This is a genomic window from Thermostichus sp. MS-CIW-34 (assembly GCF_054060435.1).
Window position 1 is genome coordinate 1 of the sequence record NZ_JBSSDE010000007.1, and the last position, 56778, is coordinate 56778.

Genomic DNA, 56778 nt, shown 5'->3' on the forward strand with positions numbered 1-56778 from the left:
GCGAGGTTTCGCAGTGTGCGGGACAGGTCGCATACGCTGCAATTCAACGCCGGCAACTTTCGCAATGGGACGTGGTATCCGAAACTCACCCGAGGTTTGGCGTTCCGTGCATCCGAGGAGATGCCCAGAGAGTGGGCACGTGGAACTGAGCTAATGCGGGTGAAAGACAGATGGTATGCCATCTTTCCTGAGCCCGTGAACGAGCAGTGTTCGTTAGCAAAGGGGGTGATCGCACTTGATCCTGGAGTAAGAAGCTTCCTTACAGGGTTTGATGGGGCGGGCTTTGTAGATATCGCCAAGGGGGACTTTGGTAGGATCGTTCGGCTGTGCTACCACCTAGACGATCTGCAGTCCAGGCTGAGTAAAGCACCGAGACCCAAGCGTAGGCGAATGCGGCAAGCGGCGTTTCGTCTGCGGGAGAGAATCAGGAACTTGGTGGACGAGTGCCATCGCAAGGTAGCGGCGTTCCTGACGGATAACTACCGATTGATATTCCTCCCCACTTTCGAGTCAGCCAAGATGGTTGCCAAGGCGGGGAGGAAGTTTGGTAGCAAGACAGCAAGGGCGATGCTCACCTGGGCGCACTATCGGTTCCAGCAGTTCCTGAAGTTTCAAGCCAAAAAGAAAAACGTGGTTGTCGTGGAAGTATCGGAAGCGTACACCAGCAAAACCTGCACTAAGTGCGGGCACATCCACACGAGGTTAGGTGGCGCAAAGGTGTTTAGATGCCCAAAGTGCAACCATAGGCTACCACGAGATTGGCAAGGCGCTCTGGGTGTTATGCTCAGGGCTTTGCGGGATACCGCCTTTCTGTTTGGACTCCGTCCGAGTAGCGCGGTCGCGTCAGCGTCGCGTAGCGACAACGGAAACGGACAGAATGCTATCGCTTCACCGCTGAGCAGTAATGCTTAGCAGTGTTCAGCGTAAATGTATCAGGAACTGCCTATGAGATCCCTTTTCCCTCTCTGCCTGGCCGGAGCGCTGCTCTGGGGATCCTCGCTGCCCGCCCAGACCCAGGGGATTAGGCCCCTCTTTCCCGAACCTTCCCAAACCCCGCTGCCCCCCAGTCCCGATATTCCCACCCTGCCCATTGTGCCGGATCCCCGGCCTGTGCCGGCAACCCCTGCTCCCCAGCGACCGCTGCCCAGGGGGAGTTTTGAGGAGATCAGCCGCTACCTCCGGGATCTCAACCGCGCCAAAAACCTGGCCCGCCAAGCTGCCGAGATCGCCAATGGGGGCCTACAGCGCTATCGCGCCGAAGCTTCCATGCACGGGGCAGCCATTGACTCGCCGTTTGAAGAGTTTGAAGACGCCTGGATCTTCACCTTCCGGGGGGGAGAGCCCGGCTTCGTCCAGCCCAGCATTGAAACCCAGGTGCGGGTGGACAGGCGCACCTTTCAAACCACCATCCTCTACAACGGCCCCATCCGCTCTCTGCGCTAAGGGATCCCTGGCATAATCAAAAAAAGGCAAGGGATCCAAGCTATGACCAAGTTTGTCTTCGTCACGGGCGGAGTGGTCTCCAGCATCGGCAAAGGCATTGTGGCGGCTAGCTTGGGTCGCCTGCTCAAATCCCGCAACTACACGGTGTCGATTTTGAAGCTGGATCCCTATATCAATGTGGATCCCGGCACCATGAGCCCCTACCAGCATGGGGAAGTGTTTGTTACCGACGATGGCGCCGAGACGGACTTGGACTTGGGCCACTACGAGCGCTTCACCGACACCAACATGTCCAAGCTCAACAACGTTACCACCGGCTCCATCTACCAGGCCGTGATCCACAAAGAGCGGCGCGGCGATTACCAGGGCAGCACGGTGCAGGTGATCCCCCACGTCACCCAAGAGATCAAAGAGCGGATCCGGCGAGTGGCCCGCGAGACCAACCCCGATGTGGTGCTGGTGGAGGTGGGGGGCACGGTGGGAGATATCGAGTCTTTGCCCTTTTTGGAGGCCATCCGCCAATTTCGCAAGGATGTGGGCCGGGCCAACGTGGCCTATGTGCATGTTACCCTGGTGCCTTTGATCAAGGCGGCAGGGGAGATGAAAACCAAGCCTACCCAGCACTCGGTCAAGGAGTTGCGCTCCATTGGCATCCAGCCAGATGTGTTGGTGTGCCGCTGCGAGCAGCCCCTGCCCCGCAGCATCAAAGAGAAGATCTCCGAGTTTTGTGACGTGCCGGTAGAATGCGTCATCCAGGCGCAGGATGCCCCCAGCATCTACGACGTGCCTCTGGTGCTAGAGCAGGAGGGGTTGGCGCAGCGGGTTCTGGAGATTCTCAACTTGGATCCGCAGCAGCCAGATCTACGGGAGTGGGAGCTCCTGGTGCAGCGGCTGCACCACCCCCAAGAGCAGGTGGAGATTGCCATTGTCGGCAAATACGTGCGCCTTACAGATGCCTATCTTTCCGTGGCCGAGGCCCTGCGCCATGCTGGGCTAGCCCTCAATGCCGGTGTCACCCTGCGCTGGATCTCTTCTGAGGAAGTCGAGGAGCGGGGGCCGGAAGCCCTACTGGCTGGTGTGGATGGGGTAGTGGTGCCGGGGGGGTTTGGCAATCGCGGCATCGAGGGCAAGGTGGCTACCATCCGCTACGTGCGCGAGCAAGGCATTCCCTTCCTAGGGCTGTGTCTGGGCATGCAGTGCGCGGTGATCGACTGGGGATGTCACATTGCCCACCTGGAGCGGGCCAATAGCTATGAGTTTGATCCCGATACCCCCCACCCTGTCATCAGCCTGCTGCCGGAGCAGAAAGATGTGGAAGATCTGGGAGGAACCCTGCGGCTGGGCCTCTATCCCTGTCGCATCATGCCCAATACCCTAGCGGCCAAGCTGTATGGCGAGACCATCATCTACGAGCGCCACCGCCATCGCTACGAGTTTAATAACGCCTACCGCAGCCTTTTTCTAGACTCCGGCTATGTTATCAGCGGCGTCTCGCCGGATAACCGCTTGGTGGAGATTATCGAGCTGCCCAGCCACCCCTTTTTCATCGCCACCCAGTTCCATCCGGAGTTTCGCTCCCGCCCCAACCGCCCCCACCCCCTCTTTTTGGGGTTGATCGAAGCTGCCCTGCGCAGCCGCCCTCAGCCTCACCCCCTGCAGTTGCAGAAGATGGGCTAGTTGACAGATCCCTTGTCCAAAAGTGGGGGCACGCCTCTGGTCCTGGTTCTGCAGAGCTTTGCTGAACATAAACTGCTGCGGAATCCTGGGTTTCGCCTGTGGAGCAGCCGTGGCCTACTGCCTAAAACGAGGTCATCCAATCTGCCAAAATTTCCTGTCGGCGTGGATGGCGCAGTTTGCGCATGGCTCGTGCTTGAATTTGTCGGACGCGCTCCCGAGAGAGGCCGAAAAGCTGACCAATTTCGGAGAGAGTGTGTAGGTGGCCATCTTTCAGCCCATAGCGGAGCTTGAGAATCTCTTGCTCTCGGGGGCTGAGCTGCTCCAGCATCTCTTCCAGTTGGGCAGACAGCAGGTACAAGTCCATTTGCGATTCGGGAGTGGGGCCGTTGGCGGCCTCGATAAGCTGCATCAGCTCCCTATCCTCCTCTTTGCCAACTGGAGTATGTAGCGAAAGGGTTTGGCGACCGGCTTCCAAGAGGGTTAAGAGAGCGTCCAGCTTGTCGGGGGAAATCTCCAGAGCTTTGGCAATCTCTGCTTGGGTGGGGCGACGGTTTAGGGTCTCGGTCAGATCTCGCCGGATCCGCTTCACCTGGTTGAGCTTTTCTACCATGTGCACCGGGATCCGCACCAGGCGCCCCTGATTGGCAACGGCGCGGGTGATCCCTTGGCGAATCCACCAGTAGGCGTAGGTGGAAAACTTGTAGCCGCGTTCGCACTCAAATTTTTCTGCGGCCCGGATCAGGCCGATGGTGCCTTCTTGAATCAAATCCAGAAACGGCACACCGCGATTCAAATACTTTTTGGCAATCGAGACCACCAAGCGCAGGTTGGCCCTGACCAATTCCCGTTTCGCCCGTTCCCTGGCAGCTCCCCCCTCTGCAATCAGCCGTCCCAATTTCACTTCCTGCTCGGCATTGAGGAGTGGGTAGCGAGCCATTTCCCGCAAAAATACGCCCACTGAGTCTTCCGAAAGCGAGGCTTGGGTCGCTCGGTTGCCGGGTTTGCTGAGCCGTACCTCAACCCGCTTCAGTGGAGGAGGAGAGTTCTGAACAGCTACATTCGTCCCATTTGGTTGAGATTTCATACAAACTCAAGCTCAAGTTCACAAGCGGGTGTTAAGAACTTTACTCAGTACAGGATGGAGGCGGCTAACCTTTCAGCAAACCCAACTTCCTTCAGGGATCCCTGCAGACACAGGGCAGAGATCTCGCCGGATTTCAAGAGGCTACTCGATTTCTCTAGGTTCAGACTTCAGCTTTTGCTAAGGTGGGGCGCAGACTAAACACTTCCGTGATGGTAACGGTCAGCATCCGGTAGGATTGTTAAACTGACTACAGAGTTGACCTTGTTTTGCAGTGCACCATGCCACGCCAACGGAAGAAATCGGATTTGCCCAGCAAGATTTGTCTCACCTGTCAGCGACCCTTCACCTGGCGCAAAAAGTGGGCCGACTGTTGGTCGGAGGTGAAATACTGTTCTGAGCGGTGTCGCAATCATCGCCCCAAGGGATCCCTGCCTGCTTCCCGGCAAGACGGTTGGGACGGATAATGTTGTCTCAGGATCAGGACATAAGGGTTTGGATCTGTCGGGGTTGGCGATGCGGTTTCTCAAGTGGCTGTTGCACAATCCCCACGAGACAGAAGAGGAGGATCCCTTTTTGCGGGCCATTGCCCGCATCGAAAGCCTGATCTCGAAGCTGCTTTCAATTTTGATGATCGGGCTAATCACAGTAGCAGTGGTGGACTTGGCCCGGTTCTTGGTGGCAGATTTGTTGATGGAGCCAACTGGGTTTTTCTCCACCACTTTGATCGAGATCTTCGGCCTCTTTTTAAATATTTTGATTGCGCTGGAAATTCTGGAGAACATCACCGCCTACTTGCAAAAGCAGGTGGTGCAGGTGGAGCTGGTGATCGTCACCTCTTTGATTGCGGTGGCCCGCAAGATCATCATTTTCGATTTCGAGAAGCTAGGGGGGTTGGAGCTCATTGGCTTGGGGGCAGCGACGTTGGCCCTCTCGGTGAGTTATTGGCTGGTGCGGCGAGCCAAGCCTCCATCCAAGTCCGGGGAAAATTAGGCTAGGACAGAATCCTGGTAGGATAGGGGTGGAGCTTTCCTGCAAGAATTGTGCGTGCGCGATCTAAGTTGGCCAGCCTGGTGAAGTTAGCTGTGCTGATGGTGGTGCTTTGGGTGGGGTTGAGTGCTCTCCCTGTTTTGGCCCGCCCGCATTCTTCTCGCGATTTGCTCCTGGCACAACACTTGGGCAAACCCGTGAAAACCTACAACAATCCCCCCCCGATGGTGATCGACCCGGCCAAGTCCTACACGGCCACGATGGAGACCACCGCCGGCACAATGGTTCTGGAGCTGTTTCCTCAGGAAGCTCCCCTGGCCGTGAACAATTTCGTCTTTCTGGCCAACGATCACTTTTACGATGGCGTCATCTTTCACCGCGTGATCCGCGGCTTCATGATCCAGGGCGGGGATCCCACGGGTACGGGGCGGGGTGGGCCGGGGTACCGCTTTCCCGATGAGCCGGTGCAACGTCCCTACAGCCGCGGCACTTTGGCTATGGCCAACGCCGGCCCCAACACCAATGGCAGCCAGTTCTTCATCATGCATGCCGACTACCCGCTGCCGCCCAACTACACGATCTTCGGGCAATTGATCGAGGGAGAGGATGTGTTGGATAAAATTGCAACTGCGCCCACCGGCCCTCAGGATCGCCCCCTGAAACCGGTGGAGATCAAGTCGGTTCGCATCTTGGAATCCAATTAGGTTGGGCCAATCGGGTGGAACAGTTTGGTTAAATTAACTTGGCCTCTGGCCCCATTTTTGCAACTTGCCCCCAGGGGGACTCAGGTATGGAGTTCGCTAGGCCCCGGCGAATGTCCCCCCGCATTCTGGTTCTGGATTTTGATGGTGTGCTCTGCGATGGGCGGGCGGAGTATTTTGCCTCTTCCTGCCGCGTTTGTGCTCAGGTGTGGGGCTTGGCTCCTGCTCAGCTAGAGCCGCTGCGTCCTGCTTTTGACCGTCTGCGCCCGCTGATCGAGACCGGCTGGGAGATGCCTCTGTTGTTGTGGGGGCTACAGGAAGGGATCCGGGAGGAAGACTTGCGCCAAGACTGGCCGGGCTGGCGTCAGCAGTTGTTGCAGCAGTCAGGGATCCCTGCCCTCTCTCTAATCCAAGCGTTGGATCGGGTGCGGGATCGCTGGATTGCAGAGGATCTGCAGGGGTGGCTGGGGCTGCACCGGTTTTATCCGGGGGTGGCGGCCTGGATGCGCCAGCTTCAGGCTGCCGGGGAGCCGCGCTTGGCCATCCTCAGCACCAAAGAGGGACGGTTCATCCAGCAGCTCTTGGGCCGAGCAGGGATCCAACTGCCACGCCACCGCATTCTGGGCAAGGAGGTGCGCGCCCCCAAGGCCACCACTTTACAGCGGCTACTGGCTGCCGCCCAACTGCCGGCTGAGGAGCTGTGGTTTGTGGAGGATCGCCTGCAAACGCTGCGCCAGGTGCAGAGGGTGCCGGAGCTGGAGCAGGTTCTCCTGTTTTTGGCCGACTGGGGCTACAACCTGCCGGAGGAAAGGGAAGAGGCCGCTCGGGATCCCCGTCTCCATTTGCTCAGCCTGGAACAGCTTTGTCAGCCCTTTGACCGTTGGATTGCTTCTCCTCCCCCGCCGCGCCTTTCGATTAGTCCCGCCAGCTCGGAAGACTTGAGCCAGACTCGGCCCACCCCTGGCCGGAAACGCCCGGAAGCCGGTTTGGCCTCTCTGGTGCTGACCTTGGTAGAGCTGTTGCGGCAGTTGATGGAGGCGCAGGTGGTGCGGCAAATGGAGGCCGAGCGCCTTTCTGCAGAGCAGATTGAGCGGGCCGGCAGCAGCCTACAAGCCTTGCGGGAGCAAATTCGACACATCTGCAGCCTGTTGGAGATTGACCCGGCGGATTTGAACCTGGAGCTCGGAGATCTGGGCACCCTCCTGCCCCGCCAGGGGGACTACTACCCCGGACAACCCCACCGCGAGGGATCCCTGCTGGAACTCTTGGATCGGCTGATCCACACCGGCATCGTCATCGATGGGGAGATCGACCTGGGGCTGGCGGACTTGGATCTGATCCACGCCCGCCTGAAGCTGGTGCTCACCTCCAGCGCCAAGCTCTACTGAGCCCGTGGATTGAGAGTGCTGATGGAGACGATTGGGAGAAGAGATGCCTGAAGCGGGGAGAGAGACCAGAAATCGCGGTATGCTGGCTGTGGATCCCCTTAATCTCTCTTCATAGTCTTCTCCTATGGATGTCTTTGCCCCAACCGGAAACCTGTATGCCGGTGCCATTTGGCCAGAAGTGGTGGTTACCCTCACCCTCTTGCTCGTCTTGGTGGTGGATTTGGTCGGTGGTTCGGCGGCGCGCAAAAGTCTTCCGGCCCTCTCCATCTTTGGCTTGATCGGGGCCTTGGTGACCTTGGTGTTGCAATGGCAGCAGCCCCAGTTGGAGAGCTTCTTGGGCAGCTTTGCAGCGGATCCCGTCAGCATTCTCTTCCGTGGCCTGGTGGTGGGGACGGCGATACTGACCGTGATGATGGCGGAGCGCTACATCTCTCAGTCCGGAGCGCCCACAGGCGAGTTTTATGTGTTGCTGCTCACGGCCACCTTGGGGGGCATGTTCCTCTCCGGGGCGACGGACTTGATCCTGGTGTTTGTATCTCTGGAAACCCTGGGCATTGCCAGCTACCTGATGGCCGGCTACACCAAGCGGGATCCCCGTTCTTCCGAGGCAGCCCTGAAATATCTCTTGATCGGGGCCAGCAGCACAGCCATTTTTCTCTACGGCATGTCGCTGCTCTACGGCCTTTCGGGTGGGCAAACGAAGCTGGAAGCCATTGCCTCCTCTATGGGGGATGCCGGCTTGGCAGGGATCATCGCTTTGGTGCTCTGCATTGGTGGTATCGGGTTTAAGTTGGCGGCAGTGCCCTTTCACCAGTGGACTCCTGATGTCTACGAGGGATCCCCAACGCCGGTGGTGGCCTTTTTGTCAGTGGGATCCAAAGCAGCAGGCTTTGCCTTGGCGGTGCGCTTTCTGGCCACCGTATTTCCGGCCATGACGGAAGAGTGGCGGGCGGTGCTCTCGGTGCTGGCCATTTTGACCATGGTGCTGGGGAACGTGGTGGCCATTGCCCAAACCCGCCTCAAGCGGCTGCTGGCCTATTCTTCCATTGGACAGGCGGGCTTCGTTTTGATTGGCTTGGTGGCGGGCACCGAGGCAGGCTATGCCAGCTTGATCTTTTACTTGATGGTCTATTTGGCCATGAACCTGGGGGCCTTTTTGTGCATCACCCTGTTCAGCCTGAAGACCGGCACCGATGAAATTAGCGAGTACAGCGGCCTCTACCAGAAGGATCCCTTCCTCACCCTTTGCTTGAGCATTTGTCTGCTTTCGTTGGGTGGGTTGCCCCCTCTAGCAGGCTTCTTCGGCAAGTTGTACCTGTTCTGGGCCGGTTGGCAGGCAGGGGCCTATACCCTAGTGTTGGTGGGGTTGGTCACCAGCGTCATCTCCATCTACTACTACGTGCGGGTGGTGAAAACCATCGTGGTGAAAGAGCCGCAAGAGATGTCGGTTTCGGTGCAAAATTACCCCGAGACCAACTGGCAGGCAGAAGGTATGCCTGCTCTGCGGGTCGGTATGGTGTTGACTCTGGTGGCCACCATCTTTGCCGGGATTCTCTCCAACCCCTTGTTTACCTTGTCCATCCAGGCGGTGGAGCAAAGCCCGTTCTTAGGGTTCCCGACAGCACAAGCGCCCATTCCAGAGTCCGCGAGTCTTCAGGTGGCAGTCGATGGATCTTTGGGTTCATTGACTCAGCCCAGCCAAGGGTAGTCTGTAGTTTTTCAGGGATCCACCAAGCTGACCACAATGCGTCGGTTTTGCTTGCCTTTGCTTTCGATCTTGCTCACCACCAACTTGCCAATTTCTCCTGTCGCCCGTACATGAGTGCCGCCGCAGGGTTGCAAGTCCACATTCTCAATTTCCAGCAAGCGCACTTGCCCCTGTCCGGTGGGGGGCTTGACCGACATGGTGCGCACCAGGCTGGGATTGGCTTTTAGTTCTTCATCGCTAACCCAGCGGGGGTTCACGGCGTGGTTACCTTGTACCAAAGCATTGAGACGCACCCGTCAGGGTTTCTTTGTCGGGTTTTTCTCCAGGGATGTTAAAGTCCAATCGGCTTTTGCTTTCACCCACCTGACCCCCCGTAACGCCACCTTCTACCACTGCACAGAGCAGGTGTAGAGCCGTATGCATGCGCATGTGCCGATAGCGACGTTCCCAGTCGATGCTGGCGCTGACTGACTCCCCCAGACTGAGGGGTGGGGATCCCTCTGCCGGGATGTGGAGGATGCCCGTTTCCCCCTTTTGGGTATCGACAATCGGGATGACACGACCGTCCGATGTAATCAGGGATCCCGTATCGCCGGGTTGTCCACCGCCGGTGGGATAGAATACCGTCCGATCCAACTGGATCCCGTTATCCACAAGGGCAATTACCCGAGCCTGGCAGGTGGTGAGATAGGCCTCCGCCCGAAACAGTTCTTCCGTCATGAGTCATACAGTTGTGCTGTTGCAAACTGCCCTTCACCGTAGCCTATCCGGATCCCTGGGCTAAGTCAGGGCTTGCCGGGCCTTGGCGGAGATCCACTCGCTGATGAACACAGAAACGAAGATCACAAGCAGGATCATGCTCACCTGATTCCAGCGCAGGGTGTTGATGGAAGCATCTAGCTGTAGGCCAATTCCACCGGCACCGACCAATCCAACCACCGTAGACTCTCGCAAATTGATATCCCAACGGTAAATTGTTACCCCGAGGATGTTGGTGATCACCTGCGGCCAAATGGCATAGCTCAGTACCTGGGCACCGCTAGCCCCCGTGGAACGGATCGCTTCTACTGGTTCTTCGTTAATCTCTTCGATGCCTTCATAGATCAGCTTGCCCATAAATCCGACAGAGCGTAGGGCAATGGCTAAGGTTCCGGACAAGACCCCTGGCCCAAGAACAACCACCAGGATCAAAGCCCAAATCAGGGAGTTAACCGAACGGGTGCCGACGATGATGAACAGGGCGATGTAGCGCACCAGCAAATTGGGAGTGGTGTTGCGGGCTGCCAAAAAGGCCACCGGCACCGAAATCACAAAGGAAAGGGCCGTACCCAATGTGGCAATGGTGAGGGTATCCCAAAGGGGGCGCCAAAGCTGTGACATGTAGTCCCAACGGGGCGGTACCCCCCGCGAGAGCATTTCTCTTCCCTGGCGCGGTGCATCCAGCACAAAGCCCCAGGTGGTACGGTCTGCAATGAACTTAGCGCAGGCAAACATCAGTAACAGCAGAGCCAACCAGAAGGCATACTCAAGCAAAGTTTGCTTTTGATTGCGCCACTGCCAGGTCTTGATCCCACTGCTTTCCAGAACAGGCATTATTGCACCCTCTTGCGAATCCAACCAGAACTCAATTCCACCACCATCACCAGAGCGATAATCACAAGGATGATGGCAGAGGCCGTGTCATAGTCGTAGCGACGTAAGGAGGTGTTCAGGGTAGAGCCAATCCCACCGGCACCGACAATCCCCAGAATGGCCGCCTCCCGAATGTTGATGTCGAAACGATACAGAGTCAAGCCGATCATGCGGGGCAACACCTGCGGCACCACCGCGTAGCTGACCATTTGGAGCCAAGAAGCCCCCGTGGAGCGAATCGCCTCCACCTGTACTGCATCAATTTCTTCGATGTCTTCTGCCAAAAGCTTGCTGAAAAAACCCAAACTCCCAAAGATGAGGGTGAGCACTCCAGCAAAAGGCCCAAAGCCAAACATGACCACAAACAAAATGGCGATGATCACCTCTTGGAAGGTGCGCGACAGGGCAATCAGGCCACGACAAACCAGGTAGACCGGCATTGGCACCAAGTTGCGTGCGGCCCCAAACCCCACCGGAACCGCGACAATAAATCCTGCCACGGTGGAAATGGCGGCCATGGTCACACTTTCCAGCATCCCGGTGAAAATCAAGTTGCCGCGGGTGGTGAAATCGGGATGCAAAAAGGCCAACAAGAGACGGCCACTACGCTGCATACCGCGGGCTACCCGGGCTGGATCGAAATTGAGAGTAGAAAGCGCAAAGATCAGGTAAATGACCGCCCCAAGAATCAGTCCCCAGCGAACCCAAGGATTTTTAATCAAAGGTGGTGGCGACCATTGGCGCCCGCTCAGTGTCGTTGCCTGTGCCATGGGTGTGCTCCGCACTACTGACTTCTATTGACTTCTACTGACTTCTGCAAGGGATCCCTTAGTGGGTGGCTACTCCAGCCGAGACGGCTTCGTTTTCTTCGGAGTCTTGGGCTGGGCCAGAAGCATTCCAATCTTCTTCGCCGTAGATTTCGTTTAAGACGCTGGGGGTGAGGCGATTGGGGGGGCCATCATACACCACTTCCCCAAACCGCAAACCGACGATCCGCTGGGCAAACATTTGCGCTAGAGGCACATCGTGAATGTTGATGATCACCGATAGGCCCCGCTCTGAAGCCAGCTCGTTGATCAGGCGCATAATTTGGCGGGAGGTTTTCGGGTCCAAACTGGCGGTCGGTTCATCCACCAATAGCAGCTCTGGGTTTTGCAGGAGAGCCCGGGCGATTCCCACCCGTTGCCGTTGCCCCCCAGACAAAGCATCTGCCCGCTTATCGGGAAAGTCCGACAATCCCACTCGATCCAGTAAGCGGAAGGCTTCGTCGATGGTGGCTTGGGGAAACTTGCGGAACCAGCTTTGCCAAAAATTGACGTAGCCCAACTGACCCGAAAGAACATTTTCCATCACGGTCAGGCGCTCCACGAGGGCATATTCCTGAAAGATCATGCCGATTTTGCGTCGTGCTTGCCGCAACTCCCGGGTGTTCAAGCGAGTGAGGTCGATTCGATTGAGCCAAATGCTGCCACTGGTCGGCTCCACCAAGCGGTTGATGCAACGGAGCAGCGTACTTTTCCCAGCACCCGAAGGACCAATCAAGGCCACCACCTGCCCATCGGGAACTTCTAAGGTCACCCCTTTCAGGGCCATATCGCCTGTGGGGTAACGTTTGCTGAGGGAGTCGATACGTAGCATCTTGATAACCTACTTGAAGTGGACATTTGCAATTGCGGGCCTTCTAGAACCAGATGTTTGCAATCTTGAGAGAATTTTGAAATCAGAAGGGATCCCCTATGGCTTGCCCTGAACAAGGGATCCCGATTCTGTTCAGCCCACCTATTGGGGAGGGGCATTTTCTTGAATCAGCCGGATCACTTCCCAATCTTCCTTGTAGGTGATGGGAGCAAAGGAAGCTCGGTCAAAGGCTTCTGCCAACTTAGTGCCTGCAAAGTCAAAGGTATAGAAGGCCTCGCGGATTTTCTCCTGCAGCTGTGGATCCAAATTGTGAGCATAGCCAAATGGGCCGCTGGGGAAAGTAGCCGATTTGTAGAGGGTACGAAACTGATCGCACTGCACTTGTCCGGCGATGCACATGCGGTTGAGCACATCGTTGGCAATGGGGGCCGCATCGTAGTCTCCGTTGAACACACCCAAAATGGAGTTTTCGTGCCCCCCAGAGAAATTGGCTTCGTAGTCCACACCGTCCTTAAAGCCAGTTTCCGCCTCGATCAAAATACGGGCGCTGATGTAGCCGGAATTGGAGGAGGGCTGGGTGAAAGCAATGCGGCGGCCTTTGATGTCTTCTAGTTTTTCCAAGTCACTATCGATGCGAGTGATCACTTCCATTTCGTAGCCAAAGCTACCATCTTCCTTGGCAAAAACGGCGAAAGGCACATAGCCTGCTTGGTTCACAGCGCGGGGGGTACAGCCGGTGCAGGTGCCCATGATGTGTAAACGTCCGGCCCGCAGTGCCTCGGTTTGGGCGGCCTCGGAATCAACTGGCACAAATTGCACATCTTTACCGGTCACTTGCTTGAGGTAGTCGGTAAATTCCTGCCAGGTTTCTGAATAAACGGCGGGATCCTCGGAAGAAGTGTAGGAGATGAGCAAAGTGTCAGGATTGACAATTTGAGCGGGATCCGTCGGAGTATCCGCCACCAGATCCCCATCGGCATCACAATAGCGCTCATCCATGCCTGCCGGACGAGGGCAAGATTGAGCTTGAGCAGATTGATAACCCACTAGCACAGCAACCAAACCAGCCAGGGCAAGGCTTTTGGATAACAGACGAGCCACAGAGCAAAACGCCAACATTGCAAAAACCCCCGAATGCAAGATGAAGCAAACCGTTATCAGCTAAAAAACACAAAAGTGGGCGAGAAGATCCAGCTAATCAAGAGACTTGATGTGAATTCATAAGCTACAGAATCCAAAGAAGAGCTGCAAAACTCACGTCGCCTAACGAAACTTAATAATATAGTAGCGCTGTTTGACCCCTGTAGAGTTAAGACAGGTTTAATAGGAAGTTAAGAGTGGGTTATCACATACTCGTCGAGATGGGGTATGGACGGAACCAGCCAGTGCGATTTCTCTAGATTCAGCTCTAGATTCAGAACTATGTAAATCAGGGATCCTCTCTGGGCAGGGGATCCCTGAGGACTGCCTAAAGCGTATATTCCACGCCCTCTTCTTCCTGAATGCGACGGATGATCTCCCAGTTTTCTTGATAAGTAATCGGTGCAAAAGCTACCCGGTTAAAAGCTTGTCGCATGGCTGTGCCCTCAAACTCAAAAGTAAAGAAGGCTTCTCGGATCCTTTCTGCCAGCTCAGGGTGGAGATTGTGGGCATGGCCGAAAGAGCCGCTGGGGAAGGTCTCCGATTTGTAGAGGCTGCGGAACTGGCTACAATCCACTTGCTCGTTGAGGCACATGCGATTAAGCACATCGTTGGCAATGGGGGCGGCATCGTAGTCTTCGTTGAACACACCCAAAATGGAGTTTTGGTGGCTGCCAGAAAACTCGGCGATGTAGTCTCCTGCCTCATCATCCAAGCCTGTCTCTTGTTTGATCAAAATGCGAGCACTGATATAACCGGAGTTGGAGGAAGGATGGGTAAAAGCTACACGACGACCGGCAATATCATCGAGGGCTTGAATATCGCTATTCACATGAGTGATCACTTCCATCTCGTAGCCGATGGATCCATCTTCTTGTTGGAAAATGGCAAAGGGCACAAAGCCGGCAACATTCACGGCTACAGGAGTACAGCCTGTGCAGGTACCCATAATGTGTAGACGTCCAGCGCGCATTGCCTCGTACTGAGCAGCCTGAGAATCGGCAGGGACAAATTGCACCCGTCTACCGGTGACTTCCTCTAAGTGAGCGGTGAATTCAGCCCAGGTATTGGCATAGACAGCTGGCTCTTCTGAGGAGGTATAAGACACCAACAGCACTTCCGGATCTACCCACTCCGAGGGATCCTCCGGCAAATCGGCAACCAGATCCCCCACCCGATCACAGTAGCGGGCATCCATTTGAGGAGGGCGGGGACAGTCTAGACGAGCCTGAGAAAGGCTGCTGCCCAACCCCAAGGTGACAGCTCCCGCCAATCCAGCTCCCATCACCAGCTTTCCCAACGGGATCCGAGTTCCAAAAGAAGATAGTGTCATCATGAATAAAAGCTCCCAACTATGGCAATCAACAAGAGCATCTGACGAACCCAGAAGAGGTAAAAATTCCTCCTCTAGGCCCTAGAAGTCTTGCCTGAAAAGCAAAAACCATCTCAAATTCATTGAGATGGTTCATTCATTTGTATTTATGTCATATTACAGTTAATAAATTTTTAAGAAGAGTCTAGGATCTCGTTAAGGTTGCTCCATTAGCGCCCGCCAATCACAGCGATGTAGTTGGTCACCCATTCGTAGTAGGGCACGCAATCCATACGTCCATCGCCACAATCGGCCACAGGAGTTTTCCAGAAGAAGATGCGCTCAAAATTGTCGATGCCATTGGTCTTGCATCCCTCTGGCCCCAGCAGCTCGCTGGCCTGACAAGCGGCGGGCACCACCGGCACCGAGCCAAACCAAGCCGCCAGATCCCCCTGCACCTTCGGGTTCAGAGAATGTTCCATCCACAGGTAGGCACAGTTGGGGTGTTTGGCGGTAGCGCTGAGCATGGTGGTATCTGCCCAGCCGGTGGCTCCCTCTTCCGGTATCACACTGGCGACAGGTTGACCTTCGGATCGCAACAGATTGACCTGGAAGGGCCAAGAGCTGGAGGCCACTACCCCTTCGTTGACAAAGTCATCCACCTGCACCGCCGCATCGTGCCAGTAGCGTCCAACCAGTTGCCGCTGCTGTCGCAATAGAGCTAGAGCAGCATTGAACTGTTCGCGGGTCAGCTCGTAGGGATCCGTGATGCCCAATTCTGGGCGGTGGGCCTTCAGGTAGAGGGCGGCATCGGCAATGTAGATGGAGCCATCGTAGGCTTGGATGCGGCCCTTGTTGGATTTGCCGTCTGGCAGGATTTTTTCTTCAAACACCACATCCCAACTGGTGGGGGGTTCCGGGAAAACCTTTGTGTTGTACATCAACACGTTGGATCCCCATTGATAGGGCACGCCGTAATGCTTGCCATCCACGGTATGCCAGGGAGCATCCCGCAGGCGCGGGTCGATGGTCTCCCAACTGGGGATCAGGCGGGGGTTAATCTGCTGTACCCGTTCCCCTTTGATCAGGCGTAGGGTGGCATCGCCGGAGGCCGTCACCAGATCAAAGCCGCCCTCATTCATCAGGGCTACCATCTCATCGGAGGTTGCCGCCACCTTAACGCTGACTTGGCAGCCGGTTTCTTTCTCAAACTCGGTCACCCAGTCATAGGCGGGATCCGTTTCTCCCCGTTCGATATAGCCTGCCCAGGCCACAATCGAGACCGCCCCCTCTGGGCGGCCCAAGCGATACAGGGGCCCGCGAGCAGCATGGGCGGAATGGGAGGTCAGCAGCAGCGTGAGCAAGGCCAAGCCCAATGAGAGCAGAAGAGTTAGCCAGAGGCGAAACAGAATAGACCCCAGCTTCTTGGCCTGTAGGGGAATGAAGGGGTTCAGGTTGGCCATCACAGGCTTCTCCCAGGCAACAACTGCGCTGGCATCAAGGGTAGATCATTCCTCGAAGAGATCCCGCTACATTGAAAACAATCTCGACAACTCTCTATTCGACTCCACAGTTCTGGATCCCCCTCAATGGTTTCACTGTTGCCCAAGGATGGGATTCCGTCTCGCTCAAGCGACCAGCAGGGCGGGGTCAAAGCAATGGCACCGCAGGGAATCAAATGCCCTCTAGGCTGACGTTGAGAAAGCGGGCGATCTCGGCTGCTTGGTTTTCGATCTCCATCAGGGGGGGAGGCTGGCCCACTCCGGTGAGGGGGATGTCACCGCGTCCTTTCACCCGCAAGTAAATGGCTCGGCGGGGGTTAAGCCCCTCTCTCAGCTCCACCCGCAGGCTCTGCACCTCGGCAAAGTCATACTCCAGGCGGACTTCACGGTTTTTGCCCGGAAAGCCTCGCCGTACCAGAGTTATCTTCTGCGTGCGCCGGTCGAACTCGTTGTAGCCGCCCCCCAGGTTCCAATACAAACTCAACCATTGGTACAGTCCCGCCAGGGATCCCAGCACCCCGTAAAAGAGCATGGCAATGCCTTGGGGAATAAACACCAGGCTGGCGGGATCGGAAAAGGGGAGCAAATTGCGGTGGAGATAGCTGGAAAGGCCAGCCAAGGTAAAGCCCAGCCCTCCCCCCGTCAGCGCCACCGCCCAAAAGTACACGCTGGGCCGCCGCGACCCAATCACGGTGTAGCGCAGCAAATCGGCAGAACGGATTTCAGGAACAATGGCGGACACAGTTGGGATCCCTGCGGGTTTTCCAAGGTTGGCTTCTCTCATTTTATTAGGTGGCAAGGGCTCTCCCCGGCAGAGGGGCGCTCAGGGGACTGTCAAGAGCTAGAGCCGCCTGGGGAATGGGGGCGGAAGTCCTCTGCGCTGTACAGCCCCTCTCCCGAAGGGAGTTAGGGATAGTTTTTATTGTTATGGCTCCTTTTGCTCCTTGTAAGAGCCGTAGCAGGGATCCCTGCTGGAGCTCTGAGGTGTTCCATCTGCTGATAAAACCTGGACAGTATACGCCGATGGGATCCTCGCTCACTTCAGGGTTAGGGCTTACCCGGCGTGACGATCCTACCCTCTCCTGGGGCGACTTCCGGGGGGTTGGGTCGGGTCTGCCCAGGGGGCTCATCAACGGCATCCGAGGGAGAGGCAGGGGTGGGATCCGGCTCAGGAGAGGCCGTTTGTTGCGGTTCTGCGGCAGGGGGAGAAGGCTGAGGCTCAGGGGTTGGGTCTGGCAGGGCTGGCGGCTGGGGTAGGGCGTCTTGGGCTGTTCGTTCCCCAAAAGCCGATAAGGCAATGGCAGCTTCCCCGCGGCTGACCGGCTCGAAGGGGTTGAAGGTGCGGATGGGGCCAAAGGTGCGCAGCACGGTGGAGGCATTCTCCAGACTGCGATCCGCTACCAGAGCAGGAACAACCTCAGGAGGAATTTGCGCCGCATCGGTAAACCCCCAGCGCTCCTCCAGCTCTGCTCGGGATCCCTTGATCTGGCCGGGAGGTAAGTCCAGGGGCACCTTCATGCGGATTAACTCCGCCCGGGACAGCAGGCTGTTGGGGCGAAACTCTCGATTGGCATCTCCGGCAATTATGCCGGCAGCTCCCAGGGCTTGAATGTAGCGAAAGTTGGGATCCTCTTCCGGCACATCCAAAAAGAGGGGGCGTTCCGAGGGGGATCCCAGGCGGATCTGCCGACTGGGCTCGTCGGCGTGGATGGCGTTGTTGGCCAGCACCAGCCAACGGGCAAATTCTCCGCGACGAACGCTGCGCTGCGGCTGAAATTCGCTGCCGGGGATATCGGCAAAAACTCCCAACCGATCTAGGTATCCCACCGAACGGGCCACCAGAGATCCGGGCTCCAAGTCTGTAAAGCGGCTGCTGTCCGGGCTGGGCAGAGGTGAAGAGGGGGCGGGAGCAGTGGGGATCGAGATAGAGGGTGGGATGGATCCCGGCAAAGGTTGAGGCGAGGGAGATGCCGGCAGCTCAGGTTGGGCTGTGGGCAGACCTACTGGGCGTACAGCGCGCTCTAGCTGTTCTCCCCACTCGGTTCCCTGACAGGCCGACAACAGCCAGAGCAGCGGAATAAGGCTGCCGAGCTTGAGCCAGGGGCCAGGCCGCATAGGTTTAGACTGATGATGCACCGCTCTACCTTTCTCTATTGGTCTCTATTGAGCCCATTTGCGGCTAAACTCCTCCAGCACGTCCAGCAGGTTAAGCAGGCTTTGCATCGGCAGGAGATCGGCCAGGGGCAATTCTTTGCGCCCACCCCCCACTTTCACCGGGATCCCTTGCAAGATCTCTGTGACGGCGTCCTCATCCACCTTGCCTGCCATCACCTGGGGTGCCAGTCGCTCCGCCAAAAGGGTATGCAGGTGGGCATCGCGCAGGTAAAGATGCCAGCGGGCCACATCGATGTAAACTTCTTTACCAATGGCAGCGGCCAATTGCTCAATGTCTGGGTTGCTGGGCACTTTGGCCATCCCTCAGCTCCGTTGGTGGTTGCGTCTGCCCCTCCCTCAGATCATAACCCGAACCCAAGGACTCCTCAGGGAGGGCTGGCAGCAGAGCGATTGGGTAGAGGTAGGGCGAAGTTCTCTTGCAGCTGCCGCAGCATCAACAGGTGTTCCAGAGCTAGGCGATCCCGTTCTGTCCGCAACTGGCTCAGTTGGGCCTGAATTTGGCGGATATCGGCCTCGTTGGAGTCCCAGGTTTGCAAAAGGCGGTAGAGGCGCTCTTGTTGGTCGGCAATTTGCCGGTTTAGGCGGGCTAGGCGGCGGCTGAACTCCACATCCATTTCCTCTGCCAGCTCGGAATCCGGCAGCAGGGCCAGGCGATCCCAATGGATGCCCAGGTCGGCCAAGCTTGGCGGGGACGGATCCAACTCCTTGAGGAGGGGGAAATCCGGAAAAAGCAATGGATCTGTTTGATCGGGGGCGGGGGGTTGAGAGCGAGCCACCGGAGGGGTGAGACGGGATCCGGGTGAAGGCAGGTTCGTGGGTTGGGGGGCAGGCTCCTGTCCACTGGGAGAGGAGTGCAACTGCTTCGGACTCCGTCCCGCCGGCGCGGACGGCGTTGCCAGATGGCTACTGCTGGGATCTGCCTGGGCCGACAGGGATCCCAGACTGCATAGCCAAAGGCAGACTCCTAGCCCACAAGCCCAGCGAACTGCTTTTTCCACCCTGCGCTCCTCAGTCTTTCTCAAGCCTGCTCAGGTCATTCCCAGCCCACCTCGGCCCTGGTCGCGTTGGCGGGGCGAGATCCACGGTCGGGCATTGCCTCAAACAAAATCGAGTAGGCATCTTGCTTTTGCCCCGGCTCGAAAAGATAGCGTTGGGCAACACGAGCAGAGGCAGGCACGATGGCCACACGCACCGGCGGATCTTCCAGCGATACCAAAGGCTGGGGATGAGACCAACGCCATCCCGCCCAGCCCGCCCCTGCCAAGGCCACTACAGCCGCTGCCACCCGTCCCCAAGGGGTGCCCTTGCGTCGCCGCCAGCCCAGGTCGAGCATTGGCCTCCGATCCAGCTCATCGAACACACGGCTAATCAACAGCTCCGTCTGGATGGGATCCAAGGTGGGGGCCTTGAGGTTGGCCAAACCGGCCTGTAAAGCTGCCAGTTGGCTGTACAGTTGCCGCGCTTGGGGATCGCTGGCCAGCCAATCTTCCACCTGCCGCGCCTCTTGAGACGACAATTCCCCATCCAAGTAGGCGCTCAACTGTTCAAAGCGCTCATCCACCACCGGCAGCTCTTGCTGGGGATCCCTGGGGTCGGGGTTGGGGTTGCCGCGAACCATGGTCATTCACCATTAAGGTAGGGTTTTAGGGTGGATTGTAGGCGGGCGCGGGCGCGCGCAATGCGAGACTTAACAGTGCCCAAAGACACCCCTGTGATCTCGGCAATTTCCTCATAAGCCATTCCCTGAATTTCCCGCAGCAGGATTGTCTGGCGAAAGGCCTGCGGCAAGTCGCGGACGGCTTGGTGCAATCGCTCGTAGAACTCGCAGGTGGCGAGGTGCTCATGGGGACTGGGGCTCTCGCTGGGCAGCTCCCATTCCATCTCGCTATCCCGCATCTGAATCGGCGCATCCAGAGAAAGGGGCTGCTGCTGTCGTTTGCGCTTGCGCAGCTCGTCGTAAAACAGGTTGGTGGCGATCCGCCCCAGCCAGCTGCGAAATTTCGCCGGCTCCTGTAGGCGTTTCAGGTGGCGGTAGGCCCGGATCCAAACTTCCTGGGCCAAGTCATGCCGGTCCTGCCAGTCCGGGGCAAGATGATAGAGCACCTTGTCCACATGGGCCTGATGGCGACGCATCAACTCGGCAAAAGCCTCCCGATGGGGCTGGGATCCCTGCTGACAGATCAGCACCAGATCCACATCAGCGAGCTTTTCGGGCCGCACAGGCACGTTCTTCACCAAGACGGACCAGCGCTGGCCACTGATGTCGCTGAGGGCAGCATCCATAGGCATCCATAGGTTGTAACAACAGCAACAGCGGAGGGATCCCCTCCCAGACAGAACCTCTGTTGCCCAGACGAAATGGCAGAGTTTGGGTTCCCCCCACCCTCAACCGCAGGGTAGCTCTAGAGGCTCTGAGGGCCATACCGGCAAGACCACCTCCTCATTGGATCTTGGCGCACATGGCAGGACGGTGGACACAGGAGCACTTTTGCAGGATAGCTCTTGAGTTGATAACTGGGCTACAGTGGGCTTGCGGTATGGTAAAACCCCGACCCGGCATGACTTCCGATGCTCCTGTTGCCGTCCTCTCCGAGCTCAAGGCGGTGCCCATGTTGGCCGAACTTTCGGCGACGTCCTTGCAATGGTTGGGATCCCAGGTCAAGCTGCGGGATATCCCGGCGGGACAGGTCCTCTTCATGCAAGATGCCTGGGGCAGCGTAGTTTATCTGATCCTCGCCGGCTGGGCTAAGGTGCGGCGGGCTTTGCGGGCGCAAGACAGCACCAAAACCCTTGCCTTGCTGGGGCCGGGCGCTTGGGTGGGGGAAATGGCGGTACTGGACGAAGCTCCCCGCTCGCGAGATGTGCTGGCCCTAACCCCGCTGCGGGTGGCCGGGATCCCGGCGGCAACCTTCAAAGCACTGATGCTGCAGGAGCCGCAACTGTGCTACCAACTGGCCTGCAGCCTCTCCCGTCGCCTGCGCCTGGCCAACTTGCAGGCGGATCTCGACCAGCAGAGCCCCCCAGTGCGGGTGGTGCATACACTGGTGCAACTGGCGGAAGCTTTTGGCGAGAAGACCGCCCAGGGGATGCGCATTGTCTACCCTCCCCCCCAGGATTTGGCCGATATCAGCCAAGTTAGCCGGGAGACAGCCCTGGCGGTACTGAGCCGTCTGCAGCAGCAGGGGGTTATTCAGCCGCTGCCGGAGCAACAGTCTTTGCTGCTGATCCGGTACGCCAAACTGCTGGAGGCCACCCGTCTGCTTTAGATATTGAAGATATTGACCCATGTCTCCCCAACCGATTTCTCCCCATCCAGGACAAGAATCTGTCTGGGACTATCCGCGCCCACCTCGTCTGGAGCCCACCACAGAACTGGTGGAAGTTCTCTTCAATGGCGAGCTCATTGCCCAAAGCCGCCGTTGCTACCGCGTCCTGGAAACCAGCCACCCGCCTACCTACTACATTCCTCCCACCGACGTTCGACTGCAGTATCTCCGCCCCAGCTCTCGCACCTCTTTCTGTGAGTTCAAAGGGGCTGCCTGCTACTGGACAGTTCAGGTCGGATCCCAAACAGCCGTAGATGCCGCCTGGAGCTATCCGGATCCCAGCCCGGCGTTTTTGCCCATCCGCGACTACCTTGCCTTTTATCCAGGCCGTGTGCAGGAGTGCCGGGTAGGTGGAGAACGAGTCCGGCCTCAACCCGGAGATTTCTACGGCGGTTGGATCACCTCAAAGGTCGTAGGCCCTTTCAAAGGAGAGCCGGGTAGCTGGAACTGGTAGGGGCGGAGCAGCGATTCCCGAGGGGGGATCCCTTTTACCCACGAAAAGGACTACAGTTAAGTCGATGCGGGTAAGTTGTCCAAGGACTCCGTCCCGCTGGCACGAACAGGAGAGCGCGGACAAAAACCATGACGGTGCGGGTGCCCCTCGACTATTATCGGGTTTTGATGCTGTCGGCACGGGCAGATGAGCATCAGATTGAACAGGCATACCGGGAGCGGATCGATCTCAAGCCGGGCGAGCGCTCCTGGCTGTCGGGGTTCTCGCCACAGGCTGTGGAAGCTCGCGCCCAGATGATCCAAGAGGCGGCTTCTGTGCTGCTGAACCCTGAGGCACGACGAAACTACGACGAACACCTCATGCCAACGGATCCCACCTTGACGGTGGAGGAGGCGCACCTACCGGGAGTGCTGTGCTTGTATTGCGAAGCCGGAGAGTACCAGGCTGCGTTGGACTTGGCTCAACACCTGTTGGAGCAGGGCCACCCTGCTCGTTCCGATGCCATTTTGGCGCGGGCCATCGCTCGTCTGGAACTGGGTCGAGAAGCCTGGCAACAGGGATCCTATGAAGAGGCGGCGCGTTCCCTACAGGCGGGCTTGGCGGAGCTGGAGGAGTATCAGGCCTTTCCGCAGATGCAAGCGGAGATCCGCATCGATTTGGGCAAGCTGCGTCCCTATCGCATTTTGCAACTCCTCAGCCAAAGTGCTCCCGCCCAAGCTGGAAGACACACCGCTGATGGGAACGGGGAGCGACAGCAGGGACTGGCTCTCCTCAAAGCCATGCTGGACGAACGGGGCGGCATCGAGGGGATGGGGCAAGATGGCTCTGGCCTCAGCACCGAAGATTTCCTGCGCTTTATCCAACGGGTACGTCGCCACCTCACCCTCAAAGAACAGCAGGAGTTGTTCGAGCGGGAGGCTGAGCGTCCCTCGATGGTGGCCGCCTACTTGGCCGTGCAGGTGTTGCTGGCGGCAGGTTATCTGGAAAACCGCCCGGCTCTGGTGCGGCGTGCTCGCGGCTACCTGGCTCGTCTGGCGCAGCGGCAGGATGTGCATCTGGAGCAGGCCATCTGTAGTCTGTTGCTGGGGCAGACCGAAGACGCGCTCGCCCATCTGCGCTCCACCCAAGAAGTAGAGGCCTTGCAGTTTATCGAAGAACACTCCGCCGGTTCTCCCGACCATCTGCCGGGTCTGTGCCGCTTCACAGAAAAATGGTTTCAGGAGGAGGTGTTCCCGGAATTTCGCGGTCTGGAAGCCGCCCAAGTGACGTTGCAAGCCTACTTCGACAACCCCCAAGTACAAGCTTACCTGGACGAAATGCCCAGCCGCGAAGACCCGCCGGCAGGGATGCTCTCTCCCAGTGCTCCGCACCGCTGTCGCGAACAAGTCCCCCATCCCCCACCTCATTTGCCTGCCGTGGTGGGTCCTGAGCCAACCCAGGAATTGTATCGCCCACCCGCCCCTTGGCAACAGGGGGTGCCAGAACCCCCGCGCCTCTCGGATTTGCCCTCTTACCGCAGCACCCCCAAAGCAGGCGTCTCTGCTCTTGCGGATGAGAGTTCTAGTGCTCCGCACCGCTGTCGCGAACGCGCCCAAGACCGTTCCCCTCAGCGGGAGGGAGCTGGCGCGATCGGTTTGCAGGAAGTGGAACGTTACCGCCGCAGCCGCTTGGGATCCCGTAAGCGTCCTGCCCTTCCCGCCGTGGGCTTCGCACCGCTGACGCGAGTGGCCGGGGTGGTCGGTGTGGGCATTCTCTCCCTGCTGGTCATCTGGCAAATGCTGCGGGGCCTCTTCACGCCGCCGCCGGCACCACCGCTGGAGCAACCCCAGGTGCAAATTGAGCAGCCGCCGGTTGACATATCGCTACGCGACGCCTCCGCGAACGACAATCCCGGCCAGACAGAACCCGCTCCCCCGCCTGAGCTAACTGGCCCTCTGGCGGAGTGGCAAGGAGTACAACAGGTGCGGGTGGTCTCCAACGATGGCCTCAACATTCGCCAGCAACCCAGCCTGACGGGAGCCATTGTCGGGACAGCCCCACGCCAAGCCCTGCTGCGGGTGGTGGAGGTGCAGGCTGGGGAGGGACAGGTGCCCGTCTGGCTGCGCATTGAGCGAGATGGCGCGCCCGGGGGATGGGTCGCCGCCCAGTCGGGCTCCACCCGTCTGGTGGAACGGCTCTAGCTCTGATACATTTACGCTGAACACTGCTGAACATCACTGTTCAACTATGCAGCGATAGCATCCTGTTTGTTTCCAAACAGAATGGCGGTATCCCGCAAAGCTTTGAGTAGAATACCCAAAGCGCAGTTTCCGTGTCGTCTTACTACCAATTTTCTGCTTTGCTTTGGCTACCATGTTGGCAGACTCGAAAGTAAACAGAAAGATCAACTGGTAGTAATCCGTACTGAACATATTATACATTATTTTCAGTATAGTTGAGCTTATTATTGACTAGAGTCATGCTCCCTTGCTGCCAGCTGTTATTGCTCCGCAACGCTGCTGCGACCGCGCTACGGGGACGGAGTTCTCGGTCCCGCCCTTTTAAGGGGTATAGTCTGCTTCCTTCTCAACTGTTGTGGATATTCTGCGCAATGCCCCGCTGGGGATTTATCTGGAAGAGCCTCGCACCTGGCTACATTGCCTGGATCCGCGGGTTAAGCTGGCCTGGCTGCTCAGCTTTCTCCTCAGCCCCATTTTGGCCGGCAATGGTTGGCGCTTGGCCGTGGTGGTGGCTCTTCTGCTGCTAACTGTGGCGGCCCGTCTGCCGCGCCGGGTTTGGTCGGGCCAACTCTCCCTGGTGCTGGCCCTGAGCCTGCTCACCTTTGGGATCACCAGCTTGGCGCCGGATGGATTGGGGGTTTTTCCCCAACCGCAACGGCAGGATATGCAGGTGGTGGGCTATGGGCTGACCGGGATCCCCGCTGTTCCCGTTAGCGGTGCAGGGCACTTCGACTTGGCCGTAGAACAGGGATCCCCAGACCGTGCCTGGCGGGCGCAAACCCGTGCCTGGCAAACTCCTTATCGCTACCGCCTGGTTCAGTTTTCCCTATTGGGACGAACCTTTCAGGTCTCCCGCCGTTCTCTATCGGTGGCGCTGCGGCTGGGCACCCTCATTTTTACGTTGCTCTACGCCACCCATTTGTTTTTGTTGACCACGGCCCCCGAAGAAATTGCCGAAGGGATCGGCCAATGGTTGCAGCCTCTCAAGCGTTGGAGATGGCCGATTGCCGAAGTAATTCTCACCCTCACCTTGGCGCTGCGCTTTCTGCCTTTGGTGATGGAAGAGGTGCAAAACTTGGCGCGGGCGGTGCGAACTCGGGATGTGCGCTGGGGATCCCTAAGTTTCCGGGGCGGGATGCAAACCCTGCTGGCCTTGGTGGAGCGCTTTTTTGAAAACTTGCTCCTGCGTGCCGAACAGACGGCTATGGCAATGCAGGCCCGTGGGCTGACCGGCCCAGACCATCCCCTGCGCTGGCACCGCCTACAACTGCGGCGGCTGGATCGCGGCCTACTGGCTCTACTGCCCCTGTTTTGGCTGCTCAGAACCTTGTCCCCCTAAGGTGACCGGCAACACAGCTTTTTCCTACCCAGGGGGATGGGGCTCGTCGCTGCCCATCGGCAGGAGCAGCCGAGAGACACAACGCCCATCGGAAGAGAGGTAAAAGGAGAGCTGGCCCCCCATCCGCTGCACCACCCGTTGACACAGGCTGAGTTCCAGACCAGGACTTACCGATAGAGGCGACTTGAGCAGAGGATCCGCGTAGATCACCTGGTTCGGATCCAACTGAAGGGCGGCCATCAGGTGAGGGTCGAAGCTGCCCTGATCCACCACCAGCAGCTCTGCATAGCCAAAGGGCTCCGCATCGCTATCGCGAACGCTGGCTTGGCTCCACAGATCCAGCCGCCCCCCTTCCGGGCTGCGCAAAATAGCGGCTGTCAACACCTCCCAGAGCACCATCTCCAGTCGTTCGGGATCCCCCTGGATGGCAATGCTCATGTCCCCATGGGCCCGCGGCCACAGCTTGCGTTTTTGGGTCAGGCCCTCCACTCGGCGTAGGCTTTTGCGCACCAAGGTTGCCAAGGGCACCGACCGCGACTGCGGCTGCACCTGCCAAGTTTCCGACTGCAACAACGGCCCTGTGGAGACGGTCAGATCCCGCAGCCCTCTGCCGATCTCCACCACCTTTTGCCAGCGGGTGGCTTCGTCTCCGGGAATCTCCGGCACCTGACCCAGGCGGCGCAGGCTGTCCAGAAGGGCATTCTGCATGTCCATCAGGCGGCGGTGTTTGTACCAGTTCAACTCCCTGAGCACCTCCTGCTGCTCTTGCAAAGTTTGCATCCAGAGCAAGCGCCGCACCGTCCAGCCGCAGGTCTGGGCGATCAACATCACAGCCGCCCGCTCGTCGGGATCCCAAACCTTGCCCGCTTCTGCCCCCAAGATCAAAACTCCCAAAGCTCCCGCCTGAGATTCCGTTGGGACAGTGTTGACCAGCAGCCAGGATCCCAGGCCGGTAGCAAAGTGCTCCGCACCGCTGACGCGACTGAGCCAAGTGCGGCTGGCAGGGGGGATCTGCTCCTGGGTGAGCGGCAGAGGTTCTGCTGACTGCAGCGCGTAGGCCAGTAGGGGATCTTGCAGATCGATCTCGGTGGGGCCGGTCTCCGTCCCGGCAGCGGTAGTAAAAGGCCCCTGGAGCTGAGCCCGGCTTTCCCCCGGTTGCCAACTGACCACCAGCGCCAGAGGGATCCCCAGCAATTGGGCCGTCTGTCGAGTGGTAGTGGTGTACAGATCTGACAAGGTGGCCAAGTTTGGCAAGGTTGAACAAGTGGTGATCAGGCCCTTGAGCAATTGCTCTTGTCGTTGCCGGCGTTGTTCTGACCGAATTTGCCGCAGGATCACCCCCACCTGTTGGGCGATCCCCCGCAGCAGTTGCCGCTCTTCCCGGCTCCAGGCCCGTAGCTGGGGATGCAACACCAAGAGCAGCCCTTCCACAGGTGTGGTGGCGGTACCGCCGACCCCGGTGTGGGTCAGCATCAGGGAACGAACTCCTGCCAGTTCCTGCCGCCAAGAGAGCAGGCGCAGATCTTGGTCGTAGTTTTCTGCCACCACCACCTCGCTGCGCATGAGATCCTGCCAGTCCTGGTCGCTCAGAGGGCTGAACTGCTGCGGCAAAGTCTGCTTGCCCTGTTGCTCCGCGACGCTGCGGTACTCGTAGAAGAGGCGGGGGATGGGGCTGTCGGGATCCACCGTCAACACGGCCACTGCACCGACTTTCAGGCGCTGGGCCAGGCCGACAACGGCTTGCTGGAGAGCCTGTTGCAGCTCCGCCGGGTTGTAAAGCGAGCGGCCCACCTGTTGCACAAACTCTTGGTCATCGGCCAACTGGCGAATGCGGCGATCCAGATTTTCTAGGGGGGCAGCCAAGGCCAACCCATTGGCGGCAGCAGCTACCAACTGTCGCTCAGCGGCTTGCCAGGTACGGGGCACATCCGATTGCACCCAGATGAACCCCAGCAGATCCTTTTCCAGCAAAATCGGGGCCGCCAAAACGGCCTGGGCCCGCAACTGCTGCATCAGCTTGGGGGGAACCTCAGAGCGAGTCGTCCCTGTGCCGCCCACCACCACCTGGCCATCGGCGAGGGTGTAGTACATGTCCCCCAATTCCCGCAGCGAAAGGCTGACCTCTCCTGTCGGCCCTGCTCCGACTTTAGCCCCTTTGGGAACAGGGGGCTGAGAGGACTCCGTCCCCCCGCTGTTGCCAACAGCTTTGGGGGCGCTTCCATGGGGGACGAACTGCCCCTGGCCGCGCTCGTGCCAATACACCTGAATGTGGACAGCGCCCAGAAAAGACTGTAACTCCTGCCTCACCAGGCTGACCCGCTCCTGCAGGGATCCCACCTGGCGCATCGCCGTTCCCAACTTCAGGAGTGGATCCTCAAGGCGCTTTTCGGTCTGCTGCTGCCAAGCGTTTTCCAACTCCTGCAGAGAGGCTGCTAACTGCCCCAGCAAAATCCCCAGGAGAGCCTTTTCGTCCTCATGGGTGGTAACCCCCCACATTTGGGATCCCAGCATCAGGATCCCCAAGCAGCGCCGCCGTCTCACTGCCGTTCGCGACAGCGGGCCGTAGGCCGAGAAGGGATAAATGAAACAGCCCTGGATCCCGCCCAGTCGCCTGGCCTCCCGCTGCCAAATGCCCATGCGCGGTTCCTGAGAGAGGTCGGGCAGGCTGATCGGTCGCTGCTCGATCACCACCTGCTCCAGGATCTCCCCCGGCTGTAGAGGATGCACCGCTCGCAGTAGGGTTTGATCCTCAAGAAGGGTCACTCCCCCCTGACCCACCAACTGGTGATTTTGATAATCGTAAAAGGCCAGCCAGATCAGCGGCGCCCCAAACACTGCCTTGACATACTCCAGCGTGAGCTGAATGAGAGCGTTGGCATCTGTTTGCTCTCGCATCTGTTGCAAGGTTGCTTGCAGGGCCACTAAGGGAGATATAGACCCAGCTCTATCGGAATAAGGGGGAACAGACTGAACCATACCTGTGTGGAGCTATTCCGCAGGTTCCTCTGCAAGCCAATGCCGTATCGGCCAGATCCCGGCTCATCTCTGGCATGAACCTTCTCAGCTCACCGCTTCTTTGTTGCTCGGCAACGCTGATGCAAACAAGTGAGGAGAAGAGATCCCGGACTTGTTGCCATTTGAAACAACTATAGCCCCCCGATGAGGGGCTGGGTAGGAATAGGGGCAGCCGAAGCCTGCGGCTAATTCATTGGGGAAGGCTTCACAACTGGGATCCCCCGCAGCTTGTGAGTATGGGTCACCAAGCTCTGAACAAAGTGTTGAAAACGCTGTTGTAGCTTTTCGTCTTTGAGATTGCCATGCTCATCAAAAGCGTTCCAAGCCCGACCGATGGCGATCTGCTCGGGGATTACCCAGCCATGCACCCAACGCACAATCAAGCGCATCTGGTTCAGGGTATTGCTGTTGCTCTCGCCGCCCAAAACGCTGATCAACCCGAAGACCTTGCCCTCCAGTTGCTCAAAGCTCAACAGATCCAGTGCATTTTTCAGGCTGCCGCTGATGCCGCCGTGGTACTCCGGGCTGGCTAGGATGATCCCATCCGCCCGCTTCATGGTTGCTCGTAGGACTGCCACATCGGGATAATCCGCATAGGACTCCGAGCCATCCACAAAGGGCAACTTCATCTGCCGCAGATCGAGGATGTGCAACGGGATCCCCAACTTCTCAAACTCGCGCCGCGCCACCTCCAGCGCCTGGTACGTTAAGGAATTGGGCCGCAGGCTGCCCCCGATTGCCACGAAACGGGCCTCAGAGGCTTCAGCCATGGTGGTTTGAGGATCGACAGTAAGGGCTTGCAGAGGAGACATGAGCCGGGTTCCTGAGCAGACATTAGTTACGTTGCAAACAATCATAACTCATACCAACTCCGAGTTGTAAAGATTTCTTTAACTTTTCTGCTCCCCAACCCTAATGCATTCGCCGAAGCGTTGCATAAGCGATAACAGCCGGATTCCTATCCAAAACTGGGGATCTGGATACCCTTTAGCAAAGGGATCCGGGGCCAACGGATCACCTGCAGCAGGTTGGAAAAGTCATCCCGCCAGACGGGATCCCCGGCCTGGGGCAAAAGGGGCTGCCAGGGATCCAGTTCCTGCAGGACTCCAGAGTTTTGGGCCAAAGGGCTCCGCCCTGCTGAGGCGGTCGTCGAAGCGTCGCGCGGCGATAACAGCACCCAATGGGAAGGAGCCAGCCCCGCCTGGCGTTGCTCAGGGGAGAGATCCCGGTGGTCTTGGTGCCAAGCGTGAAGCTGCAGGGATCCGGCCAGGCCAGCCAACAGCGGGGCCAGGTCGAGGTGGCGGTTGGTGATGTTGAAGAGCAGCCAGCCGTGGGGCTTGAGCTTGCTCAGGTAGAGGGCCAAAGCCTCTTGCGTGAGCAAATGCACCGGCACTGCGTCAGAGCTGAAGGCGTCCATCACCATCAGGTCATAGCTGCCCTCTGGGATCCCCTTGAGGCTGAGCCGGGCATCACCGAGGATGACCTGCACCCGCGCCCGCGTCTGGGCCCACCGGAGATAGGAAAAATAGCGGCTCGCCCAATCGACCACGGTGGGATCCAACTCGAAAAACGTCCACTCATCCCCTGGCTCGGCATAGGCGGCCAACGTGCCGATCCCCAGCCCCAACACCGCAATGGCGGGCGTGGGATCCACAGTCTGGGCTCTGAACGCCGCAAACACCTGCCCAACCGGCCCAGACCGAGAAAAATAGGTCAGCGGCTCCAGCGCTTTTTCCGGGTCCAAGTTTTGGCTGCCGTGTAGGGTGGTGCCGTGCAGAAGGCCACGAAAGGATCCCTGCTCAGTTTGGTATTCCACGATCCGGTTGAGGCCGAAGGCGCTGCGCTCGCTGTGGATCACCTGCAGTCCCGGCTGCAGCCAGGGTTGCCCCAGCAGCACAACCAACCCCGCCATTGCTCCCACCCAACCGACCTTGGCCTGCCAGCCAGGGGCTCCGCTCTGCTGCTGTGAACGGCTCTCCCCTGACACCAACAGCGCCAGCACCGCCCAGCCCAACGCCAAACCCACCCCAGCGCCCACCTGCAGCAACGCCTGCGGTTGAAAGTGCAACAGCAGCAAAGGCAGGAGCAGCCCCAGCCCCAGCCACAGGCCCACCCGCCCCCCCTGAGCCCCCAGCACGGCCAGCGACATCCCCAGCAACAGGGGATATTCCAGCACTGTCTCAAACACCTGCGGTGCCAAGAGGGCAGAGAACATTCCCCCTAAGCTCCCCCCCAAAGCCAGCCACAGGTAAAACTGCGTCAACTGCTCCACCGGCGGGCGACGGCAAGCCAACCGGCTGTGGCAGCCCCAGCTCACCAGCCCAAAGGTGGTCAGATGCAGCGGCAAAAGCAAAAAACCGGGCCTCACCCAGCCCAAGACCTGTACCCCCACCGCCCCGCAGGCCAGAAGAGCTGTTGTTCCCAAAACCCACTCATTGGGGTGGATCCCCCCGAAAGCCAGCATGAATGTCAGCAGATAGATCCCCAGGGGGATGGCCCACAACAGGGGCACTGCCGCCACGTCGGTGGTCAACAAGGTGGTGACCGCCACCAACAGGCCCGCCGGCAAAAAAGCCAGACCCGCCCAGCGCCAACGCTCTCGCCAGGAAACAGCCCAATTCCCCAGAGCAGCGCCGGATCCCTGGGAATCTGCCCCGCGTTCTTGTGGCTCCGCAACGCTGTTGCGACTGAGCAGCAGACCCACCCCGCTTAGCAGCACCAGGGCTGCCACCAGCTCGTAGGATCCCGTCCACAGGAGAGTTTGCCCAGCCAAAGACAGACGAGGCTCCAACACCAGCGGGTACCCCAGCAGCCCGCCCAAGCTGCCGGCATTGCTGGCCACATAGAGAAAATAGGGATCCAAAGCCTCCCGTTGCCCCGCGACCCCTCTTGCCGCCAACCCCCGTTGCAGCAACGGCGTCGTCGCCGACAGGAGAAACAGCGGCACTCCAGCTCCCAAAGTCAAGTCTGCCAACAGAGCGAGAGGGGGCCACCATCCTTCCGGTTGGCCGGGGATCCCCAGCTGAAAGGGCAGAAGCCTCAGCCCGACCAGCAGCAAGATCCCGTGGATCAGCACCCCCATCCTGGGATTGAGGCCGCGCCCCAGCCGATCTGCCCACAGGTAGCCCAAAAGCAGGGTGGCCTGAAAAAAGGCCAGGCAGGTATTCCACACCAGGGGGGATCCCCCCCACAGCAGCAGCAGCAACTTGCCCACCAACAACTGTCCCCAGAAGAGGCAAAAAGCGCTACTAAACAAGCTGAGGCCAACTAGCCAAATCAAAGCCGACCCACCGCAAAACCCTCAACTGCCAGTATTCCCCACTTTCTCCCGGAAGCTTGAGATGGGATTCACAGTCATTTCAGGTTAGCTAGACCGCCGAGAAGCCCCGCACTCTATGCGTCAGCATGAGTGCAGAAGTATGTCACGATCGCAACGCTGACGCAAACCCAAACTGCACTCCCAATGTTGCCATACAGCGCTAACGCGAACACAGAGCATCGCTGGCTCTGGCGTAACCAGCCCATTCGCTACCAACAGTCGGGATCCGCAGGCCCAGCCGTGTTGCTCATCCATGGCTTCGGGGCCAGCAGCGACCATTGGCGGAAAAATTTGCCGGAGCTGGGGCAGCACTGTCAGGTGTATGCGGTCGATTTGTTGGGGTTTGGGGGATCCGCCAAGCCCCTGCCGGGATCCCCTTTGCCCTACACCTTTGAGACCTGGGGATCCCTGGTGGCCGATTTTGTGCGGGAGGTGATGGGCCAGCCGGCCTACCTGGTGGGCAACTCGATTGGGGGCATCGTGGCTTTGCAGGCGGCGGTTCTGGATCCAGCCCAGGTTTTAGGGGTAGCGATGTTGGATCCCTCGCTGCGGCTATTGCACGAGCGGAAACGGGGCCAGGTCTCCTGGCTGCGCCGCCAGTTTACCCCTTTGCTGCAATCCCTGCTGGGGTGGCCCCCCTTTGGTCGTTTCTTCTTTGCTCAGGTGGCCCAGGCTAGGGCCATTCGCAATATCCTCCTCCAAGCCTACGGGCGCAAAGAAGCGGTTACCGAGGAGCTGATCCAGCTTTTGCTCAAACCCGCTTTGGAGCCGGGGGCGGCAGAGGTCTTTTTGGCCTTTGTGCGCTACTCTCAGGGGCCTTTGGCAGAAGATCTCTTGCCTCAGATCGTCTGTCCCGTCTTGATCTTGTGGGGGGAAGCGGATCCCTGGGAACCCATTGCTCTGGGGCGGGCCCTGGCAGAGTTTCCTTGCGTGGTGGGGTTCATCCCATTGCCGGGGGTCGGCCATTGCCCCCAGGATGAAGCCCCCGAGCTGGTCAACCCGCTGCTTTTGGATTGGATCCGGGATCCCACCAAAAAACCTGAAAAAGGAGTTCGTTCCGCCGGGATCCCCTCACCCCCCCTGCAAGAGGAGAGCTAGGAAGTGGCGCAGCAGGAGCTTCCCCGTGCTGGGGAATGGCATGGGCTGCCCTTGGAATCCTCGTACCTACGCCCGACCAAGGTGCTCCAGTTGATCCAGGTTGGGGCCCCTCAGCCGGAATGCCTGGCCAAACCCCTGGATGAAGCTACCAGTTTTGGGGACGATCTGACAGAAGTGAAAATCCGCCAAGCCCAGGATCATCTCGGCAATCTCGTACTTGGCGCGGTAGAGGGCTTCAAACCCCTGCGCCTGCGCCTCCTCGCGGCTGAGAAACTGGGCTTCTCCGCTCACCATCACCCGCGGCAGGGCGTGGTTACTGCGGGGATCCCCTGGGGTGGGCGGCTCGTGGATGAGCAGGCTGGCACGGGGATCTGCCCGCAAAGCCTGGGTGTGGCCAGAAAGATCGCTGATGACAATGGCAAAGCGCAAGGGATCCCGCTGCACCACAAAAGGCACCAACGACACCGCCGGGGATCCCTGCTCCAGCACCGCCAAGCTGGCCACCGGCTGGCCATCCAGCAGCATATTTAACTGTTCCAGCACCGACATGGTTGTCCTCCAGTCCCCTTGCTATTATCAGCTCCCCTGTACTGGGACAAGAGCCACAACCCTGCTTACAGGCTGTTCCTGGCCTGGTTGAACTCTGCCCGGCAGCTCGGAACATTGGGCGTCAACAACGTTGTAAATAAAACTTTACAATCCTATGCAAAGCGAGCTACGCTGGTGAAGAAAGCACAAGGAGAACCCTATGACCCGATATCGCTCCGTTGTCGTCGAAGAAGGTGGTCGGCTGAACAACTACGCCATCGAGCCGGAAATGTATGTGGACAGCACCCCCCGCGTGGGCTTCACCGACTATGCAGAGCGCTTGAACGGGCGTTTGGCGATGATCGGCTTTGTTGCCCTGATCCTGTTTGAAGCTCTGTCCGGTACCACCCTGATTGGCTGGCTGCAGTCCCTGGGCCGATAAGCCAAAGAACGCTTCCTAGGAAGAGGGCTGTCTCTAATCGCCGATTGACTGTTCGCGATAGTGGGACGGAGTCCTCACTTTGCTGCACAGTTCTCTACAACCTGATGTGCAAACGCTAGGCAGTTGTGCGAGTGTGCAGAGAGCGGGTGGTTAGGTTTATGTTTCTAGACCCCAGCTACCGTTTGAAATGTACCCCAAGCTCTGGGGGAAGTGACATACTCCCATCACTGACCCTACGGGTACAGTGTGGGCTTCTCGCTTCATTGGGGAGCCTACGCAAGAACCCTCTGCGAGCAGACACGGGATGTCCCACCGCGTAGCTGCACCAGATTCCGGCAAAAGCCGTTTTGTGCAACTACTCTCACCATACACCATGTGGGGGTATCTGTATCCCGACACTGACGCTACGGGTACAGTGCGGGGCTTAGCTAACCCCACACCCCGACAAGCTAACGCCTGTGGAGACTCCTCTGGCGGGGTGGTAGGTCTAAAACCTACCGCTAGTCAAGGGTTGCTGAAGCAGGAAGAAAGCAACAGCGCTGAGCAAAAATCTGTTCTGTTCAGTGCTGTGTAGGTCTTTCAGAGCGGCATCTCCCAGTGCAGCTCGACATGGGTATGGCCTTCCGGGGTGCGGGTGCGGTGCCAAGATCCCTTGGGTAGATAGCGGGCGATGGTGTTCATGGCCTTGCTGCCGTAGCCGCCGCTGAGGCCGGGAGCGTACTCGATACCATCGTTGACCACGGAAAGGCAGCAGTGGCGCTCCGTTTGGGCCAGCGACACTCTGACAAAGGAAGCATTGCCTTTGGGGGGTTGCACGTGGGCAATGACATTGCCGATGGCCTCTCGCAAGAAGCGCAAGATGTCTTCTCGCTGATCAAACCACTCGCCGGTGTTGGGCTCCTGCAGCGGTTGCAGTTGCCGCTCTACAGATAGCGTTAGGCTGCCCGATTGGATCAGTTCATCCAGATAGATCTCGATGCCTCGATGCAGCCCTTCTCGTAAGCTGGGGGAGATGCGCAGCTTGGCAGCTAGAGTGCGCACATCGTTGAGCTGATTCCGGATCCCGCGTCCGATCCTCTCCAGTTGCTCGAGCAGGTGGTCGTAGACGGTGGGATCGGGAGCTTTTCCCTGGTGCTGCTGCCATTGCAAGCTCTCCAAGTTGTCCATCACCACCTTCAGCTCCTGCAGCTCGCGATCGTGAATGTCGGTGGCTACTCGGTAGAGCAGCTTGCGAGCCTGGTCAATGGCGGCCTCCTGTTCGGCTCGGCGCAGGCGCTCCAGTTCCTGTTGCTGGGCCAAGAGCCGTTCTTGATTCTCCACAATGACCAAAGTGAGCAGCAGGCTCACCCCCGTTAGCCCACTGGCCAGGGCCGGCAAGACGAGAGGCCAAACCCAACGCCCCAGTAGAAACTGGGCCACAGCCCACCCTTCGTAAACGGCAAGCCCCACCACAGGCCGCAGGAGAAACTGCTGTTGCTTCCAGCCCCAAGGGCTCAAAAGTGCTCCGCACCGCTGACGCGAACGTAGGGGGGGACGATAAAGCACCAAAAGCAGTCCCGTTCCCACTCCCAGCAGCAAGACCACCGCAGCCGCCACCCCCTCTGGCACAGATTGGTAGACCTCTCCGGTGAGCAGGCTGGAGAGGACTTGCGCCTGCAGCTCCACCGCCGCAATCTGGGATCCATCCGCAGTCCGCACCGGGAAGGTTTCGGGGTAGCCGCCCACAAAACCCACCAGGACAATTTTGTCCCGCAATTGGTCGGCAACTTCGGGATCGAGGGGAGGGATCCCTTCTTGGCCGCGGCAGGCTTGGCTGGGGTTGATCATCGGGGCAACAGACCCGGATCCTGCCTGGAGAACAGCTGGAGGGCAAACCCGTTCGATGGGGATGATGGGGATCCCGTGCTGGGAGCCGAGGGGGTTGAATTGAATCGGCTGCAAACCCCGTTCTCGAAACCAGCGGCTGGCCCGCTCCGGGTCGTATTTGGCAAAAGCCAGAGCCTCGACCGAGGCGAACATCTGCTCCTCTTGGCTGTCGCGGCGCAGGTAGAGCCCCCGCAGCTGGGCCTGGCGCAGGATCCCGGCACTGTCTACCCGATGTTGCACCACCCCCTGCACATGTTCTGGCGGCACCAAGTACTCCAGCCGCAGGGAAGAAAAGGGCAGAAAATGGTTGTAGATGTTAATCTCGGAGCGGCCAAAGCTCTCGCTGCTGCGGGTGGCCAAGACCAAGCGATCTGGGTAGCGCTGTACCACCTGACGTAGAGGGGCATCTAAGTTCTCGTTGCCCAGGTTTTGCGGCACCACAAAGCTGCTGGGCAGGTTCAGCACCACCACCCTGGCCTTGGCTTCTTCCAATAGACGCAAGGTCAGGCCGGCGTAGTTGGCCCGTTCCAGAAGAAAGTCAACCTTTTGGCCAAGGTGCTCTGCACCACTGGTGCGGCCATTGCTTTCCCCCTGTCCGCTGTTCCCGTTAGCGGGAACGTGCTCTGCACCGCTGTCGCGATCGAGTCCTATACGACCATCAATGCCGACGATCACCACCTCTGGAGAAGGCTGCTGGGGACCACGCCAAGCGTACAGCCACTCCTGGGCGTCGCTCTCCATCCGCACCAACAAAGGATGCTGAGCAGAAAGGTTAAGCAGAGCAGCCCAACCCAAGCCCCAAGCCAACGCCCAGCCCAGCCGCCGCCGGGAGGGGGACAGTCGAGCCGGAGAAGTAGGGCTTTGGCCAGCGAGAAAGGGAGGGACGGGATCCGGCATATTGCAAAGGGCTTTGCACCGCTGACGCGACCACACGAACGGCAGTGCAGACGCGAGCCAGCTAAAAAGCGCTCCGCACCGCTGTCGCGATGGAGTTTTCTCTGCCATTTTGGCCGCTGCCGGCGGCTGTCGAGGGGATCCCTGGCCCCCCCGTTGCTGGGGGAAAACCGCAGCCTCAGTGGTGATGGTTGCGCACCCGCGCTGCTTCCTCAGGGCTAATGCCGAGGCGAGTGAGGTTGATGCGGCCTTTGTGATCGATGCTGCGCACCTTGACCACCACCTCATCCTCCACAGCCACCTCATCCTCCACCCTGCCGACGCGGTACTCCGCCAGTTGCGAAATGTGGATCATGCCTTCTTTGCCGGGCAAAAACTCCACAAAAGCGCCGATGGGGATGATGCGGGTCACCTTGCCCAAATACACCTGCCCCTCTTCCACCCGCCGCACCAGATTTTCGATCATCTCCCGAGCGGCTTCGGCTTGCCCCCCCACCGAGGAAGACACGGTGATCGTGCCATCGTCGCTGATGTCCACCTTGGCCCCCGTCGCTTCGGTGATGCCGCGCACCGTCTTGCCGCCAGGGCCGATAATCTTGCCGATATCCTCGGGATCCACCTTGAACGTGAGCAGACGGGGAGCTGTTTTGGCCAACTGGGGTCGAGGGGCGGCAATGGTCTCCAGCATCTTGTCGAGGATGAACTCGCGCCCGGCCTTGGCTTGCCGAATGGCCTGCTCCACCACGTCAACGGTGATGCCGGTGATTTTCATGTCCATTTGCAAAGCAGTGATCCCCGCCCGCGTACCGGCCACCTTGAAGTCCATGTCCCCCAGAAAGTCCTCGATCCCCTGGATGTCGGTGAGGATGCGCACCTCGTCCCCCTCCTTGATAAGACCCATGGCCACCCCGCTGACGGGCGCTTTGATCGGCACCCCAGCATCCATTAGGGAAAGAGTGGAGCCACAGACGGATCCCATCGAGGTGGAACCATTGGAGGAGAGCACTTCCGAGACCACCCTCACCACATAGGGAAACTCCTCTTCCTTGGGCAGCACCGGCACCAAGGCCCGCTCCGCCAGCGCCCCATGACCAATCTCCCGCCGCCCCGGGGAGCGTGAAGGCCGCGTTTCTCCCACTGAAAAGCCCGGAAAATTGTAGTGGTGCATGTAGCGCTTCTCATCCACCGGGTGCAAGTCGTCCAGCTCCTGGGCATCGCCGGGGGTGCCGAGGGTAGTGATGGAAAGGACTTGGGTGAGGCCGCGATTGAACAAGGCACTGCCGTGCACCCTTGGGATCAAACCCACCCGGCAAGAGACCGGTCGCACCTCGTCCAGCTTGCGTCCATCCACCCGCACCCCCTCCTGCAGGATCTGCTGGCGCATCAGCTTCTTGAGCAGAGCCTTGAACTGGTTGTCCAACTCTTTGGGGTTTTCCAGAAGATAAAGCCGCAAGGGATCCCCCTCTGGCCGTTCCTGGATTTGGGCCTCCAGCTTGGCCCTGAGCTCCTCCAGTTGTTGTTCCCGGCTGGTCTTGTCCAAAAACTGCCTGAGAATGGAGCGAATGCCCTCCTGAGCCTGCTCTTCTACAAAGGCAATCAGCTCCTCGTTTTTGGGGGGAGGGGGCAGCTCTACCGGGGTGATGTTGAGATCCGCCAGGACTTGCTGTTGGGCTTTGAGCAGCTCCTGGATGGCCTCAAAACCAAACTCGATGGCCTCCACCACATCCTTTTCCGGCAGTTGGTTGGCCCCGGCTTCCACCATGATCACGCCATCGGCACAGCCGGCCACCACCAGATCCAGATCGCCCGCCTCAATTTCGGCATAGGTGGGGTTGAGGATAAATTCATCCTTGACCAAGCCCACCCGCACCGCCGCCACGGGGCCGTTGAAGGGGATGCGAGCACCGTGAATGGCTAACGAGGCTCCCAAAATACACAACACATCGGGCGGCACCGTATCGTCCACCGAGAGGGTGGTGGCCACCACCTGCACATCATCCCGCAGCCATTCCGGGAACAACGGACGAATGGGTCGGTCTATTAAGCGAGAGATCAAAGTGGCCCGTTCCGGTGGCCGGCCTTCCCGCCGCAAATATCCCCCCGGGATCCGCCCCGCTGCGTAGAGGCGCTCTTCGTAATCCACCAACAGGGGCATAAAATCAACGCCAGGCCGGCCTGGCTGCCGTGTGGCGGTAACCAAAACCGAGGTTTCGCCCGAAGTCAGCCAAACCCCGCACCCTGCCTGGGGGGCCATCAGCCCAATATTGATGTCAATTTCCCGCCCATAAAAGGAAATCGACCGAGTGTATTCTGCCATGTAACGCTTCGCCTTCTTTTTTTCTTGCCGCTATCGTAGCATTCTCCTTTTGCTCCTTTTCAGCCCCCGCTGACCGGAGGGATCAGGACGACTTCGTCTCCCGCCGATAGGGGAGTGTCGGCAGCTACAAAATTGAGGTTGAGACCGAAGCGCGTTTGGGAGCGCCAAGGAGACAAGCTGGGGTAGCGCTGGATCAGTTGATCGCACAGTTGCCCGACGGTGGTACCAGGGCTCACCTGCAGGCACATTTCAGTTTGTCCGATCACTTCTTGATAGATGGCAAAGAGCTTCAGCGTGATGGGAAAAAGCTCATCGGAGGGCAAATTTTGGGCAGCAGCCATCGGTAGCGCTCCCACCTGCTTTGGACGGTCTTGTAAACCATCTTGGGCAAGCTTGGGCCTGGCCGTCCACCAGAATCCTCTGCCCATCTCCTGGCCATCAGGGATCCCTACAGCCACAGAAAAATCGGCTCCGGGGAAAAGATGCCGTCTTTCAGATTCCAGTGAACTGTTCTTTTAGCTCTGGCCGGGGATCCGGGGCAAGGCTAGGGTAGGTCAAAAGCTTGCTTTGCAGTTTGCAGCCAAACGGTTTCTGTGCTGATGCTAGAGCCACTGACCCCCTCCCAAATCAGGGCCTACTTGGATCGGATTGGCTACGTTGGCCCCACCCAGCCCACCCTGCAAACCCTCCGCCAGATCCACCGAGCCCACCTGCTGTGGGTGCCGTTTGAAAATCTGGACATTCATCGGGGTCGCGCCATTTGCCTGGAGCGGGATTTCTTGTTCCAAAAAATCGTCCGAGAGCGGCGGGGCGGCTTTTGCTTTGAGCTGAACAGCCTGCTGGCCGCTGCCTTGCAGGGAATGGGGTTTTCGGTACACCTACTCTCAGGACAGGTGAGCCGCGCCGTTCGCGCTACTCCGACGGAGTCCGATGTCCGCTTTGGACCTGAGTGCGACCACTTGGCTGTGCAGGTGAACATCGGCGATGAAGCCTGGCTGGCAGATGTGGGGTATGGGGAGGCCTTTCGCGAGCCGTTGCGGCTGGGGGATCCTGGGGTTCAGGCCCAGGCTGAAGGACGCTACCGCCTCACCCCTTGGCCAGGGGATCCCACCGCTCGTCGGTATTGGCTCGTTCAGCAGGAACAGCCGGATCACACCTGGAAAACTCTGTTTCTTCTGGATCGGATCCCACGCTCCCTGCAGGAGTTCGAGCCCATGTGCCACTTTCACCAAACTTCGCCAGAATCGATGTTTACCCGGCTGCGCCTTTGCACCCTGGCCACTCCGACCGGACGGGTCACCCTCACCGCCCGCGCCAATGGCTCTTTTAAGTGGATCGAGACCACCCCAGAAGGCCGCTGGGAACGCCCTCTCAGGGATGAGAAAGAGTATAAACAACTGCTCGCCTGCGCCTTCGGGATCTGCCTTCCCCCATCTCCTGCCGCCGCTGGGGATCCCAGGGGAAAGGTTGCAAGACCCAAGCCCAATGACGTCTCAACAGAGCCCACCCAAATCTTCCCCAAACAAGGCTAGAACCCCTGCCAGTTAATGTCCCAGTTAATGTCAGAATAATGAGGTAGTGTTTCGTTATCCCAGTAACCGTTATGGATGCTGCCGCGGTCGCCGGGTTTGATGGCCAAGCTTTGGATCATGTACTCATTTTCGACACCACCCTGCGAGACGGGGAGCAGTGCCCCGGCGCCACCCTCAACACCGAAGAAAAGCTGGCCATTGCCCGGCAGTTGGCCCGGCTGGGCGTCGATATCATCGAAGCGGGGTTTGCCTATGCCAGCCCCGGTGACTTCGAGGCTGTGCAGAAAGTGGCCGAGCAGGTGGGAACGCCCGATGGCCCCGTGATTTGCAGCCTGGCCCGCGCCCTCAAGCCGGACATTGAGGCAGCCGCTGCAGCCCTAAAGCCCGCTGCCAAGCCCCGCATCCACACCTTCATCTCCACCTCCGACATTCACCTGAAGTATCAGTTGCGCAAAACCCGCGCTGAGGTGCTGCAAATTGCCGAAGAGATGGTGGCCTACGCCAAGTCCTTCGTGGACGATGTGGAGTTCTCCATGATGGACGCCACCCGCTCTGACCCAGAGTTCCTATACCAGGTCATCGAGGCGGCCATTCGGGCGGGTGCCAAAACCATCAACATCCCCGATACCGTCGGCTACGTCATGCCGGAGGAGTTCGGCCAACTGATCAAGGGCATCCGCGAGAACGTGCCCAACATCAAGCAAGCGATCCTTTCTGTGCACGGCCACGACGATCTGGGCGTCTCGGTGGCCAACTTCTTGGAAGCGATTAAGCAGGGCGCCCGTCAGGTGGAAGTGACGGTCAACGGCATTGGTGAGCGGGCCGGCAACACAGCCCTGGAAGAGTTGGTGATGGCCCTGCATGTGCGGCGCAGCTACTTCAACCCCTACTTCGGCCTGCCGGTGGACTCCGAGAAGCCCCTCACCCACATCAAAACTCAGGAGATCTATCGCACCTCGCGCCTCGTCTCCAACCTCACTGGCATGTTGGTGCAGCCCAACAAGGCTATCGTCGGCTCCAACGCCTTTGCCCACGAATCTGGCATCCACCAGGACGGCATGTTGAAGAACCGCCAGACCTATGAGATCATGGATGCCCAGACCATCGGCCTGCAATCGAGCACCTTGGTGTTGGGCAAGCACTCGGGCCGCAACGCCTTTCGCACCCGCCTCAAAGAACTGGGGTTCGAGCTGTCGGAGCAGGATCTGAACAAGGCCTTCTTGCGCTTCAAAGAGCTGGCTGACAAGAAAAAAGAAATCTCCGACCTGGATCTGGAAGCGATTGTTAACGACGAAACTCGCCCGGTGCCCGAACTCTACCGCCTGGAGCATGTCCAAGTGGTGTGTGGCAATCGAGAGGCTCCCACTGCCACGGTGCGCCTGGTAACCCCGGAAGGAGAAGAGCGGGTGGACGCTGCCGTGGGCACAGGCCCGGTGGATGCGGTGTACAAGGCCATCAACCGCATCGTCAATATCCCCAACAAGCTGATCGAGTTTTCTGTCCAATCGGTTACTGCCGGCATCGACGCCATTGGGGAAGTCACCATCCGCCTGCGCCACGAAGACCGCATCTTTTCCGGCCATGCCGCCAACACCGACATCATCGTCGCTTCGGCCCAAGCCTACATGAATGCCCTCAACAAGCTCTACTCTGCGCTGCATGCGGCACGCTCGACGGCTGACCAGCGCGAGGCTGCTGCCCAGAAGATCTGAGGGAAGGGTTAGGGAATCCCAGTCGTTTCCAACAAAGCTGGGATCCTTCGCTGCTGACCCTCACCCCCAGCCCCTCTCCTCTTGGGGAAGAAGGGAGCCCACGCTCAACCTAACCCTGTTGCAAATGACCCTATGGGCTGGCCGAAGGGATCCCATCCGCAAACACCCGCCCGATCACTTCCTCGATGGGCGGGTCGGTTACCGTTAGATCCAGCACATCCAGCTCTGCCAAGAGCTTGGCCACCGTTTGGGTGAGCTGCTCCCGCTGCACCCACAGCCGCGCCTCACAGCTGCCCGGATCCCCGTCCGTGCGCACCTCTCCATAGAGCTGCAGTTGGGCAACAGGGCAAGGGCGAGCCAATTTCAACCTCACCTCTCGGTAGGGGGCAAAGCGCTCCAGCAATGCCTCGAGGTCGCCATCGTACATGAGCTGCCCCGCGTTGATGACCAGCACCCGTTGGCACAGCGCAGTAATATCGGCCATGTAATGGCTGGTCAACAGCACCGTTGCTCCATAGCGGCGGTTGTAATCCCGCAGAAATTGCCGCACGCCGGCCTGGGCGTTGACATCCAACCCCAAGGTGGGCTCGTCCAAAAACAAGATCTGCGGGCGGTGCAACAGAGCCGCCAACAGCTCCGCCTTCATCCGCTCCCCCAAGGAAAGCTTGCGCACTGGTTGCTTCAGCTTGCTTTCTAGGTCGAGCAGCTCCGCCAGCTCCCCCACCCGCTCCCGAAACTCCTTCTCAGGGATCTCGTAAACGGCAGCGTTGATGCGCAAAGAGTCCATTGCCGGCAGATCCCAAATGAGCTGCTGCTTCTGCCCCATCACCAGGGTGATCTGCCGCAAAAACGCCGGCTCCCGGCGGTAAGGCACATGACCCACCACTTGCACCGTGCCGCCGGACGGATAGATCAAACCAGTCAACATCTTGAGGGTAGTGGTCTTGCCCGCCCCGTTGGGCCCCAAAAATCCCACCATCTCCCCCGGCTGAACTTGAAAGCTCACGGACTGCACCGCCGGGATGTGGCGATAGGTGCGGCGAAAAAAGTGGCGCAGGGTGCCAACCACTCCGGGATCCTTGACGGCCACCGGGTAAACCTTGCTCAGGTTGTGGGCAGCGATGATTGGCTCCAACCGGGTCGGCACATCAGGCAACATCTACCCCCACCCCTACAAAACGGCCAGATCCGCTACCCCAACCCCAAGAACAGAGCTTCCAGAGCTGGGCATACCGGATCTGCAGAGGGCTATTTCTCAGTATCCGAGGGAAAGCAACGAACGAATAGGGGAACTACAGCAGTCCTACGTCCATCCCAGGCTTACCCGTGGCCAGCTCCACCTTCAGGATGCGGCCACCCGATTTCTGGATGCGCTGCTGTTCCCGAAACCAGTTCTCATAGGGCACCAGCTTGGTGAAGTAGGTATTTTGCAGCTCCCGCTGGGTGCGAATTCGGGTTTGGCTGGGCACACAGGCCGTGATCTTGAACATGCGCATGATATGGGATCCCCGCTCAACAACAAAATGGGCTATCTTGACCAGCAAAACAGGCGACTCACCCCAGAAAGCTCGCGTACTTCAGCTAGCACACCAGATCCCTGTGGCAAATCGCCCGCCGTGCTCGTTGAAGAATGCACCTCCCCTGAGGCAATGACGCCGGGAGTTAGCTCAGGCCAGAGCAGATGTAATCGAAGTACACCCCCATTTCCTTGCCGGCCTCAGCACCCACCAGAGCGGCAGTTACCTCTTTCATGGCTTGGATGGCCTGGATGGTTGCCCCAATGGGCACTCCCAGGGAATTGTAGGTCTCCTTGAGCCCGTTCAGCACCCGCTCGTCCAGAATGGAGGGATCCCCGGCCAGCATGGCGTAGGTGGCGTAGCGCAGGTAGTAGTCCATGTCGCGGATGCAGGCAGCATAGCGACGGGTGGTGTACATGTTGCCGCCAGGACGGGTGAGATCAGAGTACAGCAACGCCTTGGCAGCAGCATCCTTGACGATGGTGGAGGCATTGGCCGCGATGGTGGCAGCCGCCCGCACCCGCAGCTCGCCTGTGGCGAAGAAGGCTTTCAACTTCTCCATGGCCGAGCTGTCCAGATACTTGCCTTGAACATCGTAGCTGTTGATTACAGCAGTAATTGCGTCTTGCATGATGAGCTTCCTAAATCCAAATCGACGAACAGCAAAGGGTTGTGCGGCAAAAACAATGAGGGATTAGCTCATTGCCCCCACCACAAAGTCGAAGTAGTAGCCGGCTTCAGCCGCATCGTCAGGAGAGAGCAGACCCATGGCCACCTGCTTCATTTGACGAATGCTCTCGGCCACCGCCGGAATGGGTGTGCCCAGGGAGTTGTACATCTCGCGAACACCCACCAGGCCGATCTCTTCGATTGGGGTGACATCGCCGGCAATGACACCATAGGTGATCAGGCGCAGGTAGTAGTCCATATCCCGCAGGCAAGTCGCCGTCATCTCTTCCCCGTAGGCATTGCCCCCCGGAGAGACAATGTCAGGGCGCTTCTGGAAGAGCTGGTCGGCAGCTTGTTTGACGATGCGCTCACGAGACTCGGTTAAGACTTGAGCAATGCGCAACCGCTTCTCACCCGAGGCAACAAAGGACTTGATCCGATCCAGTTCCCCCGGGCTGAGGTAGCGGGCCTCCGCGTCCGCGTTCACAATCGATTTCGTAACAACACTCATGGATATCCATCCTCAAGTCGATTTTTTAAAGAGTATGACGAGCATACCCGCAAGTTATTTTCCGATATGCTTGCCGTCTGCCATCTCAGATCTTCACACTTCTTAAAATCTCTCCCAGAAAAGGGACAGTCCCATTCCCGCCCCGACAGGGCAGTTCCCTCCCCAAAGTCCGGCAAGAGAGGGGCTACAATCTCACTTAGACTCACTTAGAATGAAGGCTGAGTCGCCAGGGGATCCCTGCAGGCTTGGTTTAAGACATGCGTTGAGGTTGCGATGACGGATGCCTCTGGGTCAGAACGATTGAAGCGAGCGAAAGGTATTTCTGAGGGTACGCCCTCATCTCTGCCGGATCACCTCATCCGGGCCACGGCGGCAGAAGGCAAAATCCGAGTGGTGGGCTTGGTGGCCACCCAGGCGGTACAAGAGGCAAGGGAGCGGCACAAGCTCTCCTATGTGGCGACAGTGGCCTTGGGGCGGGCCATGAGCGCAGCCCTGTTGCTGGCGGCCAACTTGAAGCGACGCCAGGCGCGGATTAACCTGCAACTGAAAGGGAATGGCCCCTTGGGCAACATCTGGGTGGATGCCGGCTTGGATGGCACGGTACGCGGGTATGTGAGCAACCCCGCCATTGAGCTTCCTCTCACTGCCGAGAGCAAGTTGGATGTGGGCCAAGCCGTTGGGCGCTATGGCTACCTCCATGTGCTGCGGGATCTGGGGTATGGCCAGCCTTACACCAGCGCGGTGGAGCTGGTTTCGGGAGAGGTGGGAGACGACATCACCTACTACCTCTCCTCCTCAGAGCAGATTCCCTCGGCAGTCCTTCTGGGAGTAAATCTCGACTCACAGCGGGTACGCGCCGCCGGCGGAGTGTTGTTGCAGCTGATGCCAGGGGCGCCGGCCAGTCTGATCCCAGAGATGGAGGCCCGTTTGGCCAAAGTGGAAGAATTTAGCCCGATGTTGGCTGGTGGCGGCGGCTTGCGGGAGCTGTTGCAAATCTGCCTGGGCGACTTGGATCTGAAAATTGCGCCGGAAATGCGCACCATCCGCTTCTACTGCAAGTGCAATTCCGACCGAGTGAAGGGGGCCCTGCGCATGCTGGGGCGGGACGAGTTGCTCGATATGATCCACACCGACAAGGGGGCAGAAGCGGTTTGCCAATTCTGCAACGAGGTCTACCGCATCTCGGAAGACGAGCTGCGCTCGATTGTGGCGGAGATGTCGGCCACCCCCTGATGGCACAATGATGGCCAACTACGGGATCCCGATTCTGACACCTCTCGATGTTGTCTGAGCCCCCGGTTGAGTTGGTTGAATTATCGGTTGTTGTCCCCTGCAAAAATGAGGCGGACAACCTGGAACACCTGTTCGAACGCCTGCAACTTACCTTGGAGCCGCTGGGGATCCCCTACGAGATTATCTGCGTCAACGATGGCAGCCAAGACAACACGCTGGAAAAGCTCATTGCCTTCCATCGTCGGGATCCCCGTATCAAAGTGGTGAACCTTTCCCGTTGCTATGGCAAGGAGATCGCCCTTACTGCCGGCCTCGATCACGCCTCTGGTCGAGCTGTTGTTCCCATCGATGCCGACTTGCAAGATCCGCCGGAGCTGATCCCGGAGATGCTGCAGCAGTGGCGGCAGGGCTATCAGGTGGTTTATGCGGTGCGCCGCAGCCGCCGCGGGGAGAGCTGGCTAAAACGCTTTACAGCCAACGGCTTCTATTGGTTGATTGATCAACTCAGCCAGGTGCGGATCCCGCGCAATACGGGGGATTTTCGACTGCTGGATCGGCAGGTGGTGGAGGCAGTTAAACAGCTGCGAGAGCGCACCCGCTTTATGAAAGGGATCTTTGCCTGGGTGGGCTACCGGCAAACGGCCATTTTTTACGATCGCGCCCCCCGCTTTCGCGGCAAAACCCAGTGGAACTACTGGCGGCTGTGGAACCTAGCCATAGAAGGCATCACCTCTTTTAGCTCTTGGCCGTTGCGGGTGTGGAGCTACATAGGGTTGGCGATCTCGGTTCCAGCCTTTTTGTATGGCCTTTTTCTCATCATCCGCACCTTGCTCTTTGGCTCCGATGTACCTGGCTATGCCTCTTTAGCGGTGATGATCTTGTTTTTGGGCGGGATCCAGCTGATCAGCTTGGGCGTGATTGGCGAGTATTTAGGCCGCGTTTTTGAAGAAGTGAAAGGCCGCCCCCTCTACCTGGTCGATGGAACCTTTGGGTTTGAGACCCCACGACCTTCCCCTGCCCTAGATTCAGTACCTACGCAAAAGCTAGGATGAAAAGTCATCTTTCAGAGTTTTGGATCCCGAGGCAACATAACTTTGGTACTCGCGTATAAAGATATCTTTCATCTCTTCTGGAGATAGCTGGATCCCTTGGATTTTGGCGCGGGCGATGGCCTTCATCAGCTCGATATAGGCCAGGCCCAGAGAGAGAGTGAGGGTGGCTGCCGTAGTGGATTGGATAGCGCTGCCTACAATCCCCGGGCCGGGAATCATCTTCAGCAAGTTGGACACAATCGTTCGCCCGATTGCTGTTGTAATTGTAGTGCCTGCCAAAGCGGCTATCAAAGAGTAGTAAAAAGAAGGGGAAGCCTCGAAGCCAAAAATAAAGCTGATATTGGCAATCATGCCTGCTTGGGCTGTAACCAACAGAGGGGCATCTGCAAAGGGAAGGGGCACTGCCCCGATAAACGCTGCACTGGCCACATAGCCTGATACGTACTTAAAGGCAGCCTCGGCTTTGAGATCCACCCGCAGCAATTGCTGGCGGATAAAGGCAAGGCGAGCCACTTCCGGCAAAAGCTCTAGCGTGCAGCCAATTAGGTGCTCCAGCCCGTGGGCAGGAATGGTAATTTGCCGGTTAATCGCCTTGTTGCGGGCCAAAACGGGAACAATGTAGCGGACAGGCAAATTTTGATGCTGCAAATACCGGAAAAACTCGCTCTCTTCAGGATTGGGATATTCCAAGCATTGGGTTAAGACCAAGATGACGGGAACGTCTTTGAGTTCCAACTCCTTTAGCCATTTGCGTTCAACTTCCTCCAACCGCTTCAGTTCGTGGTGGAGGCAGTACCAAACAACATGGATGTGATGTTCAGGATCCTTAAAGCGCAGCTCCTCGATAAGCTGGGAAACCTCCAGGCGAACTTGCTGATTCTGTTCACCGTCTAGTTCCATGCCAGGTGTATCGTAGATGGTGATTGGGCAACCTGGCTTGGAATACTGACGAATGTGGCGGGTGACGGGGCTGCCAACACCGGTACGGGCCAGCTCATCTCTAAACACTGCATTGACCAAGGTGCTCTTGCCCACCCCGCTTTTGCCAATGACCAGGATGTTGCAGTGGCCCAACTCTGTCTGCGCCTCTAGGAGGTCCTTCTGTAGTATCTGAGACACCGAATTCCAGAAAGACTTAAAGGCTTCTGGCTTCTCGAGAGATTCAGAAGCTTCTGGGATGCCTCGGGCACGGTCAACAATTTGGCGGGTTAGGTCAGTCAGTTTCTCTAAGAAGGATGGGCTTTTCTGAGACATGCTTCTTGCTTCTTCCCCTAAGGCCGATAGCCCCACAAAGGTAGTTCAGGGCGGATCCTACTGCCAAGTTTCTTCCGATACCGGAGACTGACCTAGCCAAGAGCCAATCTGTCTGCGCCCTGATCCCACTCCAAAGGGATCCGCAACAACGGGTTTATTGAGAGTTATTCACAAGAGCCATTTTCTGCACTATGCTAGATTTGGAGGCAAACACCCAGGGATCCCAGGCCCGTTGTGGCGGGCGCTCTAGGATTCACAGCTCCTTTTAACTTGTGCTGGAGAGTTTTATGTCCGAAACTTCAACCCTGCGCCAGTCTTTCAACAGCGTGCGCGACAATCCTGTCTTGCTTGGCACTGAGATAACCCAGCCGGTTTGCGAGGGGATGAACGCCCTGCTGGCCAGCTTCCAGGGGCTGTACTTGCAGTACCAGAAGCATCACTTCGTGGTAGAAGGCACTGAGTTCTATCCGCTGCACCAACTCTTCAAAGATCACTACGAGCAGGCGAGGGAGCATGTCCACGACCTGGGAGAACGCCTAGAAGGGCTGGGAGGTGTGCCGGTAGCCAGCTTTGCCACCTTGGCCCAGCTTTGCTGCTTTACCCCTGAGCCAGATGGAGCTTTTGAGGCACGGCAAATGTTAATGAACGACCTGGCGGCAGAGCAGGCCATCATCGATCTGCTGCGGCGGCAGGCAGCCCAGGCGGAGAGCCTTGGGGATCGGGCCACCCGCTACCTCTACGAGCAAATCCTGTTGAAGACAGAGGATCGCGCCTTCCATCTCCATCACTTCCTGGCCAACGACAGCCTGGTGTTCGGCTTGATGAACGGCAGAGCCTAGCCAGAAGGTCCACAGGTGGGCTTGAGCCTGCCTGGTTTCCGACCTCTGGCTTTTTTTTGAAAAGCTATTGAGAATTTGTTTCATCTCTTCACTATTCTTTACTCTGAGGTGCTGATCCCGGCCATGAACCCCGTCTTTCTGGACTCTGAGCGCGGCTATCTCTTGAACATTCCTCTGGGCGAGCGCTGGCGCGTTGGTCGGCGGCTGATGGAATTGGGGATCCCGGCAGTTTGTACAGGAGATGGTCGTCTGCGGGTGGAGGTGAGTACTCCATTGGCTGTTCTACAGGTGCGCAGTGTGATCCGTCAGCACACAGCGCGGCGACAGGAGTTATTGGATGGCCTAGAGGTTTGTTGGCAGCTCAACACAGAGGCTGGGGGTCAAGATGAGCAAGTTCCCTAAGCAAGGAATCCCGTTTGAGTCGGAGGGCCGGTTTTTGGGATTTCTTCCCGATAAGGATGGCAAGCTCAAGTACCTGCGTTGGCAGGCTGGGGCTGACATTTTTTCCGGCAAGATCCCCAAGTCTCTGCGCTCTGCCCTCTACCGCACCCTCAAACCTGGAGACACCGTGCAGATCTGTGGGGAGCGGGAGGTGGATCCGCACAAAGGGCGAGAGAAGTGGGTGCTTTACCGGGTGGTTCCCCTCGGAGAGAGGGCGGGGGGTTTGTCTTCGGCTTCTGGGGCCGAGGCAGCTTCCGAACCGGTTGCTCCAAACATCACAGATATCAAAGGAGATATCAAAGGTACAGACATCAAAGGTAAGGTGCTGGTCTGCCAGAAATCCGACTGTTATCGGCGTGGGGCCGGAGCGGTGATGCAAGCCCTGAACGCCCACTTGGCCGCCTACTCTGGTTCGATTTGCGTGCAGGGGGTGGGCTGCATGAAAGATTGTAAACGGGGCCCCCATGTGGTGTTTATGCCCGACAAGGCTCGTTATAGCGGCGTTTCCCCCCAAGGGATCCCGGCTTTGTTGGAGCGGCATTTTCCGCTTTCCTCGCCGCAACCCCAAGAGGTTGAAGCAGCAGCTTCTTCCTAACGCCCATGGGATCCCCACCGGCGAACAGCTCTGTGAGGTAGGCACAAAATCAAAGGGTGCAGCAGGAGTTTTCCGGCAAACCTAGGCGGAGCGAGATCCAGATTGCCGGGTGGTACAAAGGATCCCTCCTGTGTGATGCTACAGACAGAGGCAGGCTAGGGGAGGGAACAAACCTTGCGGGTGGGGATCATCGGCACCGGCTACGCAGCTCGCTCACGGGCCGAGGCCTTGCGCAAAGATGGGCAAGTGCAGATTGTCGCTGTTGCCGGTCGAGCTCCCGACCGGAGCGATGCTTTTGCCGCCGAGTTGGGGGCCGTCGCCTATTCGGACTGGTCTTCTCTGTTGGGCGAGCAGCGGCTGGATCTGGTTTTTGTCAGCACCATCAATCGGGATCATGCCGCCATTGCCCGTGCTGCTCTGGAGGCAGGGATCCACACCGTCGTGGAATATCCCCTCGCCCTCAGCGCTGCCGAAGCGCGTTCCTTGGTGCAATTGGCAGCCGAGCGGCAAGTGCTGCTGCACGTCGAACACATCGAGCTAATTAGCGGCGTTCACCGGTTGCTGAAACAAGAGCTGGAAGGGTTGGGCAAGCTGTTTGCCGTTCGCTACATCACTCTCACCGCCACCCACCCCGCCCCCGATCGCTGGACCTATCGGCCTGAGTTGTTTGGCTTCCCCCTCATGGGGGCCGTTTCTCGCATCCACCGCTTGGTGGACTTGTTGGGCAGGGTAGAACGGGTGAGCTGCCAACTGCGCTACGACGGGCCGGATCTGCCCCACCGCTACAGCAGTTGCTACTGCACAGCCCAGCTGAGTTTTGCCAGTGGGTTGCTGGCGGTGTTGACCTATGGCAAGGGGGATTCCCTGTGGTGCTCGCAGCGGCTACTGGAGTTCCACGGTCAACGGGGGGGCCTATTGATCAACGGCGAAGAGGCAACGTTGCTGCGGCCCGGCAGCGCCCACCCTCTAGAGACGGGATCCCGCCACGGCCTGTTCGAGCAAGACACCCGCATGGTGCTGGATCACCTGCGCCACGGCAGACCCCTCTATATCCATACTGAAAACATGCTCCACGCCCTGGCGGTGGCCGAGGCAGCCGAGCGATCTGCCCAAACCCAGCAGGTGGTTTGCGTTCAGGATTGGCCCTAAGGGAAGTCCCTGATACATTTACGCTGAACACTGCTGAACATCACTGTTCAACTATGCAGCGATAGCATTCTGTTTGTTTCCATTCGCGTTAGCGGGACGGAGTCCAAACAGAATGGCGGTATCCCGCAAAGCTTTGAGTAGAATACCCAAAGCGCAGTTTCCGTGTCGTCTTACTACCAATTTTCTGCTTTGCTTTGGCTACCATGTTGGCAGACTCGAAAGTAAACAGAAAGATCAACTGGTAGTAATCCGTACTGAACATATTATACACTATTTTCAGTATAGTTGAGCTTATTATTGACTAGAGTCATGCTCTCCCCTTGAGAGAGGGGAGCTACGCAATGGGGAGTTTCACTGGGATGTTATGGTCATTTCAGGTTAAGGTGAGACGCCTGGGCTGCTGATCGCGCCAGCGGGACGGAGTCCTTGAAAAGCCCTATAGCCTGCTGCACTCAGAGTTTTAGGTGTGGGTGCAGTGCCCTAGTTTAATTGAAATGACCATACTGGCAATACAGGGATCCCTGAAAATAGACAGGATGGCGGGGAGGGCTAGTCATGATTGAGGCGGGGGCAAGCGTCTTGAGGCGGATGTTGGGCGTCTACGGCAGCTCTAAGATGGGCGTTCTGCTGCTGTTGGGGTTTTCTTCGGGTTTGCCGCTGCTGCTGATCAACACCACCTTGAATGCTTGGCTGACCCAAGCGGGCTTGACCACCATTGCCATCGGCTTGTTTAACCTGCTCAATTTGCCCTACTCCTTTAAGTTCTTGTGGTCGCCTGTTCTGGATCGATTTCTGTTGCCGGCACCGGGATCCCTGCGGGGCAGTCGACGGCGGGGGTGGATGGCCCTGACCCAGGTGCTGTTGCTGCTCAGCATAGGGCTACTGGGTTTTCAGGATCCGACCCAAACCTGGCTGGAAGCCTTGGGATGGGAAGAGCTGGCCCAGACTTGGCCGGGCATCACAGTTTTCACCCGCCCGATCTTTCTGGTGGGGTTGCTGGTGGCTTTTTTGAGCGCCTCTCAGGACATCGCGGTGGATGCCTACCGTACCGATATCTTGGCAGAGCGGGAGATGGGGGCAGGGGTAGCGATTTTCGTATTTGGCTACCGCATCGCGCTGTTGGTCAGCAGTGGCGTGAGTTTGATCTTGGCGGACTATTTGCCCTGGTGGCAGGTGTACGGGATCATGGCGCTGCTGATGTTGATCGGGTTGATTACCTCGTTTTTGGCCCCTGAGCCGGAAAACAGCGCCCTCAAGCCTACCTCTTTGCGGTCGGCTATCCTCGAGCCGTTTCAATCTTTTTGGCGGCACCGCTTGGCCTGGGCGATCCTGCTGTTTGTGGTCTGCTTCAAGTTGCCGGATAGCTTGGCAGGGCAAATGACCCCCACATTTTTGTTGCAGACGGGGTTTAGCACCAGCGATCTGGGCATTATCCGCAGTTGGATAGGCTTGTTGGCCACCTTGGCTGGGGCTTTTGTGGGGGGGGAGTGGGTCAGCCGCATCGGCACCTACCGCTGTCTGTTCATTTTCGCAGCCTTGCAAGGGATCGGCAATTTGGGCCTGGGAGCGATTGGGTTGGTGGGGCAAAACTATCCGCTGCTGCTGGGGGCAACCATTTTCGACAACATGGCCGGGGGCATGGGCACGGCTGCTTTTCTGGCTTTTTTGATGAGCCTTTGCGATCGGCAATTTAGTGCCACTCAGTATGCTTTGCTCACCAGTGTGTTTGCCGTGGGGGGAACCTTGGCCGGGGCCGTGTCGGGCTATTTGGCGGCTGCAGTCAATTGGCCTTTGTTTTATCTGATCACGGCGATGACAGCCGCTCCGGCAATGGTGATCCTGCTGTGGCTCGGCCCCCCTTCATCGCCTGCAACCCCGGCCACAACCGCATCTGAACCGTAACTGCCCCACCGCAAATCCGGTTCTAATAGCCTTGCCTTGAACGCAACAAGGATGGCCGCCTACAGCGCAGCCCCGATTTTGGCCGCCAGATCCACCAGCCGCGCCGCATAGCCGTACTCGTTGTCATACCAGGAGAGCACCTTCACCGTGCGATCCCCTAAGGTCATGGTGGATCCCAAATCCACAATGGAAGAGTGGGGATCCCCGACAATATCCGCCGATACGATCTCTGGCGGAGCAATGGCCAGGATGCCGCGCAGCGGGCCTTCTGCAGCCTCGATAAAGGCTTGGTTGACGGCTTCTTTGGTGATGGGCTGCTCGGTACGCACCACAAAGTCCACAATCGAGCCGGTCAAGGTGGGCACCCGCAGCGCCAGGCCATCCATCTTTCCTCTCAGGGCGGGCAAAACCTCGGCCACTGCCGTGGCGGCCCCGGTGGTGGAAGGCACGATCGACACTGCTGCTGAGCGGCCCCGCCGATAATCTTTGGGATCCGGGCGATCCACAATCGCCTGGGTGGCGGTATAGGCATGGCAAGTGGTGAGAAAGCCGGTCTCGATGCCGAAGCGATCCAACAAGACCTTAGCCAGCGGCGCCAAGCAATTGGTGGTGCAGGAAGCATTGGAGACGATGTGATGCCGCTCCGGGTCGTATTGGTCGTCGTTGACCCCCATCACCACCGTCAAGTCGGGGCCTTTGGCGGGAGCAGAGATGATCACCTTTTTGGCCCCGGCTTCCAGGTGTTTGGCCGCCCCCTCTCGTTTGGTGAACAAGCCGGTTGATTCCACCACCAGGTCAACCCCCAGATCTTTCCAGGGCAGTTGTGCCGGATCCCGCTCTGCCAAAACTCGGACTTTCAGGTGGTTGCCGATTTGCAGATGCCCGTCCACCGCGCTCACGGTTTGGGGAAGGCGCCCATAGGCCGAGTCGAACTGGAGCAGGTAGGCCAAGTTGTCGGGTTCGGTCAGGTCATTGACTGCCACCACCTCCAGCTCTGGAGCTGGCTGAGACAGCAGCACCCGCAGGAAGGCCCGCCCAATGCGACCAAATCCGTTAATGGCTACCCGTGTGGTCATCGCAATCCTCCGGTATCAGTTTATACGATGGATCAGGGGACGCGGCATGGGAGACGCTGCCCCCCTAGGGATAGGGTAAAAGAAGAACGGGATCCCCATCGCTTTTGCACCCAAGATCTCCAGATTTGCCACTGGGACTCACCCAAGAAGTTGCCGGCAGAAGGGAAAAGTAGGAATGAAGGTATTGCTGACCAACGATGACGGCATCGAGGCTGCCGGGCTGGCCAATCTCAAGTTGGCCCTCAGCGCCCTCATCCCGGAAGAACACTGTTGGATTGTGGCCCCCCACCAGCAGATTTCCGGCTGCAGCCACCAGGTGACGACGGGGCGACCTTTTCGGGCCTTGGCCCGCGGCGAGCGCACCTTTGCCGTCGAGGGATCCCCTGCCGACTGTGTGCGGGTGGCCCTATTCAAGCTGGCCCCAGCGGTGGATTGGGTGCTTTCCGGTATCAACGAAGGGGGAAACCTCGGATCGGATGTGTATCTGTCGGGAACGGTGGCAGCGGTACGGGAAGCGGCGATGCGCGGGATCCCGGGAATTGCCATTTCCCAATACCGAGCAGGGGGCCAACCCATCGACTGGGAGCAAGCCCAGCGGTGGACGCGGGAAATCTTGGCGGAGCTGATGGAACAACCCCTGCCCAGGGGGGCGTTTTGGAATGTGAACCTGCCCCACTTGCCCGCCGGATCCCCTCTGCCGGAGCGGGTCTATTGTCCCCTCTGCACCCAACCCCTGCCGCTCGATTATGCGGTGGAAGCCGAGGGAAATGGGGCAGAGTCGCTGTGGTTTCGCTATCAGGGCCGCTATGCGGAGCGCGCTCGGGATCCCCAAACGGATACCGACATCTGCTTTTCGGGTCGGGTGGCCATCACCCAAGTGCAGCTGGCCAAGGACTCCGTCCCGCTAACGCGACCAGGCGTTTCCGCTGGGGGGGGTAGAAGCCAGGTTGCGGGCGATGGTTCTCAGCCGTTGCAGCCGTAGCGCCGTCAGGATAGATGCTTCGCCGCTGTCGCGAACGGTGGGATCCAGCTTCAGAACCTGTTCTATGGCATCTGCCAGGTGTTGAGCGGCCTCCTGTCGGGTGTAGCCGCGAAACTGAGCACGGCGCAGGGCAAATTCATCGGCGTCGAAATGGGCGCTCTCCCGGTTCAGGTTTTGCCAGATCTGCCGGACGGAGAGAGCTGTAATGCCACCTGCCAACAGAGCGGAAAAAGGGTGCTGCAAAGAGAGCTCCGCAACAGTGGTGATGCCCCCCATCAAGGCCAGCGATTGGTAAAACCCCGGCTGCAACCAATTGCGGTTGCCCAGCCAGCCCACCTCCCGCAGAAACAACAGATCCCGCTGTGGCTGAGGGATCCCTTGCCAACGGCGAAAATCGATGGCGATGGTGCCCTGGGGCTGCCAAGGGGCTTTGCGGCGGGAGATGAGCAGGGCTTCGCCCCCGAAGTGGGGAACAATGGTGATCAAGGGTCGGAAAGAAGCGGGGAGCAGATCCCGCAACCGTTCGGTTTCTTCTTTTTCGAAGGGTTGGAAATCTGGGCGGCTGGTCATGGCCTCACCTGTTGGGGGGGTTGAGGTGGGGAGCCCGCCTAAAAACAGGCCCTGTTCCGGCCCCAGACACCCCAGCCTGTGCAGAACCGATGCGAGGTTAGTCTATCGCATCTCCAGGCTGGCCGTGGAACTCTGGCCGTGGAACTCTATAGGTGGAACCCTGTAGGTTTCAAAGATCCCAATCCTAGGTTGCGTAGACTGGGAAGGCGAGCCTACCCGTCTTACCTACTCGTCTTAAATCCGAGACCATGACCTTCCCAGCTCAGCCAGAACCCCAAGTGCTCCGTACTGCTGACGGGAATGAGCAGAGTGCCGTTCGCGGTAGCGGGACGGAATCCTTTAGCCCCCTTTACACGTACGCCTTCTTCCTGCAGCCAGCGCCAGAGCTTTTGCCCTTCATCCGGCAAACCGAGGGGATCCATCGGTCGGTGCAGGTGTTCTCCCCGGCAGGCAGCCGAATTGCCGCTGCTGTGGAGCCGATGCCGGATCCAGAGTCGCTGCAAGTCTCGGATGAGGTGTTGGTGCGCTCTGCCCTGCGCC

General features: G+C 58.6%; 54 protein-coding genes (1 of these 54 only partly in view). 25 read left to right on the forward strand and 29 right to left on the reverse strand.

The features are described 5' to 3' along the window. The 3 genes from ACVWYY_RS03760 to ACVWYY_RS03770 form a co-directional block, all read left to right on the forward strand. Nucleotides 1-912 (forward strand): RNA-guided endonuclease InsQ/TnpB family protein (locus tag ACVWYY_RS03760; RefSeq protein ID WP_457439625.1); only part of this gene is annotated, 912 nt, incomplete at its 5' end. A gap of 33 nt (nt 913-945) precedes the next feature. After that, complete coding sequence (locus ACVWYY_RS03765) at nt 946-1443, forward strand: hypothetical protein (protein WP_457403179.1); 498 nt, start codon at nt 946-948, stop codon at nt 1441-1443. 42 nt (nt 1444-1485) lie between these two features. Continuing rightward, nucleotides 1486-3120 carry a CTP synthase gene (locus ACVWYY_RS03770; RefSeq protein ID WP_414329188.1) on the forward strand — a complete coding sequence of 545 codons (1635 nt, stop codon included), beginning with the start codon at nt 1486-1488 and terminating at the stop codon, nt 3118-3120. A gap of 121 nt (nt 3121-3241) precedes the next feature. On the opposite strand, the gene ACVWYY_RS03775 is transcribed toward ACVWYY_RS03770, so the two are convergent. After that, on the reverse strand, nt 3242-4204 hold the full coding sequence (locus tag ACVWYY_RS03775) for a sigma-70 family RNA polymerase sigma factor (protein ID WP_457403177.1): 963 nt from the start codon (nt 4202-4204) through the stop codon (nt 3242-3244). Nucleotides 4205-4482: 278 nt separating this feature from the next. Between ACVWYY_RS03775 and ACVWYY_RS03780 the strand changes: the two genes are divergently transcribed. From ACVWYY_RS03780 to ACVWYY_RS03800, 5 genes are all read left to right on the forward strand, one after another. Beyond that, nucleotides 4483-4668: a DUF2256 domain-containing protein gene (locus tag ACVWYY_RS03780; RefSeq protein WP_041437321.1), complete on the forward strand. Its 186-nt coding sequence runs from the start codon at nt 4483-4485 to the stop codon at nt 4666-4668. Nucleotides 4669-4717: 49 nt separating this feature from the next. After that, nucleotides 4718-5194: a phosphate-starvation-inducible PsiE family protein gene (locus ACVWYY_RS03785; RefSeq protein ID WP_457403190.1), complete on the forward strand. Its 477-nt coding sequence runs from the start codon at nt 4718-4720 to the stop codon at nt 5192-5194. Between the two features lie 221 nt (nt 5195-5415). Then, a complete protein-coding gene (locus ACVWYY_RS03790; RefSeq protein WP_414356714.1) occupies nt 5416-5895 on the forward strand; it encodes a peptidylprolyl isomerase in 480 nt (159 codons plus the stop codon). 110 nt (nt 5896-6005) lie between these two features. After that, the gene (gene gvpJ, locus ACVWYY_RS03795; protein ID WP_457403175.1) at nt 6006-7280 is read left to right on the forward strand and encodes a gas vesicle protein GvpJ; all 1275 of its coding nucleotides are present in this window, start codon (nt 6006-6008) and stop codon (nt 7278-7280) included. A gap of 124 nt (nt 7281-7404) precedes the next feature. Further along, nucleotides 7405-8988 carry an NAD(P)H-quinone oxidoreductase subunit N gene (locus tag ACVWYY_RS03800; protein WP_457403174.1) on the forward strand — a complete coding sequence of 528 codons (1584 nt, stop codon included), beginning with the start codon at nt 7405-7407 and terminating at the stop codon, nt 8986-8988. Between the two features lie 11 nt (nt 8989-8999). Here the strand turns inward: ACVWYY_RS03800 and ACVWYY_RS03805 are convergent, their stop codons facing one another. From ACVWYY_RS03805 to ACVWYY_RS03870, 14 genes are all read right to left on the reverse strand, one after another. Continuing rightward, nucleotides 9000-9245: an alanyl-tRNA editing protein gene (locus ACVWYY_RS03805; RefSeq protein ID WP_202943694.1), complete on the reverse strand. Its 246-nt coding sequence runs from the start codon at nt 9243-9245 to the stop codon at nt 9000-9002. 7 nt (nt 9246-9252) lie between these two features. Then, nucleotides 9253-9708, reverse strand: coding sequence for an alanyl-tRNA editing protein (locus tag ACVWYY_RS03810; protein WP_457403173.1), 456 nt, complete (start codon nt 9706-9708; stop codon nt 9253-9255). A gap of 60 nt (nt 9709-9768) precedes the next feature. Continuing rightward, complete coding sequence (gene phnE, locus ACVWYY_RS03815; RefSeq protein ID WP_011433084.1) at nt 9769-10581, reverse strand: phosphonate ABC transporter, permease protein PhnE; 813 nt, start codon at nt 10579-10581, stop codon at nt 9769-9771. After that, complete coding sequence (gene phnE, locus ACVWYY_RS03820; RefSeq protein WP_457384349.1) at nt 10581-11390, reverse strand: phosphonate ABC transporter, permease protein PhnE; 810 nt, start codon at nt 11388-11390, stop codon at nt 10581-10583. The genes phnE (ACVWYY_RS03815) and phnE (ACVWYY_RS03820) overlap by 1 nt, the downstream gene beginning before the upstream one ends. Before the next feature lie 58 nt (nt 11391-11448). Then, nucleotides 11449-12258 (reverse strand): phosphonate ABC transporter ATP-binding protein, encoded by an 810-nt coding sequence (gene phnC, locus ACVWYY_RS03825; RefSeq protein ID WP_457439627.1) that lies wholly within the window; start codon nt 12256-12258, stop codon nt 11449-11451. A gap of 141 nt (nt 12259-12399) precedes the next feature. Then, a complete protein-coding gene (gene phnD, locus ACVWYY_RS03830; protein WP_457403171.1) occupies nt 12400-13377 on the reverse strand; it encodes a phosphate/phosphite/phosphonate ABC transporter substrate-binding protein in 978 nt (325 codons plus the stop codon). A gap of 349 nt (nt 13378-13726) precedes the next feature. Beyond that, the gene (phnD, locus tag ACVWYY_RS03835; protein ID WP_457403189.1) at nt 13727-14683 is read right to left on the reverse strand and encodes a phosphate/phosphite/phosphonate ABC transporter substrate-binding protein; all 957 of its coding nucleotides are present in this window, start codon (nt 14681-14683) and stop codon (nt 13727-13729) included. A 257-nt stretch (nt 14684-14940) separates the two neighbouring features. Then, nucleotides 14941-16173, reverse strand: a complete 1233-nt coding sequence (locus tag ACVWYY_RS03840) for an ABC transporter substrate-binding protein (protein WP_414356713.1) — start codon at nt 16171-16173, stop codon at nt 14941-14943. Nucleotides 16174-16384: 211 nt separating this feature from the next. After that, entirely contained in the window at nt 16385-16954 is a 570-nt protein-coding gene (locus ACVWYY_RS03845; RefSeq protein WP_457403169.1) for a photosystem I assembly protein Ycf4, read from the reverse strand. A 305-nt stretch (nt 16955-17259) separates the two neighbouring features. Then, the gene (locus ACVWYY_RS03850) at nt 17260-18327 is read right to left on the reverse strand and encodes an S-layer homology domain-containing protein (protein ID WP_457403167.1); all 1068 of its coding nucleotides are present in this window, start codon (nt 18325-18327) and stop codon (nt 17260-17262) included. Between the two features lie 45 nt (nt 18328-18372). After that, nucleotides 18373-18687, reverse strand: a complete 315-nt coding sequence (locus ACVWYY_RS03855; protein ID WP_011433076.1) for a DUF3181 family protein — start codon at nt 18685-18687, stop codon at nt 18373-18375. Between the two features lie 65 nt (nt 18688-18752). Beyond that, nucleotides 18753-19385, reverse strand: coding sequence for a hypothetical protein (locus ACVWYY_RS03860; protein WP_457403166.1), 633 nt, complete (start codon nt 19383-19385; stop codon nt 18753-18755). A gap of 35 nt (nt 19386-19420) precedes the next feature. Continuing rightward, nucleotides 19421-20011 (reverse strand): anti-sigma factor family protein, encoded by a 591-nt coding sequence (locus tag ACVWYY_RS03865; RefSeq protein ID WP_457439629.1) that lies wholly within the window; start codon nt 20009-20011, stop codon nt 19421-19423. Next, nucleotides 20008-20670 carry a sigma-70 family RNA polymerase sigma factor gene (locus ACVWYY_RS03870; protein WP_414343224.1) on the reverse strand — a complete coding sequence of 221 codons (663 nt, stop codon included), beginning with the start codon at nt 20668-20670 and terminating at the stop codon, nt 20008-20010. Before ACVWYY_RS03870 ends, ACVWYY_RS03865 begins: the two co-directional genes overlap by 4 nt. 254 nt (nt 20671-20924) lie before the next feature. On the opposite strand from ACVWYY_RS03870, the gene ACVWYY_RS03875 reads away from it, so the two are divergent. The 4 genes from ACVWYY_RS03875 to ACVWYY_RS03890 all read left to right on the forward strand — a co-directional run bounded on the left by ACVWYY_RS03875 (nt 20925) and on the right by ACVWYY_RS03890 (nt 25725). After that, the gene (locus ACVWYY_RS03875; protein ID WP_457403162.1) at nt 20925-21653 is read left to right on the forward strand and encodes a Crp/Fnr family transcriptional regulator; all 729 of its coding nucleotides are present in this window, start codon (nt 20925-20927) and stop codon (nt 21651-21653) included. A gap of 19 nt (nt 21654-21672) precedes the next feature. Beyond that, on the forward strand, nt 21673-22167 hold the full coding sequence (locus ACVWYY_RS03880; RefSeq protein WP_011433071.1) for a DUF427 domain-containing protein: 495 nt from the start codon (nt 21673-21675) through the stop codon (nt 22165-22167). A gap of 128 nt (nt 22168-22295) precedes the next feature. Then, nucleotides 22296-24347, forward strand: coding sequence for an SH3 domain-containing protein (locus ACVWYY_RS03885; RefSeq protein WP_457403161.1), 2052 nt, complete (start codon nt 22296-22298; stop codon nt 24345-24347). Nucleotides 24348-24741: 394 nt separating this feature from the next. After that, nucleotides 24742-25725 carry an energy-coupling factor transporter transmembrane component T family protein gene (locus ACVWYY_RS03890; protein WP_414357909.1) on the forward strand — a complete coding sequence of 328 codons (984 nt, stop codon included), beginning with the start codon at nt 24742-24744 and terminating at the stop codon, nt 25723-25725. 24 nt (nt 25726-25749) lie between these two features. Here the strand turns inward: ACVWYY_RS03890 and ACVWYY_RS03895 are convergent, their stop codons facing one another. The 3 genes from ACVWYY_RS03895 to ACVWYY_RS03905 form a co-directional block, all read right to left on the reverse strand. Then, nucleotides 25750-28647 carry a GAF domain-containing protein gene (locus ACVWYY_RS03895; protein ID WP_457439631.1) on the reverse strand — a complete coding sequence of 966 codons (2898 nt, stop codon included), beginning with the start codon at nt 28645-28647 and terminating at the stop codon, nt 25750-25752. Between the two features lie 278 nt (nt 28648-28925). Further along, the gene (locus tag ACVWYY_RS03900) at nt 28926-29510 is read right to left on the reverse strand and encodes an NADPH-dependent FMN reductase (protein WP_457439633.1); all 585 of its coding nucleotides are present in this window, start codon (nt 29508-29510) and stop codon (nt 28926-28928) included. A gap of 188 nt (nt 29511-29698) precedes the next feature. After that, nucleotides 29699-31954 (reverse strand): spermidine synthase, encoded by a 2256-nt coding sequence (locus tag ACVWYY_RS03905; RefSeq protein ID WP_457403159.1) that lies wholly within the window; start codon nt 31952-31954, stop codon nt 29699-29701. A gap of 249 nt (nt 31955-32203) precedes the next feature. Here ACVWYY_RS03905 and ACVWYY_RS03910 point away from each other — a divergent pair, with 249 nt between their 5' ends. Further along, nucleotides 32204-33157, forward strand: coding sequence for an alpha/beta fold hydrolase (locus ACVWYY_RS03910; protein WP_457403158.1), 954 nt, complete (start codon nt 32204-32206; stop codon nt 33155-33157). A 66-nt stretch (nt 33158-33223) separates the two neighbouring features. Here the strand turns inward: ACVWYY_RS03910 and ACVWYY_RS03915 are convergent, their stop codons facing one another. Then, nucleotides 33224-33706 (reverse strand): pyridoxamine 5'-phosphate oxidase family protein, encoded by a 483-nt coding sequence (locus tag ACVWYY_RS03915; protein WP_414399942.1) that lies wholly within the window; start codon nt 33704-33706, stop codon nt 33224-33226. Nucleotides 33707-33905: 199 nt separating this feature from the next. On the opposite strand from ACVWYY_RS03915, the gene ACVWYY_RS03920 reads away from it, so the two are divergent. Then, entirely contained in the window at nt 33906-34127 is a 222-nt protein-coding gene (locus tag ACVWYY_RS03920; RefSeq protein ID WP_011433062.1) for a high light inducible protein, read from the forward strand. A gap of 579 nt (nt 34128-34706) precedes the next feature. On the opposite strand, the gene ACVWYY_RS03925 is transcribed toward ACVWYY_RS03920, so the two are convergent. From ACVWYY_RS03925 to ACVWYY_RS03935, 3 genes are all read right to left on the reverse strand, one after another. After that, complete coding sequence (locus ACVWYY_RS03925) at nt 34707-36890, reverse strand: CHASE2 domain-containing protein (RefSeq protein WP_457403155.1); 2184 nt, start codon at nt 36888-36890, stop codon at nt 34707-34709. A gap of 175 nt (nt 36891-37065) precedes the next feature. Continuing rightward, nucleotides 37066-39204, reverse strand: coding sequence for a polyribonucleotide nucleotidyltransferase (locus ACVWYY_RS03930; RefSeq protein WP_457403154.1), 2139 nt, complete (start codon nt 39202-39204; stop codon nt 37066-37068). A gap of 59 nt (nt 39205-39263) precedes the next feature. Next, a complete protein-coding gene (locus ACVWYY_RS03935; protein WP_457403153.1) occupies nt 39264-39545 on the reverse strand; it encodes a MoaD/ThiS family protein in 282 nt (93 codons plus the stop codon). A gap of 258 nt (nt 39546-39803) precedes the next feature. Between ACVWYY_RS03935 and ACVWYY_RS03940 the strand changes: the two genes are divergently transcribed. Both ACVWYY_RS03940 and ACVWYY_RS03945 read left to right on the forward strand, forming a co-directional pair. Continuing rightward, nucleotides 39804-40736: an arylamine N-acetyltransferase family protein gene (locus tag ACVWYY_RS03940; protein WP_457403152.1), complete on the forward strand. Its 933-nt coding sequence runs from the start codon at nt 39804-39806 to the stop codon at nt 40734-40736. Nucleotides 40737-40807: 71 nt separating this feature from the next. Next, entirely contained in the window at nt 40808-42448 is a 1641-nt protein-coding gene (locus tag ACVWYY_RS03945; protein WP_457387587.1) for a 2-isopropylmalate synthase, read from the forward strand. A 130-nt stretch (nt 42449-42578) separates the two neighbouring features. Here ACVWYY_RS03945 and ACVWYY_RS03950 read toward each other — a convergent pair whose 3' ends face one another. From ACVWYY_RS03950 to ACVWYY_RS03965, 4 genes are all read right to left on the reverse strand, one after another. Continuing rightward, nucleotides 42579-43607 carry an ABC transporter ATP-binding protein gene (locus tag ACVWYY_RS03950; RefSeq protein ID WP_011433056.1) on the reverse strand — a complete coding sequence of 343 codons (1029 nt, stop codon included), beginning with the start codon at nt 43605-43607 and terminating at the stop codon, nt 42579-42581. A 133-nt stretch (nt 43608-43740) separates the two neighbouring features. Further along, a complete protein-coding gene (locus tag ACVWYY_RS03955; RefSeq protein WP_011433055.1) occupies nt 43741-43944 on the reverse strand; it encodes a phycobilisome linker polypeptide in 204 nt (67 codons plus the stop codon). A gap of 166 nt (nt 43945-44110) precedes the next feature. Continuing rightward, entirely contained in the window at nt 44111-44596 is a 486-nt protein-coding gene (gene apcB / locus ACVWYY_RS03960; RefSeq protein ID WP_011433054.1) for an allophycocyanin subunit beta, read from the reverse strand. 63 nt (nt 44597-44659) lie between these two features. Continuing rightward, nucleotides 44660-45145: a globin family protein gene (locus ACVWYY_RS03965; protein WP_414331342.1), complete on the reverse strand. Its 486-nt coding sequence runs from the start codon at nt 45143-45145 to the stop codon at nt 44660-44662. Nucleotides 45146-45487: 342 nt separating this feature from the next. Between ACVWYY_RS03965 and hslO the strand changes: the two genes are divergently transcribed. Both hslO and ACVWYY_RS03975 read left to right on the forward strand, forming a co-directional pair. Beyond that, on the forward strand, nt 45488-46378 hold the full coding sequence (gene hslO / locus ACVWYY_RS03970) for an Hsp33 family molecular chaperone HslO (protein WP_414328989.1): 891 nt from the start codon (nt 45488-45490) through the stop codon (nt 46376-46378). Between the two features lie 47 nt (nt 46379-46425). Further along, nucleotides 46426-47430, forward strand: coding sequence for a glycosyltransferase family 2 protein (locus tag ACVWYY_RS03975; RefSeq protein WP_414349686.1), 1005 nt, complete (start codon nt 46426-46428; stop codon nt 47428-47430). Here the strand turns inward: ACVWYY_RS03975 and ACVWYY_RS03980 are convergent. After that, a complete protein-coding gene (locus tag ACVWYY_RS03980) occupies nt 47422-48684 on the reverse strand; it encodes a YcjF family protein (protein WP_414417412.1) in 1263 nt (420 codons plus the stop codon). The genes ACVWYY_RS03975 and ACVWYY_RS03980 overlap by 9 nt on opposite strands. Nucleotides 48685-48971: 287 nt before the next feature. On the opposite strand from ACVWYY_RS03980, the gene dpsA reads away from it, so the two are divergent. From dpsA to ACVWYY_RS04005, 5 genes are all read left to right on the forward strand, one after another. After that, the gene (gene dpsA, locus ACVWYY_RS03985; protein ID WP_457403151.1) at nt 48972-49523 is read left to right on the forward strand and encodes a DNA starvation/stress protection protein DpsA; all 552 of its coding nucleotides are present in this window, start codon (nt 48972-48974) and stop codon (nt 49521-49523) included. Nucleotides 49524-49646: 123 nt separating this feature from the next. Beyond that, on the forward strand, nt 49647-49925 hold the full coding sequence (locus ACVWYY_RS03990; RefSeq protein WP_457439635.1) for an Asr1405/Asl0597 family protein: 279 nt from the start codon (nt 49647-49649) through the stop codon (nt 49923-49925). After that, a complete protein-coding gene (locus ACVWYY_RS03995) occupies nt 49909-50559 on the forward strand; it encodes a (2Fe-2S) ferredoxin domain-containing protein (RefSeq protein ID WP_457439637.1) in 651 nt (216 codons plus the stop codon). The genes ACVWYY_RS03990 and ACVWYY_RS03995 overlap by 17 nt, the downstream gene beginning before the upstream one ends. Nucleotides 50560-50733: 174 nt before the next feature. Further along, nucleotides 50734-51708, forward strand: a complete 975-nt coding sequence (locus ACVWYY_RS04000) for a Gfo/Idh/MocA family protein (protein ID WP_011433046.1) — start codon at nt 50734-50736, stop codon at nt 51706-51708. Between the two features lie 615 nt (nt 51709-52323). Next, on the forward strand, nt 52324-53610 hold the full coding sequence (locus ACVWYY_RS04005) for an AmpG family muropeptide MFS transporter (protein ID WP_457439639.1): 1287 nt from the start codon (nt 52324-52326) through the stop codon (nt 53608-53610). Between the two features lie 59 nt (nt 53611-53669). On the opposite strand, the gene gap is transcribed toward ACVWYY_RS04005, so the two are convergent. After that, nucleotides 53670-54686, reverse strand: coding sequence for a type I glyceraldehyde-3-phosphate dehydrogenase (gene gap, locus ACVWYY_RS04010; RefSeq protein ID WP_457439641.1), 1017 nt, complete (start codon nt 54684-54686; stop codon nt 53670-53672). Between the two features lie 175 nt (nt 54687-54861). On the opposite strand from gap, the gene surE reads away from it, so the two are divergent. Then, complete coding sequence (gene surE, locus ACVWYY_RS04015; protein ID WP_457439643.1) at nt 54862-55668, forward strand: 5'/3'-nucleotidase SurE; 807 nt, start codon at nt 54862-54864, stop codon at nt 55666-55668. Here surE and ACVWYY_RS04020 read toward each other — a convergent pair. Beyond that, nucleotides 55591-56238 (reverse strand): DUF3318 domain-containing protein, encoded by a 648-nt coding sequence (locus tag ACVWYY_RS04020; protein WP_457403147.1) that lies wholly within the window; start codon nt 56236-56238, stop codon nt 55591-55593. The genes surE and ACVWYY_RS04020 overlap by 78 nt on opposite strands. Before the next feature lie 248 nt (nt 56239-56486). Here ACVWYY_RS04020 and ACVWYY_RS04025 point away from each other — a divergent pair, with 248 nt between their 5' ends. Beyond that, a protein-coding gene (locus tag ACVWYY_RS04025; protein ID WP_457439645.1) for a GvpL/GvpF family gas vesicle protein crosses the window boundary here: on the forward strand, nt 56487-56778 show its beginning. Its footprint extends 524 nt past the window's final position; the window shows 292 of its 816 coding nt (coding positions 1-292); the start codon lies at nt 56487-56489; its stop codon lies off the right edge, out of view.

Coding starts and splice junctions, on each gene's coding strand:
- ACVWYY_RS03765 (WP_457403179.1), top strand. CDS start 946: ATGAGATCCCTTTTCCCTCTCTGCCTGGCCGGAGCGCTGCTCTGGGGA.
- ACVWYY_RS03770 (WP_414329188.1), top strand. CDS start 1,486: ATGACCAAGTTTGTCTTCGTCACGGGCGGAGTGGTCTCCAGCATCGGC.
- ACVWYY_RS03775 (WP_457403177.1), bottom strand. CDS start 4,204: ATGAAATCTCAACCAAATGGGACGAATGTAGCTGTTCAGAACTCTCCT.
- ACVWYY_RS03780 (WP_041437321.1), top strand. CDS start 4,483: ATGCCACGCCAACGGAAGAAATCGGATTTGCCCAGCAAGATTTGTCTC.
- ACVWYY_RS03785 (WP_457403190.1), top strand. CDS start 4,718: ATGCGGTTTCTCAAGTGGCTGTTGCACAATCCCCACGAGACAGAAGAG.
- ACVWYY_RS03790 (WP_414356714.1), top strand. CDS start 5,416: ATGGTGATCGACCCGGCCAAGTCCTACACGGCCACGATGGAGACCACC.
- gvpJ (WP_457403175.1), top strand. CDS start 6,006: ATGTCCCCCCGCATTCTGGTTCTGGATTTTGATGGTGTGCTCTGCGAT.
- ACVWYY_RS03800 (WP_457403174.1), top strand. CDS start 7,405: ATGGATGTCTTTGCCCCAACCGGAAACCTGTATGCCGGTGCCATTTGG.
- ACVWYY_RS03810 (WP_457403173.1), bottom strand. CDS start 9,708: ATGACGGAAGAACTGTTTCGGGCGGAGGCCTATCTCACCACCTGCCAG.
- phnE (WP_011433084.1), bottom strand. CDS start 10,581: ATGCCTGTTCTGGAAAGCAGTGGGATCAAGACCTGGCAGTGGCGCAAT.
- phnE (WP_457384349.1), bottom strand. CDS start 11,390: ATGGCACAGGCAACGACACTGAGCGGGCGCCAATGGTCGCCACCACCT.
- phnC (WP_457439627.1), bottom strand. CDS start 12,258: ATGCTACGTATCGACTCCCTCAGCAAACGTTACCCCACAGGCGATATG.
- phnD (WP_457403171.1), bottom strand. CDS start 13,377: ATGTTGGCGTTTTGCTCTGTGGCTCGTCTGTTATCCAAAAGCCTTGCC.
- phnD (WP_457403189.1), bottom strand. CDS start 14,683: ATGGGAGCTGGATTGGCGGGAGCTGTCACCTTGGGGTTGGGCAGCAGC.
- ACVWYY_RS03840 (WP_414356713.1), bottom strand. CDS start 16,173: ATGGCCAACCTGAACCCCTTCATTCCCCTACAGGCCAAGAAGCTGGGG.
- ACVWYY_RS03850 (WP_457403167.1), bottom strand. CDS start 18,327: ATGCGGCCTGGCCCCTGGCTCAAGCTCGGCAGCCTTATTCCGCTGCTC.
- ACVWYY_RS03855 (WP_011433076.1), bottom strand. CDS start 18,687: ATGGCCAAAGTGCCCAGCAACCCAGACATTGAGCAATTGGCCGCTGCC.
- ACVWYY_RS03865 (WP_457439629.1), bottom strand. CDS start 20,011: ATGACCATGGTTCGCGGCAACCCCAACCCCGACCCCAGGGATCCCCAG.
- ACVWYY_RS03870 (WP_414343224.1), bottom strand. CDS start 20,670: ATGGATGCTGCCCTCAGCGACATCAGTGGCCAGCGCTGGTCCGTCTTG.
- ACVWYY_RS03875 (WP_457403162.1), top strand. CDS start 20,925: ATGGTAAAACCCCGACCCGGCATGACTTCCGATGCTCCTGTTGCCGTC.
- ACVWYY_RS03880 (WP_011433071.1), top strand. CDS start 21,673: ATGTCTCCCCAACCGATTTCTCCCCATCCAGGACAAGAATCTGTCTGG.
- ACVWYY_RS03885 (WP_457403161.1), top strand. CDS start 22,296: ATGACGGTGCGGGTGCCCCTCGACTATTATCGGGTTTTGATGCTGTCG.
- ACVWYY_RS03900 (WP_457439633.1), bottom strand. CDS start 29,510: ATGGCTGAAGCCTCTGAGGCCCGTTTCGTGGCAATCGGGGGCAGCCTG.
- ACVWYY_RS03910 (WP_457403158.1), top strand. CDS start 32,204: ATGTTGCCATACAGCGCTAACGCGAACACAGAGCATCGCTGGCTCTGG.
- ACVWYY_RS03915 (WP_414399942.1), bottom strand. CDS start 33,706: ATGTCGGTGCTGGAACAGTTAAATATGCTGCTGGATGGCCAGCCGGTG.
- ACVWYY_RS03920 (WP_011433062.1), top strand. CDS start 33,906: ATGACCCGATATCGCTCCGTTGTCGTCGAAGAAGGTGGTCGGCTGAAC.
- ACVWYY_RS03925 (WP_457403155.1), bottom strand. CDS start 36,890: ATGCCGGATCCCGTCCCTCCCTTTCTCGCTGGCCAAAGCCCTACTTCT.
- ACVWYY_RS03930 (WP_457403154.1), bottom strand. CDS start 39,204: ATGGCAGAATACACTCGGTCGATTTCCTTTTATGGGCGGGAAATTGAC.
- ACVWYY_RS03935 (WP_457403153.1), bottom strand. CDS start 39,545: ATGGCTGCTGCCCAAAATTTGCCCTCCGATGAGCTTTTTCCCATCACG.
- ACVWYY_RS03940 (WP_457403152.1), top strand. CDS start 39,804: ATGCTAGAGCCACTGACCCCCTCCCAAATCAGGGCCTACTTGGATCGG.
- ACVWYY_RS03945 (WP_457387587.1), top strand. CDS start 40,808: ATGGATGCTGCCGCGGTCGCCGGGTTTGATGGCCAAGCTTTGGATCAT.
- ACVWYY_RS03950 (WP_011433056.1), bottom strand. CDS start 43,607: ATGTTGCCTGATGTGCCGACCCGGTTGGAGCCAATCATCGCTGCCCAC.
- ACVWYY_RS03955 (WP_011433055.1), bottom strand. CDS start 43,944: ATGCGCATGTTCAAGATCACGGCCTGTGTGCCCAGCCAAACCCGAATT.
- apcB (WP_011433054.1), bottom strand. CDS start 44,596: ATGCAAGACGCAATTACTGCTGTAATCAACAGCTACGATGTTCAAGGC.
- ACVWYY_RS03965 (WP_414331342.1), bottom strand. CDS start 45,145: ATGAGTGTTGTTACGAAATCGATTGTGAACGCGGACGCGGAGGCCCGC.
- ACVWYY_RS03975 (WP_414349686.1), top strand. CDS start 46,426: ATGTTGTCTGAGCCCCCGGTTGAGTTGGTTGAATTATCGGTTGTTGTC.
- ACVWYY_RS03980 (WP_414417412.1), bottom strand. CDS start 48,684: ATGTCTCAGAAAAGCCCATCCTTCTTAGAGAAACTGACTGACCTAACC.
- dpsA (WP_457403151.1), top strand. CDS start 48,972: ATGTCCGAAACTTCAACCCTGCGCCAGTCTTTCAACAGCGTGCGCGAC.
- ACVWYY_RS03990 (WP_457439635.1), top strand. CDS start 49,647: ATGAACCCCGTCTTTCTGGACTCTGAGCGCGGCTATCTCTTGAACATT.
- ACVWYY_RS03995 (WP_457439637.1), top strand. CDS start 49,909: ATGAGCAAGTTCCCTAAGCAAGGAATCCCGTTTGAGTCGGAGGGCCGG.
- ACVWYY_RS04005 (WP_457439639.1), top strand. CDS start 52,324: ATGGGCGTTCTGCTGCTGTTGGGGTTTTCTTCGGGTTTGCCGCTGCTG.
- gap (WP_457439641.1), bottom strand. CDS start 54,686: ATGACCACACGGGTAGCCATTAACGGATTTGGTCGCATTGGGCGGGCC.
- surE (WP_457439643.1), top strand. CDS start 54,862: ATGAAGGTATTGCTGACCAACGATGACGGCATCGAGGCTGCCGGGCTG.
- ACVWYY_RS04020 (WP_457403147.1), bottom strand. CDS start 56,238: ATGACCAGCCGCCCAGATTTCCAACCCTTCGAAAAAGAAGAAACCGAA.